The following is a 50,013-nucleotide window of genomic DNA, read 5'->3' as shown; positions in this document are numbered from 1 at the left end:
AAATCTGGCAAACGGGTTTTTCATCGCGGTTTCCGTGTGTTTTTTACGAAAAATAACATTAAGCGCGGGGCTATTCAAGCAGATAGCAATTTTGGATTTGTTTGACCGAGGTAAAAGGATTTTTTGTAAAACTCTGTTATGATAAAATTCAAAATATATGAACATTATACAGGCCGTCTGAAAAAATTGCCTGAACGGAAGTTTTCAGACGGCCTGCAAACACAGCCACCATCGGAACCAAAACCATGATTACCATCCTTTATTTCGGTGTTTTAAAACAATCGCTTCAAACCGAACGCGAGCAAATCGAGTGGACGGGCGGCAGCGGGCGCGATCTGCTGGCGCTGCTGCGCGCGCGGGGGGCGGATTGGGAAGCGGCGCTGGCGGAGGGAAAAGTGTTCCGTCTGGCAATTAACCAACAAATCGCCGCTTGGGACGAAACCGTTCCCGACGGCGCGGAAGTCGGCCTGCTGCCGCCGGTTACGGGAGGCTGAAATGCAGCCGATTATCCGCATTCAAAACCAAGATTTCTCGCTGCAAACCGAATACGACGCGCTGTTGGCCGCCGGCGGCAACACCGGCGCGGTGGTCGGCTTTACCGGGTTGGTACGCGACCACGATACCGATACCCGCCTTTCGGCGATGTTTCTCGAACACTATCCCGGCCTGACCGAAAGCGAAATCGCGCGCATCATTCAGACGGCCTCAAGCCGCTGGCCGCTGACGGGCTGCACGGTTATCCATCGCGTAGGCCGTCTGAATGCCAATGAGCAGATTGTGTTGGTACTGGCGGCGTCGGAACACCGCAAAGCCGCGTTTGCCGCCGCCGAATTCATCATGGATTATTTGAAAACCGAAGCGCCGTTTTGGAAAAAAGAAATTTTTTCAGACGGCCTCGAAAGCTGGGTGGAAGCCAAAAAGACCGACCAAACGGCATTGGAAAAATGGAGCAGCGCATGAGCATCTACGCATTGGTATTGGCCGGCGGGCAGAGTAAGCGCATGGGCGGCGAAGACAAAGGACTGGTGGAATGGCACGGCAAAGCGCTTGTCGATCACGTTATCGAACGCATCCGCCCGCAGCTCGACTACATCGCCATCAGCGCCAACCGCAACCTCGAGCGTTATTCCGAACGCAGTCCGCACGTTTTTTCCGATGCGCGCCAATGGCAGCATCTCGGCCCGCTGGCCGCGCTCTGCACCGCCGCCAACGATTTGCAGCTCGCCAAAGCCGACTGGCTGCTGATTGTCTCCTGTGATATACCCAAACTGCCGCGCAATCTGGTTGCCTGTTTTCTCGAAGCCGCACGGCGCTCGCCGCTTTGCAACGCATTTTATGTGCAGACGCCCGAGCAGCAGCATTACAGCGTGATGTTTATCCGCCCGCAGATTCTGCAAAGCGCCGTACCCTACCTTTACGCCGGAATGCGCACCATACGCGGCTGGCTTCAACAGCAGCGCGCCCGCGCCGTTGCCTTTGACGCCGACGCGGATTTCGACAACTACAACACCCCGCAAGATTTGGAGAAAGCCCTGCCATGATTGATTTCGACACCGCCAAAGTGCAGCTTTTGGCCGGCTGTGAATGCCGTCTGAAAACCGAAACCCTGCCGCTGGCCAAAGCCGCCGGACGCATCCTCGCGCAAACGCTGTCCGCCAGATATCCCAGCCCGATGTTTGACAACAGCGCGATGGACGGCTACGCCGTCTGCGACCCTTCAGACGGCCTGCGCGAATTTACCATCGTCAGCCGCATTCAGGCCGGCGATACCGCCGAAACCCCGCTTGCCGCGGGCGAAGCCGTGCGCATCTTTACCGGCGCGCCGCTGCCGCCCAATACCACCGCCGTCGTCATGCAGGAGCAAACCGAAACCGACGGCAATCTTTTGCGTGTAACCGCCGACATCAAAGCCGGCCAAAACATGCGCCTGAAAGCCGAAGAAATCCAAGTCGGCCAAACCCTGCTCGCGCAAGGCAGCAGACTCAACACCGCCGCCTCAGGCTTGGCTGCCTCACAGGGTTACGCCGAAGTGGAAGTTTATAAGTCATTAAAAGTATTGGTGTTTTCCACTGGAAACGAGCTGGCCGAACCGGGTAGAGCACTTTCAGACGGCCAAATCTACGACGCCAACCGCTACCAGCTCATTGCCTGGTTGCAATCGCTGGGCGCAGAAGTCTGCGACGGCGGCATCATTCCCGACGACCCCGCCAAAACCGAAGCCGCGCTGAAAAATGCCGCCGAAAATTTCGACGCCGTCATTACCAGCGGCGGCGCTTCCGTCGGCGAAGCCGATTACCTCAAACAAACCGTCGAACGCGCGGGCGAACTGACTTCCCACTCCGTCGCCATCAAACCCGGCAAACCTTTCGCCTGGGGGCGCATCGGCCGCGCCGACATCTTCATCCTGCCCGGTAACCCAGTCGCTGCTTTCGTGACTGCCCATATGCTGCTGTTGCCCGCCTTAAACAAAATGGCCGGCGGCAACGGCGACGGTTTGCAAGAAATCCGTACCACCGCCGCGTTTACCACCAAAAAAGCCATCAAACGCCGCGAATTCCTGCGCGTCGTCTTGACAAACGACCACAAAACCACCGCCCGCCTGCTCCCCAATCAAGGCAGCGCCATGCTTGCCACCTGCTGCGAAGCCGAAGCCCTGTGCGAAGTGCCCGCGGGGGAAACGGTAAACGAGGGGGATTTGGTGAGGATTTATCTGTTGCCGAAGTAGGGTTTTGTTTAAATGAAAAAAAGGCCGTCTGAATTAATTTTCAGACGGCCTTATAGATGCTCGGGGAGGATATTTACGGGTGATTGATAACGATTTGGATGACATTCAACAAAACAGTCGGATTTAGGGTAAGGATAAATCCGGTTTTTTTGATGCGTTGATTTGCTGAAATTAAAAAGTTTAAAGCAGTTCGGCCAAGCGTTTGACAATTTCTTCCGCGGCCTGCTGTTTGCTGCTTTCGGGAAATGAAGTTTCCTGTGCATCATCAATAAGGGTAATTTGGTTGGTCGCTTTTCCCATCGTTTGAGAAACTTGGTTCGCCACCAGCATCGGAATGTTTTTGCGCAGGCGCTTGGCGCGGGCGTATTCCAAGACGTTTTCGCTTTCTGCGGCAAAACCGACGCAGAAAGGCGGATTCGGCAGGGCGGCGACGGAAGCGAGAATGTCGGGGTTTTCCGCAAGCTCGATAACGGGTGGCGTGCCCGAACCGTCTTTTTTCAGCTTTTGGCTGCTGCTGTTTTTGACTTTATAGTCGGCGACGGCGGCTACGGAAATGAATGCGTCTTGCCCGCCGATATGCTTGTGTACCGCCTGATACATGGTATCGGCGCTGATGGCCTGTTCGGCATGGTAAAGCGCGGCGGGTAGGGCGGTTTGCAGTTGTCCGTAAATCAGTGTCACTTCCGCACCGGCGGCACGACAGGCGCGGGCGAGGGCCATGCCCATTTGTCCGCTGGAAATATTGGTGATCCCGCGCACGGGGTCGATGGCTTCGAAAGTCGCGCCTGCGGTAATCAGAATCTTTTTGTTTTGCAGGCGTTTTTCCGTCCATAAGTCGGGCAGCAAGTCGGCGAGTTCGGCAGCCTCAAGCATCCGCCCGACGCCGGTTTCACCGCAGGCTTGTTCGCCTGAAGCGGGTTGGAAAACGGTAATGCCGTCTGAAATCAGTTGTTTGATATTTCGTTGGTTTGCGGGGTTGTGCCACATTTCTACATTCATCGCAGGCGCAACCGCCATCGGACATTTGCGCGCGACGGCAAGATTGGTCAGCAGATTGTCGGCAATGCCGTTGGCGGTTTTGGCAATGGTATTGGCGGTGGCAGGCGCAATCAGAAAAATATCGGCTTCGCGCGTCAGGTTGATGTGTGCCATGCCGTTGCCACCTGATTCGTTGTGATGCGTATCGGTCAAAACGGGATTGCCGCTCAAAGCCTGAAACGTCAGCGGAGCTACAAATTCAGCCGCCGAACGGCTCATGGCAACGGTAACGTTGTGCCCCTGCTTTTTCAGTAGGCGGACGAGTTCGCAGGATTTATACGCTGCAATGCCGCCGCTTATGCCTAATAGGATGTGTTTGTTGTTCATTTAATATATAGTACGTTGGAAATTGCTGAAAAACGGCCAAATCATAGCACGGATTTTTTATCGTGGAGATTAACTGGGAAATCCGGTTTGGCTGCTTATTCTAAGAAATTTTAAAAAATGGAAATTTAAATTTCTTTTAAAACATAAGTTTCCTAGTTTTTGTAAAATAATTTTGAAATTATGGTTGACGCTGAGTGGTGGGGGTGTGTATAGTTCGGTTCTTCGCTGCTTTTGCAGCGGTTTTTTCGGGCCGGAGTTTGGTCCGGAAGCGTTCTTTAACAGTACAGATTACCGATAAGTGTGGGTGCTTGGGCCCCACACTGTTTGAAAGACAGGCAAGAAAAAAATCTTGTCGGTTTCTTTGAAGCAGACCAGAAGTTAAAAAGTTAGAGATTGAACATAAGAGTTTGATCCTGGCTCAGATTGAACGCTGGCGGCATGCTTTACACATGCAAGTCGGACGGCAGCGGGGGAGTGCTTGCACTTCTGCCGGCGAGTGGCGAACGGGTGAGTAATGCATCGGAACGTACCGAGTAGTGGGGGATAACTGTCCGAAAGGATGGCTAATACCGCATACGCTTTGAGAAGGAAAGCGGGGGATCGCAAGACCTCGCGCTATTCGAGCGGCCGATGTCTGATTAGCTGGTTGGTGGGGTAAAGGCCTACCAAGGCGACGATCAGTAGCGGGTCTGAGAGGATGATCCGCCACACTGGGACTGAGACACGGCCCAGACTCCTACGGGAGGCAGCAGTGGGGAATTTTGGACAATGGGCGCAAGCCTGATCCAGCCATGCCGCGTGTCTGAAGAAGGCCTTCGGGTTGTAAAGGACTTTTGTCAGGGAAGAAAGGGTTTGGGCTAATACCCCGGGCATATGACGGTACCTGAAGAATAAGCACCGGCTAACTACGTGCCAGCAGCCGCGGTAATACGTAGGGTGCGAGCGTTAATCGGAATTACTGGGCGTAAAGCGGGCGCAGACGGTTCGTTAAGCAAGATGTGAAATCCCCGGGCTCAACCTGGGAACTGCGTTTTGAACTGGCGGACTAGAGTGTGTCAGAGGGGGGTAGAATTCCACGTGTAGCAGTGAAATGCGTAGAGATGTGGAGGAATACCGATGGCGAAGGCAGCCCCCTGGGATGACACTGACGTTCATGCCCGAAAGCGTGGGTAGCAAACAGGATTAGATACCCTGGTAGTCCACGCCCTAAACGATGTCAATTAGCTGTTGGGGCACTTGATGCCTTAGTAGCGTAGCTAACGCGTGAAATTGACCGCCTGGGGAGTACGGTCGCAAGATTAAAACTCAAAGGAATTGACGGGGACCCGCACAAGCGGTGGATGATGTGGATTAATTCGATGCAACGCGAAGAACCTTACCTGGTCTTGACATGTACGGAATCCTTCGGAGACGGAGGAGTGCCTTCGGGAGCCGTAACACAGGTGCTGCATGGCTGTCGTCAGCTCGTGTCGTGAGATGTTGGGTTAAGTCCCGCAACGAGCGCAACCCTTGTCATTAGTTGCCATCATTAAGTTGGGCACTCTAATGAGACTGCCGGTGACAAGCCGGAGGAAGGTGGGGATGACGTCAAGTCCTCATGGCCCTTATGACCAGGGCTTCACACGTCATACAATGGTCGGTACAGAGGGTAGCCAAGCCGCGAGGTGGAGCCAATCTCACAAAACCGATCGTAGTCCGGATTGCACTCTGCAACTCGAGTGCATGAAGTCGGAATCGCTAGTAATCGCAGGTCAGCATACTGCGGTGAATACGTTCCCGGGTCTTGTACACACCGCCCGTCACACCATGGGAGTGGGGGATACCAGAAGTAGATAGACTAACCGCAAGGAGGTCGTTTACCACGGTATGCTTCATGACTGGGGTGAAGTCGTAACAAGGTAGCCGTAGGGGAACCTGCGGCTGGATCACCTCCTTTCTAGAGAAAGAAGGGGTTTTGGCATCCACACTTATCGGTAAACTGTATAGAAGATGCAGGACGGTACCGCATGGTACGGTCAAGGACCTTGGGTTTGTAGCTCAGCTGGTTAGAGCACACGCTTGATAAGCGTGGGGTCGGAGGTTCAAGTCCTCCCAGACCCACCACAAGACGGCAGCCGGAAGGTAGTACACTGGGGGCATAGCTCAGTTGGTAGAGCACCTGCTTTGCAAGCAGGGGGTCATCGGTTCGATCCCGTTTGCCTCCACCATTACTTCCCAAATCAAAGCAGATTGAAGAGTCTGTTTTGATTTGCGGAGTAGATGGCAATATCGAACGCATCGATCTTTAACAAATTGGAAAGCCGAAATCAACAAACAAAGACAATGTCGGTTTGATTTGAAGATTCTGTTTGCAAAAGCAGGCAGGTTGGAGAAGCAAACCACAGTATTTGGGTGATGATTGTATCGACTTAACCCTGAAACACAAAAGGCAGGGTTAAGACACAACAAGCAGTAAGCTTTATCAAAGTAAAGACTTCAAGCCAAGTTGCCTAGTCAACGGGAACGAAAGCGGAGTCAGAGAGGTTCTTGAAATGATAGAGTCAAGTGAATAAGTGCATCAGGTGGATGCCTTGGCGATGATAGGCGACGAAGGACGTGTAAGCCTGCGAAAAGCATCGGGGAGCTGGCAATAGAGCTATGATCCGGTGGTGTCCGAATGGGGAAACCCACTGCATTCGGTGCAGTATCCCTACCTGAATCCATAGGGTAGGAGAAGCGAACCCGGAGAACTGAACCATCTAAGTACCCGGAGGAAAAGAAATCAACCGAGATTCCGCAAGTAGTGGCGAGCGAACGCGGAGGAGCCTGTATACGATAGCCGTTGAGATAGAAGAACAAGCTGGGAAGCTTGACCATAGTGGGTGACAGTCCCGTATTCGAAATTTCAACGGTGGTACTAGGTATACGAAAAGTAGGGCGGGACACGTGAAATCCTGTCTGAAGATGGGGGGACCATCCTCCAAGGCTAAATACTCATCATCGACCGATAGTGAACCAGTACCGTGAGGGAAAGGCGAAAAGAACCCCGGGAGGGGAGTGAAACAGAACCTGAAACCTGATGCATACAAACAGTGGGAGCGGACAAGTTCCGTGACTGCGTACCTTTTGTATAATGGGTCAACGACTTACGTTCAGTAGCGAGCTTAACCGGATAGGGGAGGCGTAGGGAAACCGAGTCTTAATAGGGCGACTAGTTGCTGGGCGTAGACCCGAAACCGAGTGATCTATCCATGGCCAGGATGAAGGTGCCGTAACAGGTATTGGAGGTCCGAACCCACGCATGTTGCAAAATGCGGGGATGAGCTGTGGATAGGGGTGAAAGGCTAAACAAACTCGGAGATAGCTGGTTCTCCCCGAAAACTATTTAGGTAGTGCCTCGAGTATGAGACTGATGGGGGTAAAGCACTGTTATGGCTAGGGGGTTATTGCAACTTACCAACCCATGGCAAACTAAGAATACCATCAAGTTGCTCCTCGGGAGACAGACAGCGGGTGCTAACGTCCGTTGTCAAGAGGGAAACAACCCAGACCGCCAGCTAAGGTCCCAAATGACAGATTAAGTGGTAAACGAAGTGGGAAGGCCCAGACAGCCAGGATGTTGGCTTAGAAGCAGCCATCATTTAAAGAAAGCGTAATAGCTCACTGGTCGAGTCGTCCTGCGCGGAAGATGTAACGGGGCTCAAATCTGTAACCGAAGCTGCGGATGCCGCAAGGCATGGTAGGGGAGCGTTCTGTAGGCCGAAGAAGGTGTGTTGTAAAGCATGCTGGAGGTATCAGAAGTGCGAATGTTGACATGAGTAGCGATAAAGCGGGTGAAAAGCCCGCTCGCCGAAAGCCCAAGGTTTCCTACGCAACGTTCATCGGCGTAGGGTGAGTCGGCCCCTAAGGCGAGGCAGAAATGCGTAGTCGATGGGAAACGGGTTAATATTCCCGTACTTTGATTCAATGCGATGTGGGGACGGAGAAGGTTAGGTTAGCAAACTGTTGGAATAGTTTGTTTAAGCCGGTAGGTGGAAGACTTAGGCAAATCCGGGTCTTCATAACACCGAGAAGTGACGACGATTGTCTACGGACAAGAAGTAACCGATACCACGCTTCCAGGAAAAGCCACTAAGCTTCAGTTGGATCAGAACCGTACCGCAAACCGACACAGGTGGGCAGGATGAGAATTCTAAGGCGCTTGAGAGAACTCGGGAGAAGGAACTCGGCAAATTGATACCGTAACTTCGGGAGAAGGTATGCCCTCTGACGTGAAGGACTTGCTCCGTAAGCGTTGGAGGGTCGCAGAGAATCGGTGGCTGCGACTGTTTATTAAAAACACAGCACTCTGCTAACACGAAAGTGGACGTATAGGGTGTGACGCCTGCCCGGTGCTGGAAGGTTAATTGAAGATGTGAGAGCATCGGATCGAAGCCCCAGTAAACGGCGGCCGTAACTATAACGGTCCTAAGGTAGCGAAATTCCTTGTCGGGTAAGTTCCGACCCGCACGAATGGCGTAACGATGGCCACACTGTCTCCTCCCGAGACTCAGCGAAGTTGAAGTGGTTGTGAAGATGCAATCTACCCGCTGCTAGACGGAAAGACCCCGTGAACCTTTACTGTAGCTTTGCATTGGACTTTGAAGTCACTTGTGTAGGATAGGTGGGAGGCTTAGAAGCAGAGACGCCAGTTTCTGTGGAGCCGTCCTTGAAATACCACCCTGGTGTCTTTGAGGTTCTAACCCAGGTCCGTGATCCGGATCGGGGACCGTGCATGGTAGGCAGTTTGACTGGGGCGGTCTCCTCCCAAAGAGTAACGGAGGAGTTCGAAGGTTACCTAGGTCCGGTCGGAAATCGGACTGATAGTGCAATGGCAAAAGGTAGCTTAACTGCGAGACCGACAAGTCGAGCAGGTGCGAAAGCAGGACATAGTGATCCGGTGGTTCTGTATGGAAGGGCCATCGCTCAACGGATAAAAGGTACTCCGGGGATAACAGGCTGATTCCGCCCAAGAGTTCATATCGACGGCGGAGTTTGGCACCTCGATGTCGGCTCATCACATCCTGGGGCTGTAGTCGGTCCCAAGGGTATGGCTGTTCGCCATTTAAAGTGGTACGTGAGCTGGGTTTAAAACGTCGTGAGACAGTTTGGTCCCTATCTGCAGTGGGCGTTGGAAGTTTGACGGGGGCTGCTCCTAGTACGAGAGGACCGGAGTGGACGAACCTCTGGTGTACCGGTTGTGACGCCAGTCGCATTGCCGGGTAGCTAAGTTCGGAAGAGATAAGCGCTGAAAGCATCTAAGCGCGAAACTCGCCTGAAGATGAGACTTCCCTGAGGGTATAACCCTCCTGAAGAGCCGTTCGAGACCAGGACGTTGATAGGTCGGGTGTGGAAGCGCGGTAACGCGTGCAGCTAACCGATACTAATTGCTCGTGAGGCTTGACTCTATCATTTGAAGAATTTCAGAGATAAAAGCTTACTGATGATTTGATCATCACCATACAGTTGATTTGCCAATCCTGAGGGATTGCGGCTTTACCGGTTTGTACAGTTTAAGTTTGGCGGCCATAGCGAGTTGGTCCCACGCCTTCCCATCCCGAACAGGACCGTGAAACGACTCAGCGCCGATGATAGTGTGGTTCTTCCATGTGAAAGTAGGTCACTGCCAAACACCCATTCCCAGCCCCCGACGATGTCGGGGGCTTTGTTTTTGGACGGAGCAAACGGTGGAGAAAACAAAGAGAGGGTGCAAAAGAGGCGATGCAGGGGAGGCGGATAAGAGCGGGTAAGGGGTAGCCGATGGGGGAGGAAGGGGTTGTGCTGTCAGTCAGGAAAGGGAGGGCTGTAGGAAGGGAAAGTGAGTGAGAAGAGAGTGAGGGGCGGACGGGAATGCAGATAAGGGAAAAAGACAAACGGTTCCGGTGTTGTTCGGATGAAACATTTGATGACTATAAATGCCACGATAATCAGAAAGGGTTTAAAACGGCGTGGAAAGTTATTTATCATAACGACTGGTGCATCGGTGCAGCCGCGGAAAAACAGCCGGCGGTTGGGCGGATGCGGTGAGTGTTTGGACATTACGGATTTCACAGGAAACGGAAAAAAATCATGAAAAAATTCATTTTTGCTGCGGTAGCGGCATTGGGTACAGCGCTGTCGCTGGCGGCAGTCAACATCAATACTGCGGGTGAGGCCGAGCTGGAAACGCTGCCGGGTGTGGGTCCGGCCAAAGCGAAGGCGATTGTGGCCTACCGTAGTCAGCACGGACAGTTTAAGAGTGTGGACGAGCTGAAGAACGTCAAAGGCATCGGCGAAGGCATTTTTGCGAAGCTGAAGGCCGAGGTGGCGGTTGGCGGTGCGCCTGCGAAGAAGGCAGCCGTACCGGCAGTGAAACAGCCGGTGGTGAAGAAATAGGGCAGATCCTGCCGGAGGCCGTCTGAAACCGGAAACGGGGTCGGGCGGCCTTTGCTGCATCTGCGGGACGGAAAAAAGGTCAAAGTTCCGGTAGTCGGTTAGAAATACGGAATACCTGATGCCGTCTGAAACGGTTCAGACGGCAACCGAAGTTATTTCCATGTCTGTTATAGTAAAACGGCACACGGCAAAGTAGACAAAAGGGAAACAATGAAACAGATTCATCCGCAAACACGGCTTTCCGGCTTTACCTTGACGGAACTGTTGGTCACGCTGGCCATTACCGGCATTTTGGCGACGGTTGCCTATCCGCTCTATCGGGATCATGTCCGTGCTGCGAATCTGCGGGCTGCCCATGCGGCGCTGTTGGAGAATGCGCAGTTTATGGAGCGGTTTTATGCGCAGCGGGGGAGTTTTAAGGCGAATTCGACGACCTGGCCGGAGTTGCCGGTTAAGGAGGCGGGCGGATTCTGTATCCGTTTAAACGGAAATCCGCGTGGGGCGCGGGCGGATAAGTTTATGCTGAAGGCGGTGGCGAAGGATCATGAGGGCGAACCGCGGGTGCTGAAGCTGGACGGGGGTTTGTCGGCGGTGTTGTGCGGGCGTTCGGACAGCCGGTGTACGGACGGGAAGGCGTATTTCGGCGGGGGCGGGGATAAGGAGTGCCGGCCTTTCGGGTAAAGCCTTGGATGAAGGTGGGGGGCTTTGTAAAAAACAGCCCAAAACGGGTACCCCCGTTTTAGACCGGTAATTTCTACGGCTTACGTCTATATTTAAATATGCTATGCTTAATTTTTTTATACTTACAACGCAGGCATTCTGCCGTTGAGCAAATACTGGATGGTTTCCTGAACGGTGCGGATGGCCTGGCCGAACGGCAGCGGGTCTTTTCCACGGAAAAACAATCCTTTATCCACTTCACCGCGGAAGGCGGCGGAGAGCTGGATATCGATACAGAATTGCCCTGCTTTCGGCAGGCCGTCGCGTAGGCCGCAACTGGTGAGGCAGTTCAGCCCCTGCGTGCAGCGGCGCGGGTCGGCTTTGGCGGCAGATTGCAGTTTGGTTTCGCGTTTGATGTAGCTGTCGAGGAATTTGGTGCGCACGCCGCGAGCGGGTAGGCCGGCCACCGACATGAATTCGACCACTTTTTCCGTTTCCGCGCCGGCCAACGTTTTTTTGAAATTTAAGTGCGCATCGCCTTCTTCGGTCACGGCAAAAGCGGTGCCGATCTGCACGGCGTTTGCGCCCCAAGTTTTCAGCGCGGTTTTGACTTTTTCAAAATTCGCCATGCCGCCGGCGAGAATCAGCGGGATTTTTTCGCTTTCCAAACCGAGGTTTTTAAACACTTCCATCGTCTCTTCAATCACGCGCTTGAAGTCGAATTTGGCGTCGTTCACGCCGTCCACCGTCGCCGCACCCAAATGGCCGGCGGCGTGGGCGGGGTGTTCGATCACAATCGCGTCGGGCAGAATGCCTTTTTTCATCCAGCGTTTCAGCACGATATTGATGCCGCGTGATTCCGACAAAATCGGCAGCAGCGCCACATCTTTGTGGAAACCTTCGGTCATCTCAGGCAGATCCAGTGGTAGCCCTGCACCCATCACAATCGCATCTGCGCCCGATTCGCAGGCTTGGCGGACATACGCAGCATGGTCTTTCAGCGCCTTCATCACGTTCACCGCAATCAGGCCGTTGCCCGCCGAATTTTCGCGCGCTTTTTGGATTTCGCGGTCGAGCGCGATACGGTTGAGTTTTGTGTATTTTTCTTCGTTCGGATTGATTTTGGACTCGGCCAGCAAGTCGTCGTGAAGATGGCGCAAATCCACGCTGGCGATTGTGCCAATGCCGTTTTCACGCGCTACTGCGCCCGAGAGGCGTGAGGCGGAAACGCCGACACCCATACCGCCCTGAACGATGGGAATCAGGGATTTTCCGCGGATATTCAAGGGGGCGAAATCGTGTTGCATTGGGAGTTTCCTTTGTCGGGTAAAGCAGGTTTGAAGTGTATGCAGGAAGTGTGTTTTGAACTTTTAGGAATTATACTCTAAAAATGACAAAAATTAGAGTAAAAATATAGTTTTTTAGTCTTAATAATAGAAAAGATAAAGAAATTAATCAGTTAGAGGGAAACAAGACGGGTCGTAATTTTTGAAAAGATCTGAGATTTCTATTTCTGCTTTTTTCGGCTGATTTTGTGTTACCGATACACCGCAGCCTACGGTTTTTGAAATAATTGAAATGCCGTCTGAAGTTTTCAGACGGCATCTGTTTTTGTTCCGCAAACCTTAAAACTAGCTCACGATCCAAACGGTCAGCAGCGTCAGCACAATTGTAATCGCACAGCCGATTTTGGCGATGGTGCCGATGATGAAGCCGATAAACGTGCCCAGCCCGACTTTGCCGGCTTTGAGCATATCGCGCCGTGTGAGAAATTCACCGACGGCTGCGCCGGTAAGCGGGCCGAGCAGTAGGCCGGGGAGGGAGAAGAATGCGCCGACGATGCCGCCGGCGAATGCGCCGCGCACTGCCAGTTTGCTCGCGCCTGTATATTTCGCGCCCAGCATGCCGGAAACGTAATCCATCGCGGTGCCGACGGCGGCAACGACGGCGAGGAAAATCAGCGTGGTTTGTCCGAAGATTTGGTAATCACCGACGTAGGCAATCAGCCATGTGCCGCCGAACATCAGGCTCAAGCCGGGAATGGCGGGGTAGATGATGCCGAGCAGGCCGACGAGGATGGCAATCAGGCCGAGGGTGATGAGGATGGCGGTCATGGGTTTTCCTTTGTGCGGTGGGTTTTTCAGACGGCCTTTGTCGGCGGTTGGAAACTTTACTCTATTTGGGTTCGCCCGATAAAAATCCGAGCCTTTGCGCCTGGATTTTACATTTTCTTGCTTGGCGGATTACATTGAGCAACCGTTTTTCGGTTTGCTGGCGAGGATGTTGATGACTTTGCGTTCGGGCTTGGTTTCGATGTGCACTTCGCTGTCGTCCGTGCCGTCTGAAAAACGCTTGGGGACGCTTTCGCTGTCAAACGCCAAATCGCCGCCGTGTTTCAAGTTTTGCCCGCGCTCGAGACCGACGAAATCGAAGAGTTCGGTGTCGGCCAGATGCGAGGGAACGACGTTGCGCAGGGCGGAAAACATGGATTCGATGCGGCCGGGGTAGCATCTGTCCCAGTCGCGCAGCATGTCGCCGATGACTTGGCGCTGGAGGTTGGGCTGCGAGCCGCAGAGGTTGCAGGGGATGATAGGAAATTCTTTCATTTCGGCGTAGCGGATGAGGTCTTTTTCTTTCACATAAGCAAGCGGTCGGATGACGATGTGTTCGCCGTTGTCGGAAATGAGTTTGGGCGGCATGGCTTTGAGTTTGCCGCCGTAAAACATGTTTAAAAATAAGGTGGCAAGGATGTCGTCACGGTGGTGGCCGAGCGCGATTTTGGTGGCGCCCAGCTCTTTGGCGGTGCGGTAGAGGATGCCGCGGCGCAGGCGGCTGCACAGCGAACAGGTGGTTTTTCCTTCGTCGAGCACGCGCTTGACGGTGGAGTAAGTGTCTTCTTCGACGATTTTGTAATCGACGCCGATGCTTTCGAGGTATTCGGGCAAAACGTGTTCGGGGAAGCCGGGCTGTTTTTGGTCGAGGTTGACGGCAACCAGCGAAAATTCAATCGGGGCGCTGGCTTGGAGCTGGCGCAGGATGTCCAAAAGCGCGTAGCTGTCTTTGCCGCCGGAGAGGCAGACCATGATTTTGTCGCCCGGCTCGATCATGTTGAAATCGTTGATCGCATCGCCAACGGCGTGGCGCAGGCGTTTGCTGAGTTTGTTGTTTTCTAATTCCTGTTTGGTTTTTTTGGACATGGCGGGTAGGGATAATAGGTCGTTTGGAAAGGCGTTATTTTAGCGTAAAACAGGGTGGGGCTCGGGGAAAGTTGCAGGCCGTCTGAATAGATCGATGATTATCGGAAGTTTCAGACGGCCTGAAATCTTTGTTGAAAAATCAAGGCGTAAACGCGGACAAAACCGGTTTTAAAAGGTTTTTCACCCAAGCAGATATTCTGCCGCCCGATAAAGCCGCAGCGGCACGTTTTCAAAATGCCCGCCGGCGTTTAATTCAAACACACATTCAACGCCTTGCTGCTGCCAGTTTTGCTGCGTGGCGAGGGTGGCGGTTTCGACAACCGCCATGCGCGGATTTTTGCTGTTTTTTTCTTTGTCGCCGACGGAAAAACAGGCTTTCTGCGGCAGGGGGGAGAGCGGATTTGTCTGTATAAAATCCGTCCAGCCGTCAAACCACAGTGAGCCGGAAACGGAGGCGGTGCGGGTAAAAACATGGCTGCGGTAGGCGGCGTAGGCAGCAAAGAGACCGGCCAGCGAATAGCCGAGAAGAGCGTTCCATTGCGGTTTCAGACGGCCTGTTTCCAGCGCCTGCGATAAGGCGGTTTCAGTCAGCCATTGCAGATAAGCGTCTGCGCCGCCGCTAAAATCGGGTGCTTTTTTAAACGCGGCCGGCGCAGGCCACGGCGTGAAAGCGTGTTCCCACAAGGGTTCGTCCACCGCCAATAGCGCGGCTTTGCCGTCAATCAACGCGGCAAGTGCGTCGGCTTCCTGCGGGGTGAGGAAGGTGAGGAACAGCGGCAGTTCGGGCGATTGCGGCGGGTAGAGGGCAAGGGTTTTACCGTCGGATTCAAAGGTTTGTTTGTTCATGAGGTAAGCGGTTTTTTGTAAAAAGGCCGTCTGAAAACATAGGGATAGAAGTTTTCAGACGGCCTGTTTTATACGGTTTGTTTGCGTTTGCCGAAATAGACAAAACCAATCGCACCCAAAACAATCATCGGCACGCTCAGCCATTGGCCCATCGATAATTCCAGCGTGAGCAGGCCGAGGTAGTCGTCGGGCTGGCGGGCGAATTCGGCGATGAAGCGGAAAAAGCCGTAACCGCCCAAAAACAGCGAGGCGACTTGGCCGTCGGGGCGCGTTTTTTTGGAGAATACCCACACCAAAATAAAGAGGCAGACACCTTCAAGGGCAAACTGGTAGAGCTGAGAGGGGTGGCGCGGCAGCATGCCGTATTGCTCCAACCACAGCGTCCATTGCGGGTTGTGCGCGGCAGCGGTCATGTCTTCGTAACGCGCCTGCGGGAAGCCCATCGCCCAGAAGGCGTTGATGTCGGTCACGCGCCCCCAGAGTTCGCCGTTGATGAAGTTGCCGATGCGGCCGGAAGCTAAGCCCAACGGCACGAGCGGGGCGACGAAGTCCATGACTTTCAAGGTGCTCATGTGGTGTTTGCGGGCAAACAGAATCATGGCGGCGACGACGCCGAGAAAGCCGCCGTGAAACGACATTCCGCCTTCCCAGACTTTGAAAATGGCCACGGGATCGGCGAGGTAGTCGGAAAATTTGTAAAACAAAACATAGCCGATGCGCCCGCCAAGGATGACGCCGAGGATGCCCCATGTGAGGAAGTCGTCCAACATTTCTTTGGTAAACAAGGTATTGCCCTGCGCGATGCGGCGGCGGCCGAGCCAGATGAAGAGGATGAAGCCGACGATGTAGCTCAAGGCATACCAACGCACGGCCAGCGGGCCTGCACTGAAAACGATAGGGTCAAACTGCGGGTGTATCATCATGATGGGGGTGTCCTTTGGGGTTTTTATGGTGTTTGTTTAAGGCCGTCTGAAAAGTTGTGGGGGCGGGGGTTCAGACGGGGCCTTTTTGTTTGGGGAATAATAATTTTGTCTTTGTCGGCCTGATGGTTCGACTATTACAAAAGCTGGGCTGATGGTTCTGCAGGCTTACCAACCGAGCCCAGCCTGCGGGCGTAGCCTGATTTTTCAGACGGCCTTTTTATCTGGCGGAATGACTGGGAAGCTGTGTAGGCTGGGCTTTAGCCCAGCAGTTTCAACCGATATTTTTAGAGGCATTGCCGGGCTGAAGCCCAGCCTGCGCCGTTTGCGTCCTGCATCAAAACATCAACGCAACATATCCGAAACATTCCAAACTGCCGAAACCATCGCTTCGCCCAAGCGCAGCGAGCGTTGGCCGTTCCAGCCGAAGTCGTCGTCGGGCAGGTTGAGGTTGTCTTTGAACGGCATTTCCAGCGTGAACGCGAGGCAGTTGAAGCGGTTGCCGACCCAAGCCGTTGCCATGTTCAGATTGGCTTCGCCCGGCGCGTCTTTCGGGTAACCGTGTTCGTCTTGGAAATCGGGGCTGGCGGCGAGCAGGGCGGTTTTGAACTGCGCTTCCAGCGCGGCGGTGCGCTCATTGTAATTGGGCACGCCTTCGGTGCCGGCGACGAATACAAACGGCAAACCTTCGTCGCCGTGGATGTCCAAAAACAAATCTACGCCGACGGCTTCCATTTTTTCGCGCACGAAATACACTTCGGGACTTTTTTCAATGCTCGGTTCCAGCCATTCGCGGTTGAGGTTGGCGCCGGCGGCGTTGGTGCGCAGATTGCCGAGTACGGAGCCGTCGGGGTTCATATTGGGAACGACGTAAAATGTGGCGCGGTCGAGCAGGGCGCGGGCGGTGGGGTCTTGTGGGTCGAGCAGGCGGGCGAGGAAGCCTTCGACAAACCATTCGGCCATAGTTTCGCCGGGGTGCTGGCGGGCGATGATCCAAATTTTCAGGTCACTTTCGACTTGGTTGCCGATGGTCAGAAGATTGATGTCGCGGCCTTGCACGGTGCTGCCCAAATCCTCGATCTGGCAAAGGCCGCTGCCTTGCGCGTCGCCGAGTAAATTAAGGTGTTGCTCGTGGGAATAGGGTTCGAAATAGGCGTAGTAAACACTGTTGGAAAGCGGGGTGTGGTCTATGGTCAGAACGCCGTTTTCGTAGCGGGTCGGCACGCGGAACCAGTTTTGGCGGTCGTAAGAGGCGACGGCCTGATAGTCTTCCCAACCGGAGGGATAGGCGGCGTCGGCTGCGTTTTCAAAGTGCATCACGCAGTTTTGATAGGCCGCGCCCTGCAGGCGGAAGTAAAACCATTGGGCGAAATCCGAAGCGTTGTCGCCGCGGATGGCGAGGCGGATGTCAGCGGGATTACTCAAATCTTTTACCGTAACGGCGCCGCCATCGAATTGGCTGCTGATTTTCAACATGGACGTTCCTAACAAAAAACAGGCGTAATGAAAGGACGTATTTTAAAGCATTTCCTGCGCATGATGAAAGGCGCGCCCGCCGGCGGCTTTGCAAAAACCGGCAAAGGCCGTCTGAAAACGCCGTTTCCGTTTTCAGACGGCCTTTTTAACGCGCGCCCGAATATTCGGACAGCCTGCGGATTGTCTTGTTTCAGACAGCCTTTGGGATTAAGATAGGCCGTCTGAAAAATGTCAACAATCCGAGAGATGCCATGAGCGAAGTCCAACAAATTTCCCCCGCCGTCAAAGCCGGCATTTTGTCCGAAGCCCTGCCGTATATCCGCCGCTTTTCCGGCTGCACCGTCGTCATCAAATACGGCGGCAACGCCATGACCGAACCGCATCTGAAAGAAGGTTTCGCCAAAGACGTAGTTTTGCTCAAGCTCGTCGGCATCAACCCCGTGATTGTGCACGGCGGCGGCCCGCAGATTAACGAAATGCTGGAAAAAGTCGGCAAGGAGGGCGTATTCGTACAGGGAATGCGCGTTACCGACGCCGAAACGATGGACATCGTCGAAATGGTGCTCGGCGGCCATGTCAACAAAGAAATCGTGTCGATGATCAACACCCACGGCGGCAAAGCGGTGGGCGTAACCGGTCGCGACGGACATTTTATCCATGCGAAAAAACTGTTTATCAACACGCCCGAACGCAACGGCGTGGACATCGGCCAGGTCGGCGTCGTCGAGAGCATCGACACCACGCTGATTCAGGGCATGATAGACAACGGTCAGATTCCCGTCGTCGCCCCCATCGGCGTCGGCCGCCACGGCGAAGCGTTCAATATCAACGCCGACTTGGTCGCGGGCAAACTCGCGGAAGAATTAAACGCCGAAAAACTGCTGATGATGACCAACATCACCGGTGTGATGGATAAGGAAGGCAAACTTCTGACCAACCTCACCCCGGGCCGCATCGACGAGCTGGTCTCCGACGGCACGCTCTACGGCGGCATGCTGCCGAAAATCAGTTCCGCTGTCGAAGCCGCCGTCAACGGCGTGAAAGCCACCCATATCATTGACGGCCGCGTCCCCAACGCGCTCTTGCTGGAAATTTTCACCGATTCGGGCATCGGCTCGATGATTTTGGGCAGCGACAAATAGCGCGGGAATCAGGCCGTCTGAAACCGTTAACCTGTTTTCAGACGGCCTTTTCGGGTATAGTAACGGCAGTTCTTAAAAACAAATCCGGAGAAAAGAATGTTCAAACGCCCCGAAGAAATCATCGTTTTACTGCTGGCAGTATTGTGGGCGGTATTGACCTATTTTACCGCCGCCTACCTGACGGGCGACGCCTACACCATGTTCCTTATCACCGGCTTGACGCTGGTTTGGGCGGTGGTCTGTTTTGTGCTGTGGCAACGCGGTCTGAGCCTGACCGTTTGGCCGCTGTTTCTCGGCTTTTTGGTGGTTTGCTGGTGGCCGCTGCTTGACTGGTACGCCGTCAAAGATTTGATCGCCGCCGGCATAGACACGCAGGCCGCTCCGATTGACAAACCCTGGTACGTAACGTGGACGTTTAAAATCATCCTCGCCCTGATCCCCGCCGCTGCCGGCTATCTCTACAAATTCAAACGCGCCCGCGCCGCCAAGCGGCAGGCCGCCACGAATTTTCCCGCCAAATAAAAAAACACCGCCGAAATTAACCCGGCGGTGTTTTTTTCAGACGGTCTCAAACTGTCAACCATTCCGATAAACTGCTATACTTTTTCCGCTCGAAGCAGGCGGTCGGAAAACCGCCAAAACCGCCGAAAAAATCCGTCTGAAGGCCGTCTGAAACATGATTACCAAACAAGAATTCCAAGCCCAAGCCGCCGCAGGCTACAACCGCATTCCGCTCGTGCAGGAGCTGCTGGCCGATCTCGACACGCCGCTGTCGCTCTATCTCAAACTGGCGAACAAGCCGTTTACCTATCTGCTCGAGTCCGTGGTGGGCGGCGAACGTTTCGGCCGCTATTCCTTTATCGGCCTGCCCTGCACCACCTATCTGAAATCGAGCGGACGGCACGTCGATCTCCATCAAAACGGCGAAATTACCGAACAATACGACGGCAATCCCCTTCACTTTATCGAACAGTTCCACCAACGTTTCAAAACGCCCGAAATCCCCGGCCTGCCGCGCTTTACCGGCGGACTGGTCGGCTATTTCGGTTACGAAACCATCTACCATTTCGAACATTTCGCCCACCGCTTCCAAAACAGCGGCAAGCCCGATACCGTCGGCACGCCCGACATCCTGCTCATGCTCTCGCAGGAGTTGGCCGTAGTCGATAATCTAAGCGGCAAAATCTACCTGATCGTCTATGCCGACCCGAGCGTTTCAGACGGCTACGAACAGGCGCGCGCGCGGCTGGAAGATTTGCGCGTACAGCTGCGCCAAAGCGCGGTTATCCCGCTTTCGCTCGGCAGCGCAAAAGCCGAACCGCAGCACGAAACCGGCGAAGCGCGCTACAAAGAATACGTGCGCCGCATCCGCGAATACATCCTCGACGGCGACTGCATGCAGGTCGTCCCCAGCCAGCGCATGAAACTGCCGTTTGCCGACAACCCGCTCTCGCTCTACCGCGCCCTGCGCACGCTCAATCCCTCGCCGTATATGTTCTACTACGATTTCGGCGACTTCCACATCGTCGGCTCCTCGCCCGAAATCCTCGTGCGCCGCGAACGCGACACCGTTATCGTCCGCCCCATCGCCGGCACCCGCCTGCGCGGCAAAACCCCCGCCGAAGATCTTGCCAACGAACAGGACTTGCTCAGCGACGCCAAAGAAATCGCCGAACACGTCATGCTCATTGACCTCGGCCGCAACGACGTCGGCCGCATCAGCCAAACCGGGCAGGTAAACGTAACCGACAAAATGGTCATCGAACGCTATTCCCACGTGATGCACATCGTCTCCAACGTCGAAGGCCGTCTGAAAAACGGCGTGAACAACATGGAAATCCTCGCCGCCACCTTTCCCGCCGGCACACTCTCCGGCGCACCCAAAGTACGCGCGCTCGAAATCATCGAAGAACTCGAACCCGCCAAACGCTGCATCTACGGCGGCGCCGTCGGCTGCTGGGGCTTCAACAACGACATGGACTTGGCCATCGCCATCCGCACCGCCGTCATCAAAGACCAAACGCTCTACGTGCAAAGCGGCGGCGGCATCGTCGCCGACTCCGACGAGGAAGCCGAATGGCAGGAAACCCAAAACAAAGCCCGCGCGGTTTTGCGCGCGGCGCAGATGGTGCAGGAAGGGTTGGACAGCTAACCGTGTATTTTTTCAGACGGCATTAATTTTATTGAAACAATAAATCATATTAGGATTAAATTCAAAAATGATAAATTCCAATACTATTATTTTTATCCATGACTATCTAACCAACTATTTTGTTAATTTAGAAGATCCAATTCAACCTCCTGGAGTAAAAAGTCAGAATGGAATTGAATCTGCTGCCAGTCGTCCCGATTTAAACCCAGAGTATGATACTTCTTATCTGAAAGCCGCTGCATTATTTCATAGCATCATCAATAATCATCCTTTTCATAATGGAAATAAACGAACAGCATTACTCTCTACTATTTATTATTTAGGAGAATTAGGCATATTATTAGAACGATGCTCTGACGATGAGTTATATGAATTTACTCGACAAATTGCTGCGCATGAAATTTGTGAAAATCGAAATGATGAAGTTAGTGTCATTGCTGAATTTTTAGAAACGAATTCTCGCCATCAAAGTAAAGGTGATAGACCTTTAAAATTTAACCGATTAAAAAGTATTTTAGCCAATTTCAATTACGGCTTATTAGACTATGGTGCAGTTTACAAAATAAGAAATCTTAGGACAAATAGTGTTATCCAAGGTGTCACTGTGAAGAAAAAAGGACAAAAAGGGCGAGAAGACTTTGATCCTCAATATATTTCCAAACTACGAAAATTACTTAATTTAACGCCTGAACATGGTATTGATAGCATGAGGTTTTATGGAGAGGAAGGGATTTCAGAAGACTTAAGTGAATTTATGAAATTTAGACTTGAGGTAATGAAGAAATTAGCAAAAATCTGAATATTCATAAAATTATGTTCATAATTAACTAAGTAAATCAAACCATGCAAAACACCCCCATCCTCCCTCCCGCCAACCTCGGCATTCTCGGCGGCGGCCAGCTTGGACGTATGTTCACCGTTGCCGCCAAAACCATGGGCTACCGCGTGACCGTGCTCGACCCCGACCCGAACGCGCCGGCGGCGGAATTTGCCAACCGCCATCTGTGCGCGCCGTTCGACGACCAAGCCGCGTTGGACGAGTTGGCGGAATGCGCCGCCGTCACCACCGAATTTGAAAACGTCAATGCCGACGCGATGCGTTTTTTGGCGCGGCACACCCGCGTGTCGCCGAGCGGCGATTGCGTCGCTGTTGCGCAAAACCGCATTCAGGAAAAAGCGTGGATACGCAAAGCCGGTTTGCAGACCGCGCCGTATCAAGCCGTCTGCAAACCCGAAGACATCAGCGACGCGAGCGCGGAATTTCTGCCCGGCATTCTGAAAACCGCCACGCTGGGCTACGACGGCAAAGGCCAAATCCGCGTGAAAACCTTGGCCGAACTTCAGACGGCCTTTGCCGAACACGGCGGCGTGGACTGCGTGTTGGAAAAAATGGTCGATTTGCGCGGTGAGATTTCGGTGGTGGTATGCCGTCTGAACAGCGAAAACGTGCAGACTTTCGACCCTGCCGAAAACATCCACGAAAACGGCATTCTGGCCTATTCCATCGTGCCCGCCCGCCTGAGCGCCGACGTGCAGCAGCAGGCGCGGGAAATGGCGCGACGTTTGGCCGACGAGCTGGATTACGTCGGCGTGCTGGCGGTGGAAATGTTCGTCGTCGGCGACACGCACGAGCTGGTGGTAAACGAAATCGCCCCGCGCCCGCACAACAGCGGCCACCACACCATCGACGCGTGCGCCGCCAGCCAGTTCCAGCAGCAGGTGCGCATCATGTGCGGCCTGCCCCCCGCCGACACCCGTCTGCTTTCCGCCTGCTGCATGGCGAACATTCTCGGCGACGTTTGGGGCGGAGACGGCAGCGAACCAAACTGGCTGCCACTTCAGTCCGACCCGCATTCCCATCTGCACCTCTACGGCAAAAAAGCCGCCCGTAAAGGCCGCAAAATGGGGCATTTCGTCACGCTGGCGCAGGACGTGGACACAGCCTTGCAAAACGCGCAGCGACTGCACACGGTTTTGAAAAAGTAGGGTTTTCAGACGGCATTCGGCCGTCTGAACCTTTTGTAAAATAAAAAAACGGTACTGCTGCCGTCCGGGTAGGGAAAAACTTGTTCCTGCAAAAAACGATGTCTGTAAAAGTTTCAGACGGCCGTTCTGATTTTTGCAAAGGCCGTCTGAAAACTTTTCTATAGTAAATTAAAATAAGAAATCTACTTCGTTGGCTGCAGCTTGCCGTACTACCCGTACTGTCTGCGCCTTGCCGCCTTGCATCTTGCTTATTTTATTTACTATATTTTCAGACGGCATCATGATTTTTATCTCTTAAAAATAAAATACATATAAAGGAAACAACCGTGTTTGTCAGCACCAACGCCGCAAACGGGCAGGAATTTTACCGCCGCGAGGCAGAAACTTGGGCGGCGTTTGCCGCCAAACTCGATGATTTGAACGCGCGTCAGGCGGCGTTTGCAGCGTTGTCTGTAACCGAGCGCACGGTGCGGCTCAACCGTTTTGCCGCCCGTTTGGACGAGGCCAAAGAAATGCTGGCGGAAATGGTATGCGAAGAAGTCGGCCGCTGCCTGCACGAATGCCGTGCCGAGCTGCAAAAATCGGTCGAGCTCATCCGCTACTATGCCCGCCTTGCGCCCGAATTGCTGGCGCACAAAACCATTGCCACCCATGCCGGCCTGAGTCAGGTCCGCTTCGAGCCGCTGGGTTCGGTGTTTGCCGTGATGCCGTGGAATTATCCCGTGTGGCAGGTGTTGCGTTTCGCCGTTCCTGCGGTGTGCGCAGGCAATGCTTGCACGGTCAAACCCGCGCCCAGCGTGGCCAAAGTCAGCGCCGCGCTGTTTGACCTGGTCGGCAGCGAGCTGCCAATCGTACCTGCGTGGCTCGACCACGGCGACACGCTCAAAGCCATCGAATACACCGACGCGCTGGCGTTTACCGGCTCAACCGCCACCGGCCGCCTGCTCGCCGCCCACGCGGGTGCGCACATCAAAAAAACCGTGTTGGAACTCGGCGGCAGTAACGCTTTTATCGTTCTGCCCGACGCCGATTTGGCGCAGGCTGCCAAAGAAGCCTGCTATTCGCGTTTCCGCGATGCGGGGCAGTCGTGCAACGCTGCCAAGCGCATTATCGTAACCGGGGCGGTGGCGGATGAATTTATCGCTTTGTTTTTAAACGAATGTGCCAAACTCAAAAGCGGCGACCCGAAATCGCCCGAAACCACGCTCGCGCCGCTGCACCGCGCCGATTTGCGCGAAAATGTGCATGATCAGGTAACAAACGCCGTCGAAAACGGCGCAAAGTGTCTGATTGGCGGCGAAATTCCTGTAGGGATAGGGTGGTTTTATCCTGCCACTGTTTTGGATGAAGTCAACCCCGCCTGCCGCGTGTATCACGAAGAAGTTTTCGGTCCCGTCGCCATGATCCTGCGCGCAAAAGACGAAGCCCACGCCGTTGCGCTGGCCAACGACACGCCCTTCGGGCTCGGCGCCGCCATTTATTCCGCCGACACCAAACGCGCTTGGCATTTGGCCGAAAAAATTGAAGCCGGTTCGGTATTTATCAACCGCCACACCAGCAGCGACCTGCGCCTGCCCTTCGGCGGGGTAAAAAATTCGGGCTACGGGCGGGAATTGTCGGAATTCGGGCTGTATGAATTTGTAAACGTCAAAACGTATTGGCAGAAATAAAGAAAAGGCCGTCTGAAAACCATGTCCCCCTGTGGAAAAACAGTTTTCAGACGGCCTTAAGCATCTGTTTAGTGGATGCTTTCCACTGAATCTTCCGAATCCGGCAGCAACATATTCAATGCAATCGCCAACACCGCACACAAACCCACGCCGGCGAAGCTGAGAGTGCCGACCTTGATGATCATGCCGCCGACGCCTGTGGTCAAAACCGAGCTGACGATGACGAGGTTGCGCGGCTTCATCAAATCGACTTTCGCGTCAATCAGCGTTTTCAGACCGAGCGAGGCGATGGTGCCGAACAGCAAAATCATGATGCCGCCCATTACCGGCAGCGGAATCGAGGCGAGGAAGGCGTTGAATTTGCCGAAAAACGCCATGCAGATGGCGAAAACCGCCGCCCAAGTCATAATTACAGGATTGCTGTTTTTGGTAATCATTACCGCGCCGGTCACTTCGCCGTAAGTCGTTACCGGCGGGCCGCCGATCAAACCGGCTACGCACACGCCCAAACCGTCGCCGGCAAGGGTTTTGTCCAAACCCGGGTCTTTGGCGTAATCTTTGCCGGTGACGTTGCCGATGGCCATGACGCCGCCGATGTGTTCGATGGCGGGCGCGATGGCGACGGGCAGCATAAACAGCGCCGCCTGCCAGTTGACCTGCGGCGTTTCAAAATGGGGAACGGCAAACCACGGCGCATTGATGATGCCGCTCAAATCCACCAGCCCCATTGCCAGCGCCAGCAGATAGCCCGAGGCTACGCCGATTAAAATCGGGATGAGTTTCATCATTTTGCTGCCGAATACCGACACAATCACCGTTACCGCAAATGAAAAACCTGCCAAAATCAACGAACTGCCATATTCGATTACCTGCTTGTCGCCCGAAAAGCCCATCGCCATCTGGCTCGCTGCGCCTGCCACCGACAAACCGATGACCATAATCACCGGGCCGATAACCACGGGCGGCAGCAGTTTGTGCACCGCTTCCAGCCCGCGCCATTTAATTATCGCGGCAAATACAAAATACATAAAGCCCGCGGCAAACAGGCCGAACATGGTCGAGGGCAGCCCCCATTCCTGAATCGCGTAAATAATCGGTGCGATAAAGGCGAAAGACGAGCCCAAAAAAATCGGCACTTTTCGCCGCGTCAGCAGTTGGAACAGCAAAGTGCCGCAGCCTGCGCCCAAAAGCGCCAGCGCGGGATTAAGTCCGGTAAGCAGGGGAACGAGTACCATCGCGCCAAACGCGACAAACAAAATCTGTGCGCCGGCAATGGCGGATTTGAGCTGCTGCATGGTTAAATTCCGTTATCTTTTGTTGGCAAACGGGCGCGATTATACCTGCAGGGGCAGGGGAGTGCCAGACAGATTAAAAAGGCCGTCTGAACAATGGTAGAAATGGAGATGCCGGACTTGTTTTTTTATTGGGAAACTGCCCGATAACCCTAAACATCCATAACATTATCGGGGCGATCGCAAACGAAGCAAAAGGAGCGGCAGGATAGGGCGGTTAAATTTCAGACGGCCTCAGCGTGCAATCTGTTCCGCCGCGGCCTGCAAACCCTGCTCGAGCGACTGCACCATCGCGGCGTAGCCGTCGCCCTGCTGTGCGGTTTCGGCTTTAAACGGGCGGGTTTGGCCGTTCGGCCATTGCGCGTAGCCGACGACGACGGTTTGGCCGCGGTAGCTGCCGTTGAAGGCTTCGACGTAAATTTTCAGCGTTTTGCCGCTTTGGCTGCGGCCGGCGGGTGCATATACATAACGCGGGTTCAGGCGGTTGAGTTTGTTGCTGAAACTGTTGGCCAGCGCGGCATCGAGCGGGCTTGCCCAGAGGTTGTTTTTGGCGAAATTGATGCTTAAGGCATCAGTTTGGTACACCAGCCCGCCGTTGTCCAACGGGGCGGCGAGGAATACTTTCACCGCCACTTCCTCGCCCTGCGCGGCGGGGCGGCTGTATTGGCTGTCGGGCAGCATGAAATATTGCGTGGCCGGCGCGCTTGAGCAGGCGGCTAAGGCCAGCGCGGCGGCGGTGGGAAACAGGCGCATTATCGGCTTCCTTTCGGGATCGGGTCTTTGGCATTTTGGTTGAAAATCAGCGCGTTGGGTTTTTCTTTCAGGGTTTGGATGACTGGCTGCGCGTCTTTCAGCGTTTTGTCGAGGCTTTGCAGGGTGGATTGAACGTCGCTGTACACGGGCGATTGCGGCGATACGCCTTTGAGGGTTTCGCGCAACTCGCGCAGCGTGGCGTTCAGCTCGGCGGGCAGGTTTTGCGTCTGCGGTTTGCCGACCAGCGAATTGACGGATTTAAGCGCGGCATCGGCGGATTTGAGCGTGGTTTTCAGCTCGGCCAGCGAGCCGTTGAGGTTGTTGACGGTTTTATCCAGCGGCAGGCTGTTGAATTTTTCCAGCAGATTTGCGACCTGCACCTGCAAATCGTCCAAACCGCCGGTTTGCGTGGCAATCACGGTGTCGCCGCCGTAAACGGTGTGCGGTTTGAGCTTGGGCGACGAGCCGCGCGGTTCGGTCAGTTCGACCATTTTTGTGCCGGTAATCAGGTTGTTGCTGGAAATCGTAGCGGTCAGCCCTTTGTCTAAGGCCGTCTGAAACTGCTGTTTCCAAACGTCTTTGCTTTGCGCGTCGGCATTGATTTCCATGCGCGCGGGCTCGAGGCGCAGGCGCACGGGAATCCAGCCGTTTTCAAACAGATGCAGGCTGTCGTTGCGGTCGAAATACGGCACATCGGTGACGACGCCGATGTTGATGCCTTTGTATTCCACAGGCGAACCCGCCGTCAGGCCGCGCACGGATTGTTTGAAAAACGCGGTGTAGTAAATCGAGCGCCCGTCGGGCAGGTTGGCGACTTCGCTTTGGCTGTCGTAAAGCGTGAATTGGTCGTTGTTTTTGACCGCGTGGCTGTCGCCGGTTTTCGGCGCGTCAAACGAGATCGCGCCGGAGATTAACGCGCCCAGCGGGGCAGAATCGACTTTGATGCCGTTGGCTGAAGTTTCGATATGGAAACCGCTGGACAGCCAGAAGCGGCTGTTGGAATTGATGAGTTTGTCGTTGGGGCTTTGGATGAAGACGGTGTAGTGAACGGTCTGGTCGGCCGGCTCGAAGCGCGCGCTTTCAATCATGCCGACCATGAAGTTTTCATATAAAACCGGGCTGCCGACGTTGAGGATTTTGTCGTTTTTGCCGGTCAGCTTCAGACGCAGGCCGCTTTGGCCGATGGCGGCAATCGGCGGAATGTCCTGCACTTCAAACGTATGTTTTTCCTCGCTGCTTTTGCCGGGCGTAAACGCGATATACGAGCCGGAAAGCAACGTATTCAAACCCGTTACCCCGCTTTGGTCGATGCGCGGCTTGACCACCCAAAACTGGGTATCGCTGCGCATCAGTTCTTTGGCGTCGGCGTTGAGCTGCGCGGTCACTTCCACGCCTTTGCGGTCGTCGCGCAGCTTGATGCGGATGACGCGGCCGACATCGACGTTCAACACTTTCACCACTGTATTGTTGACTTCGATGCCCTCGGCGCTGTCCATCAGCAGCGTGATGCGCGGGCCGGTTTCGCGGATCTGCTTCATCAAAAGCCAGCCGCCGGCCACCAGCGCAACCAGCGGGATAATCCAGACGACGGAAGTGAAAACATTGGTTTTATTCACGCGCGCGGGCACGCTTCGGGTTTCGGAAGAGTTATCTTGGTTCATCATTCTTGAGGCCGTCTGAAACGCTGTGTTTGTCCCAAATCAGGCGCGGGTCGAAAAAATAGGCAGAAAGCATGGTCAGCAAAACGACCAAACAGAAATACACGGCGGCTTCGCCGGGCACGACGCGCGCGACATTGGTATGAAACGCGCTCATCAGGATAATAATCACAAAAATATCGATCATCGACCAGCGGCCGATGGCTTCGGTAACGCGGTAAACCGTCGTCATTAAGTGCGCACTCGCAAACGGCCGGAAATGCGCCGAAACAGTCAGCCACGACATCGCTGCAATCTTCATAATCGGAATCAGCACACTGGCGCAGAAAATAATCACCGCAATCAGCTTGTCGCCATCGTTCCACATATACACGATGCCGTTCAATATCGTATTGATTTCCAAGGCGGTCGGGTTGGAAGAAATCATGATCGGCAGCAGATTGGCCGGGATATACAGCACTGCTGCCGCGATGAGAAACGCCGTCGAAATGCTCAGGCTTTTCGGGCGGCGGCGGTACAGATCCGCACCGCACACGCCGCAGGTTTCCTCGTTTTGGTCGCGGAAATACAGACAGCGGCCGCAACAGATTCTGTCTTCAGAGGCCGTCTGAACGGCATTGCACCCCAAAATGCGGTGGATTTTGTAATAAACCCAATGCTGCGGAATCGACACCGAAGTCCGAATCAGCATCACCGCCAGCGCCGGCATCAGATAAGCCGCCGGCCCGTATTCCACCGCCGCGACCGTGGTCAGTTTGATGTGCGCCACCAACACTGACACCACAAACACATCCACCATAATCCAATGCCGCAGCCGCACCAATACCCGCGTCGCCCAGCGCAGCCCCGGAAAAACCCTTTCCCGCGCCAGCGCCGTGTAAACATACAGACAGAGCAGCAGAAACAGCAGCGGTGTGCCGAAAACCAGCGCAAACATCACCTCGGCGAGAAAACCGTAATCCAGCAGCACCAGCCCGCGCATCATGCCCGGCAGCGACAGAATCGACGTCATACCGAACATTTCGACCTTCATCAGCATCATGCCGTACACAAAAGCCATCAGAATCAGCGACGTCGTTGCATAAGCCAGCGGCGCGACGTAGGGATTGTTTTCCACCTCGACGATTTCGTGGTTGCACACCGGACAATGCACCTCCTGCCCCTGCACCAAACGCGGAATATCCATGCGGCTGCCGCAGTCCGGACAATCGACCGTATGCGCCGGCAGCGCGGCATCTTGGCGGAACGCCTTATAGCGCCACCAGCGTCGGTAGGTCGGAATCGGTCTCATGGAAATACGGGAAACAGGCGGAAACAAGAGTCGGCATTATAAAGGAAAAATACTAAGGCCGTCTGAAAACTCCGGCATCACTCTGCAATCGGAGTTTTCAGACGGCCTGTTTCATATTGTTGCCGAATCAGACGGTTTGAATCGGAATAACCTTGGCCAAACGGCGCTTGGCGCCGCCCTCGCCGTAATTGGTTTTTACATATTCTTCGATAATCTGTAAAAACTCGGCGGCGATGTTGTCGCCTTTGAGGGTTACTTTGCGCTCGCCGTCCACATAAACGGGGGCGACGGGGGTTTCGCCCGTGCCGGGCAGGCTGATGCCGATGTCGGCCAGTTTGCTTTCGCCGGGACCGTTGACGACGCAGCCCATAACGGCGACGTTGAGCGATTCGACGCCGGGATAGAGGCTGCGCCATACGGTCATTTTCTGGCGCAGGTAGTTTTGCACGTCCTGCGCCAGCTCTTGAAACACGGTGCTGGTGGTGCGGCCGCAGCCGGGGCAGGCTGTGACCATCGGGGTAAACGAGCGCAAGCCCATGGTTTGCAGGATTTCCTGGCCGACGATGACTTCCTGCGTACGCGGGCTGCCTGGTTCGGGTGTGAGGGAAATGCGGATGGTGTCGCCGATGCCTTCTTGCAGCAATACGGATAAAGCGGCGGTTGAGGCGACGATGCCTTTACTGCCCATGCCGGCTTCGGTCAGGCCGAGGTGCAGCGGATAGCGGCAGCGGCTGCCGAGTTCGCGGTAAACCTGAATCAGGTCTTGCACGGCGCTGACTTTGCACGACAAAATGATTTTGTCTTCGGGCAGGCCGAGGGTGACGGCTTTTTCGGCGGACTCGAGCGCGGAAACGATCAGCGCTTCTTTCATCACCTCTGCGGGCGCTTTGGGCGTGGCGGAGGCGAGGTTGGCATCCATCATGCGTTTGGCGAGGCTTTGGTCGAGCGAACCCCAGTTGACGCCGATACGCACGGCTTTGTCGTTTTCGGCGGCGGTGCGGATCATAAAGGCGAACTTTTCATCGCCTTTCGCGCCTTTGCCGACGTTACCTGGGTTGATACGGTATTTCGACAGGGCTTTGCCGCATTCGGGAAACTCGGCCAGCAGGCGTTCGCCGTTGAAGTGGAAATCGCCGATCAGCGGCGTGGTGTAGCCCATGTCGTCCAAACGGCTGCGGATTTCGGCTACTTTTGAAGCGGCTTCAGGACTGTTGACGGTAATCCGCACCATTTCGGAGCCGGCATCGCTGAGTTCTTTCACCTGCAAGGCGGTGGCTTCGGCATCGGCGGTGTCGGTATTGGTCATCGACTGCACGACCACGGGCGCGTCCGAACCGACGGTAACGTGATTGATCTGCACTTGGTGGGTTTGGCGGCGCTGGTATCCGTTCATATTATTTTTTCCCGGCGATAAAGGAAGCGGAGCGTTCGCCCGCTGCGCGGTGTTCCTGAAGATTGATGGCTTTGCCGCCGAAATTGGCCTGCGCGCCGGAGGAAATGCCGACCCAGACGTTGTACGGCGCACCGCCTTTGAAGCGCTGTTCGCCGCCGGCAGGAACGATGCGGCTGAACACCATTTTGCCGTCTTTGTCGGTAATAATCAGGTTGCTGCGGAAATGGACTTTAATCCAAAGTTCGTCTGGCGCAACGGTAACGGCCGGTGCGGAAGCCGCAGCAGCAGAGGCGGCAGCCGGCGTGGCTTGAGACGCTGCGGCGGCAGAAGCCTGTTTGTTTTCATCCGCCATTTTTGATACGGAAATATTGCTGGCTTTCAAAGCCGGCGGTTGCAGGCTGTTTTGAACTGCGCTGCTGTCCTGCTTGGTTTGCAGGGCGTGTTCCTGATTGGATTTGTTCTGCCATGCCAAAATGCCGCTGCCGACCAACAGGCCGGTAGCCAAGCCTAAAATCCATTTAGGGAAGCCCGCTTTCTCAATATTTTGGTAGCGTATGGTTCCGGACTGTTGGCGGTTGACCGCGTAAACATGGTCGGCCGCCGCCGGCACGACGGCTTTCAGACGGCCTGCGAGGTCTTTTTCGTCCATTTTCAGCAGGCGCCCGTATGCGCGCAGAAAACCGCTCACAAATACCAAGCCCGAAAAGTCGGCATAATTGCCCTGTTCCAAGGCTTCTACCTGCTCTGCACTCAGTTTCAGACGGCCTGCGGCATCGTCCGTATCCATACCTTGCTGTGTGCGCAGCTTTTTCAGTTCCTGTCCCAGCTCTTTTGCCGCTTGTTGGTTGTATGCGGCTTTTTGTTGGTTTTCCATATCTTAACGGCCTGTGATTTCTTTTAATTGTTCGGAATAAGGGAAATTCGCCCGGAGCTGGGCTTCGTATTCGTAAGCTGCCTGCGCATTGCCTTGCGCTTTGGCCAGCCTCCAGCCCAAAAGCAGATCGTCGGCCTGCAAAACATCGACTTTGCTTTGGTACTGGCGGAAATAGTAGTCGGCATCTTTCAGATTGCCGGCCATCATTTTGGTGCGCGCCAATTCCTTAAACGCGGGCGGAAAACCTGGTGCGGCGGCAAGCGAGCGTTCCAGATAAGATTCGGCCAGCGAAAACTGCCCCAGTTTGGCGCTGCAGATGCCTTTGTTCAGGTTGGCGATATGCGGGCTGGGATAAGTCGGGTCGGCCAGCGCTTTGTCGAAATAAGCGAGGGATTGCGCGGGATTGTTGCCGCTACTGCACAAAAACCAGCCGTAGTTGTTGTTGATTTCCGCGCTGTCGGGTTTCAAAGCCAGTGCTTTTTGGAAACTCTCACGCGCTTTGTCCTGCACTTTCAGATATTGGTAAATCTGCGCGCGCACCAGCCAAGCCATGTCGTTTTTGCTGTTTGCTTTCAAGGCTTCTTCGATGCTGACGGTGGCCTGACGGTAATCTTGCCCGCGCATATATTCCAACGCCAGCTGCGTTTTGATATTGGAAACCTGCTCTTCGCGCTCGCGTTTGCTCGGCTCGCCCGAATTGGCGCAGGCACTCAAAAATGCCGCCAGAAGCAGCGGCTGCCAGATATTCAGTTTCATGTTTTACCCCTGTTTTTCAACCACAATTTGCTGCCATTTCTGCCGGCGGCGCGTTTTGTCCTGCACTTGGCCGGCAAGCTGGCCGCAGGCTGCATCAATATCGTCGCCGCGAGTTTTGCGCACAGTCACGACAAAACCCGCCTGCTGGAGAATATCGCGGAACACGCGGATGTTTTCGTTGCCCGAGCGCTCGTAGCCCGAATTCGGAAACGGATTAAACGGAATCAGATTGAATTTGCACGGCACGTCCTTCACCAATTCAATCAGCTCGCGCGCGTGTTCGGCTTTGTCGTTGATGCCGTCGAGCATCACATATTCGAAAGTGACAAAATCGCGCGGCGCTTTGACCAGATAGCGCTGACACGCCGCCATCAATTCTTTGAGCGGATATTTTTTGTTCAACGGCACGATTTCGTCGCGCACCGCGTCGTTTGAAGCATGCAGCGACACCGCCAGCGCCACGGGCGCGGCATCGCGCAGTCTGTCCATCTGCGGCACCATGCCCGAAGTAGATACGGTTACGCGGCGGCGGGAAAGGCCGTAGCCGTGGTCGTCGAGCATAATATTGAGCGCGGTCACGACGTTGTCGAAATTCGCCATCGGCTCGCCCATCCCCATCATCACGACATTGGAAATCACGCGCTCGTTTTTCGGCGTCACGCCCATCGCTTTATTCGCCCACCAAAGCTGGCCGATGATTTCGGCGGTGGTCAGGTTGCGGTTGAACCCCTGCCGGCCGGTGGAACAAAAAGTGCATTCGAGTGCACAGCCGACCTGCGAAGAAATGCAGAGCGTGCCGCGGTCGGTTTCGGGGATAAACACAGTTTCCACGCCGTTGCCCGTTCCCACATCGAGGAGCCATTTGCGCGTGCCGTCTGAAGACTCCTGCGACGTCATCAGCGAGGGAACGCCGACAACCGCCTGCCCGTTCAGCTTTTGGCGCAGCGATTTGGCCAAATCGGTCATTTCATCGAAATCCGCCGCGCAGCCCTGATGCATCCAGCGCATCACCTGCTTGGCGCGGAAAGGCTTTTCACCCATTTCGGCGAAATGCTCGGTCAGACCTTTCAAGTCGTAATTCAGTAGGTTGGTTTTCATGTTCTTACGGTGCAGCAGGCTTGCATTGCGGCCTGCTTTATTGATTTTCAGACGGCCTGAATGGATAGGCCGTCTGAAAATATGTCTTACAAATCAAATACGGCAAACAACCGGATACAGCGTTACCGCCCGCGCCGATGCTTTTTGACTTTGCTGCTTCAGGCCGTCTGAAAAACCGTTTGCAACGGCTTCAAAACTTTCAGACGGCCTCTGACGGATCAGCGTGAGCAGATTTCGCTTTGGCTGAAGAAGTAGGCGATTTCGATGGCGGCGTTTTCCAAGCTGTCGGAACCGTGTACGGCGTTAACGCTCAGCGACTCGGCGAAATCCGCGCGGATGGTTCCCTCGGCAGCTTCGGCGGGGTTGGTTGCGCCCATCAGCTCGCGGTTTTTGGCGACGGCGTTTTCGCCTTCCAAAACTTGAATCATCACCGGACCGCTGGTCATAAATTCAACCAGTTCGCCGAAAAACGGGCGCTCTTTGTGAACGGCGTAAAAATCTTGCGCTTCGCGCACGCTCAAGTGTTTCATTTTGGCGGCGACAATGCGCAAGCCGTTGGTTTCAAAACGGCTGTAAATTTTGCCGATAATATTTTTGCCGACGGCGTCGGGTTTAACAATGGAAATGGTGCGTTCAATCGCCATTTGAATATCCTTTTTTGAGAATTTTTTCAGCTTGGCATTTTACCAAACTTCCGTTATTTTTGGTAAAAAGACCGTGTTACGCTTTCGTGCCCAAAGTCAGATGCGGCAGCGCCAGATAGGCTTCCGACTGCATTTCGGTCATGCGGCTGGCGGTGCGGGTAAACTCTTGGACGAAGTCGCCCTCGACATAAATGTCGTCCACAAGCACTTCGCTGGTGGCGCAGAGTTTGACGCGGAAATCGTATAAAACGTCCACCAGCCAGGTCAGGCGGCGCGCTTCGGCTTTTTCCTGCGGGGTCAGCCGTTCCAAACCCGATATGAAAATGATTTCGTAGTGTTCGGCCAAATAAAGATAATCCGCCTGCGAGCGCGGGCCGAAACACAGGGCGCGGAAATCGAACCAAACGGCGTGTTCGGTTTTGGCTTTGTGTGCGATTTCGCGGCCGTGAATAATGCTGACACCCGGATCCGGGCCGGACAGGCCGGACATTTCCTGAAACAGCGCCGCGAGCTTCTGCTCGTTTTCCTCATTGGCGGGCACGAAGAAAATCTCGGCGGGCTTCAGCGTGCGCAGGCGGTAATCTTCGCCGCCGTCCACATTCAACACCGTCAGATTGGATTCGATCAGCGCAATCGTCGGCAGGAAACTGCTGCGGTTCTGCCCCTGCGGGTAAAGTTCGGACGGTGCGTAATTTGAAGTCGCCACCAACACCACGCCCTCGGCCAGCAGATTTTCCAGCAGCCTGCCCAAAATCATCGCATCGGCAATATCGCTGACGTGAAATTCATCGAAACACAAAACGCGCGTTTCGTTGGCGATTTCCGAAGCTACAGCTTTCAGCGGATTCTCCTCGCTTTTCAGTTCTTTCAAACGCTTGTGGATTTCCGCCATAAACGCGTGGAAATGCACGCGGCGTTTGCGTTTGTAAGGCAGGCAGCCGAAAAACGCATCCATCAGAAAACTTTTGCCGCGCCCGACATCGCCGTAAAAATACAGACCTTTGGGCACTTGCGGCGAACGCAGACTGCGCCCCAAAAAGCGGTTGCGCTTACGTTTGAACATCATCAGTTCCGTCCACAAACGGTCGAGATATTCAATCGCCTGCGCCTGCGCCTTATCGCTGATAAAACCCGGTTGCTGCTTCGCCGCCTGATACCAGGTCAGCGGGCTGTGGTTGTCGAAAGCGGGCGGGACAAACTGATTTTCTCTATTGCTCATTCATTAAACCTTGTATCAAATTTGTTGTTTTACGGCTTTAATTGCATTGCGGCAGAAAGGCCGTCTGAAAATATAAATGCAGACAGAATCTGCGCATCTGCCAAACCAAACAGCCGCCATTATAAATGATTTCAGACGGCCCAAACGCCTGCGCTGATTCATAGTGAAGTAAAATAAGAAAGATACAAGACAGCAAGGCGCAGACAGTACGGGTAGTACGGGACAGATGAGCTTGGCGCTTCAGCACCTTAGTGAATCGTTCTCTTTGAGCCCAGCCGCGGCCAACGAAGCAGATTTCTTATTTTAATTCACTATATCTTTTTGATAACGACGTCATACGGGCATTGAGGGCGAGACCGTTACAAAAATCAGAATGGCCGTCTGAAATTCCCGCAGACGTCATTCCCATGCAGGCGGGAATCCATGGCAAAAAACAGGCAATATCTTGTTTTAATAGAAGTTTCAAAAAACGTGGATTCCCGCCTGCGTGGAAATGGCATCGGTTGCAGGATTAACCGTTTCAGACGGCCTTTGGGCGGACGCTTGTGATTTCTATATCTCAGTCTGTCTGAAAATACGTTCCACCCATTTAAAACACACCCCGAAAAGTTTGCCTCAAAAATAAAAACGCCGCATTGCTGCGGCGTTTTTCCTATTTCGTATTTAACGGAATTATTTTTGCAAGGCCAAGTCCACGCGTTCGCGCAACTCTTTGCCCGGTTTGAAATGTGGAACATGCTTTTCGGGCACTTCCACGCGTTCGCCGGTTTTGGGATTACGGCCGACGCGCGCCGGACGGTGGTTTAAGTCGAAGCTGCCGAAGCCGCGGATTTCAATCCGCTGACCGCGGGCAAGCGAGCGGGTCATGGTATCAACCAAAACTTTAACGCTGTATTCGACGTCCTTAGCCATCAGTTGGGTACCGTTTTTTTCGGCAAAAACTTCTGCCAAACGTACCATTAACTCAGACTTAGTCATAATTTCCGACCTTATTCTTGGTCGCCTGACAGTTTGGCTTTCAGCAGGTCACCTAGGCTGGTAGTGCCAGCGTGTGCGGTTGCTGCGGCGTTGACAGAGTTCAGTGCGTCGCGGTTTTCTTTCGCGTCTTTCGCTTTTACAGACAGACGGATGCTGCGGTTTTTACGGTCAACGGTGGCCACAACGGCTTCCACTTCATCACCTTCTTTCACAACATTACGCAGGTCTTCAACGCGTTCGCTCGACCACTCGGCAGCAGGCAGGTAGCCTTCTACTTCGTCAGACAGCGCAACAACCGCGCCTTTGGCGTCAACGGATTTCACAACGCCTTTCACCAGCGAACCTTTGTCGTTTACACTGATGAAGTTGCCGAACGGATCGCCTTCGAGCTGTTTGATGCCCAAAGAGATGCGCTCTTTGTCCACGTCGATGGCCAATACAACTGCTTCGACTTCTTCGCCTTTTTTGTATTTGCGTACGGCTTCTTCGCCCGATTCGGTCCAAGACAGGTCGGACAGGTGTACCAAGCCGTCGATATTGCCCGGCAGGCCGACGAATACGCCGAAGTCGGTAATGGATTTAACCGCGCCGGAAATTTTGTCGCCTTTGTTGTGGTTGGCGGCAAATTCTTCCCACGGATTGGCTTGGCATTGTTTCATGCCCAAAGAGATGCGGCGGCGGTCTTCGTCGATTTCCAGAATCATCACTTCGACTTCGTCGCCCAGCTGAACCACTTTGCTCGGGTGGACATTTTTGTTGGTCCAGTCCATTTCGGAAACGTGTACCAAGCCTTCGATGCCTTGTTCGATTTCAACGAATGCACCGTAATCAGTCAGGTTGGAAACTTTACCGAAGATGCGGGTACCTTGCGGGTAACGGCGGGTCAGACCGTTCCACGGATCTTCGCCCAACTGTTTCATACCCAGAGAAACACGCTGTTTGTCTTGGTCGAATTTCAATACTTTGGCTTCGACTTCCTGACCGACTTCCAACACTTCGCTCGGGTGTTTCACACGGCGCCATGCCAGGTCGGTGATGTGCAGCAGGCCGTCGATGCCGCCCAAGTCAACGAATGCACCGTAATCAGTGATGTTTTTAACGATACCTTTGACAACAGTGCCTTCCTGCAGGTTTTCCAACAGGGCTTTGCGCTCTTCGCCCAAAGTGGCTTCCAAAACGGCGCGGCGCGATACCACCACGTTGTTGCGTTTTTTATCCAATTTGATGACTTTGAATTCGATTTCTTTGCCTTCAAAGTGCGAAGTGTCTTTAACGGGACGCACGTCAACCAGCGAGCCCGGCAGGAATGCGCGAATGCTGTTGATCATCACGGTCAGGCCGCCTTTGACTTTGCCGTTGATCACGCCGGACAGGATGTCGCCGTTTTCCATCGCTTCTTCCAAAGCAAGCCAGTCGGCAGCACGTTTGGCTTTTTCGCGCGACAGTTTGGTTTCGCCGAAGCCGTTTTCGACAGATTCGATGGTTACGGTAACGAAATCACCGACTTTTACTTCAATCTCGCCCTGAGCGTTTTTGAATTCGGCAACATCAATCAGAGATTCTGATTTCAGACCTGCATTTACGGTAACGAAGTTTTGATCGATGCCGACAACTTCGGCAGTAATCACTTCACCCGGATTCATTTCCTGCAGGGTAAAGCTTTCTTCCAACAACTGGGCAAAATTTTCCATAGACATATATTCTCTTTTCGGTACACCGCCAAGGGGTGCGGGTTGGTTGCAAAATACCTGCCGCCCTTGGCGCGGCAGGTTGGAAAAATATTTCAGACGGCCTTCCCTGAAAAAACAGCAGCAGGCCGTCTGAAAAGAGACAGCGGAATTATACAGCAACCGCTAAACTTTGCTATACCAATCAAGCACTTTTTTTACCGATTCCTCGATGCTTAATTGCGTTGTATCAAGTAAGTGCGCATCAGGAAGTTGAACCAGCGGCGCAACTGCACGGCGGCGGTCGGCTTCGTCGCGCGCCTTGATGTCGGCCAGAATGCGGTCAAACGCCACGCCCTCACAAGGCAGGCCGATTTGTTTGGCACGGCGCTCGGCGCGAACCTGCGCGCTTGCCGTCAGAAAAATCTTTACCGCCGCGTTTGGAAAAATAACCGAACCGATGTCGCGCCCGTCGGCCACCAAGCCTTTATCCGTCAGAAAATCGCGCTGCCGCTGCAACAGCGCCTGACGCACCTCAGGCACCTGCGCCACCGCCGATGCGCCCATACCGATGGCTTCGGTGCGGATTTGCGCCGAAACGTCTTCGCCGTCCAAAAACACCTGCTGTCCGTCAAAGCGCGCAGGAAGCGACTCGGCCAAAGCCGCAACCGCCGCGCCGTCCGACCATTCCACGCATTTTTTCTGCGCAAACAGCGCCGTCAGGCGGTAAAGCGCGCCGGAGTCGAGATAATCGAAACCCAGCGCCGCCGCCACGCGCGAAGCCACCGTTCCCTTGCCCGATGCGCTCGGCCCGTCGATGGCGATTACTTTTTGTCGTTCTGTCATGTTTTACTTTCCGGTTTGAGTCTGCCGTCTGAAACGGCACATTTACCCGCATTATAAACAAAAGCATAAGCCCGGTGTTTGACCGGCCGGTTCTATCCGCAAAATACCGCAGGCGGAAAATTTCAGACGGCATTTTGGGCCGCCCAAACTTTTTAATCTGCTAAAAAACACTGCAACAAATCATTCAAAAACAGCAGCCCTTTTTCAGACGGCCTGAACACCGTCGGGTTGGGTTCGAGCAGCCCTTTGCGGCGGGCGGTTTCGATTTGCACCATGATTTGCGCAGTACTGATGCCGGTTCGTTCTTCGAGCAGGGCGGCTGGAACGCCGTCGGTGAGGCGCAGGGCGTTCATCATGAATTCAAACGCCAAATCACCCTCGGCAATGTTTTTGCGCTCGACAGCGGCAGCGGGGCTGTGCTGCATGGCGGCGAGGTATTCGGTCGGGTGGCGGCGGCGTACGGTGCGCCCGATGCGGTCGTGGTGTGAGATTTTGCCGTGCGCGCCCGCGCCGATGCCGAGGTAGTCGCCAAACTGCCAATAATTGAGGTTGTGGCGGCATTCTTTGCCGGCGCGGGCAAACGCGGAAGTTTCGTAGTGGCGGAAACCGGCCTGAGCCAACGCGCCGTGAACGGCGTCTTCGATGTCGAGCGCGGCATCGTCCTGCGGCAAACCCTGCGGCGGCGTGTGGCCGAAGGGCGTGTTCGGTTCCATCGTCAGATGATAGGCGCTGATGTGGCCGGCGCCCGTGGCGATGGCGGTTTGGACGTCGCTTAAGGCTGTCTGAACGGTTTGGTGCGGCAGGGCATACATCAAGTCTATGTTGACTTTTTCAAATAAATTCAAAGCAGTATCAATGGCTGCCAATGCCTCGCCGCCGTTGTGTACGCGTCCGAGCCGTTGGAGCATTTCATCGTCGAAACTCTGCACACCAATGGAGAGCCGCGTGATGCCCGCGTCTTTAAAACCTTTGAATTTTTCAATTTCAAACGTGCCCGGATTGGCTTCCAACGTGATTTCCGCGTCGGGCTGGAGCGGCAGCAGCGCGCGGATGCCGCTGAGCAGGCGCGCGATAGCGTCGGCGGAAAACAGACTGGGCGTGCCGCCGCCGATAAAGACCGTTTCGACCTTGCGCCCCCAGACGTGCGGCAGCTCGGTTTGCAGGTCGGTCAGCAGCGCGGCAACGTAATCCGCTTCGGGCAGGCCGTTTTGCAGGTTTTTCAGGCTGTGGGAATTGAAGTCGCAATACGGACATTTTTTGATGCACCACGGAATATGGATATAGAGCGATAGCGGCGGCAGAGCGCTCAGGCGGGTGGGACGGGGGAAGGTGATGGTGGTCATGGCGGTTTGGCCGGGAAAGGCCGTCTGAAAACAGTTAATAATCGTGATTCGGTATTTTGCCGGTTCGGCGGGAAGGCGCAGCTTGCAGTATTATTTTACGCTGCTGTTTTTCCCGGTCGTCTGAACGGGATAAACCAGCAGCAGCGGGTTGGCTCTAATCTGCACCCACAGGCTTTTCAGCAGTTTGCCGATGCTGCCGATTTCGGTGCCGCGCGAACGCAGGGCGACGTAGAGGGCGAGGTGGAAGCTGACAATGAGGTTGACCAGCCCGATGGTGAGTACGCCGGCCATGCCGTAGAGGAAGGCGGTAAAGCCGATGTGGCTGCTGACGGCGGCGTAGCCTAAGTTGGCGGAGGAGAAGGCGACGTGGCGGATGTCGAGCGGCAGGCCGAGGGCGTGGCCGAGCCAGCCGGTCATGCCCAAGAGCATGCCGAAGATGAAGTTGCCGGCGAGCGAGCCGTAGTGGGCGTGAATGTAAGCGGCAAAGACGCGGCGGATTTTGGTCGGCAGGATTTTGCGCAAAAGCGGGTTGACGGTCAGGCGGTTGCGCAGGTCGAGGTAGTCGGCGCGGTTATCGAAAAAGCCGGCGATGATGCCGGAGCAAAACAGCCAGACGCCGGCAATGGCAGCATACCAGAGGGTAGGGCGGGTCAGGAGTTCGACCGATTCGAGCTGGTAAGCGCTGTCGGCGGCGGAGAGCAGCGGCGCGTGGAATGTGTGGGCGTAGGCGGCGGAAACGATGCCGGCGACAAGTATCGCCAAGCTGACGTTGCCGAACACGGCGACGCTTTGCGAACGGCTTACATCGATGAGGAGTTTGGCGAGTTTGTTGTCCACGGCGCGGCCGCGTTCGTTCAAATCGACCTGTTCGGCAAAACTGGCGGCAGTCATGGCGGGCTGTTTGGTGGCGACGGTCATGTGCAGAACGTGAATCAGCATGAAGCCGAAGCCGTAGTTCAAACCCGCGAGCAGGGAGGTGGCAAATTCGCTGTAACCCAAAGCGCCGATGTGGATTTTGTGCAAGGCCATCAGGGCGATGACTACGCCGCCGCCCGCGGCGGAATAGAGCATATTCCAGTATTCTTTGCGGGTGCGGGTGATGTAGTGGCCGCCGTGGTGGCTTTTGTTTTCGGTGATGCTGCGGGCGAGCATTTTGATGCTGCTTTTGCGCAACTCGCGCGTGCTGTGCTGTTTGACGGCGGCGTCAACCATGCCGCCCAGCAGCGTGATGGAAAAGCGGCGGCGCTGGGCGGGCCGGTTTTGGATACGGATGAGGATTTTCAGACGGCCTAAGGTTTGTTGCAGGCGTTCCAAAAGGTGGGCGACTTTGACCGACGAACCAGAGCCTGCGCCCGTACCCCTGCGGCGCAGGTGATCGACTTGGGTTTGGCATTGGTCGAACATCACTTCCAGATGCGCGGCATCATACGGATGGTCGTGTTCGCGGCTGTGTTCGACCAGTTTCGACACCTCGCGTTGCAGCGCGATAAAGGCCGAATCGGTTTCCAAAATGCGTGGCTCAAGGCGGATAAGCTCGGGTTCGAGCGCCTCGGCGGCAATCCAGACGGATAAAAGTTCCATCGCCCTCAAGCGCGCTTCGCCGATATGGCGCGAGGCCGTCTGAACCAGCGCGGGTTCGGTGTTCCGGCAAATCAGGCGGTAGCATTTCAGCCATTGGCGCAGGGAAATGCCTCCCAGCCATTTTTCGTCGTTTCCGCTGTGGAAAAGATAGAGAAACACTTCGCGCAGATTGCCGAAATCCTTGTAAGACGGGCTGAAACGCTCGTAAATGCGCACGGCGGTTTCACGCAGAAAACTGTCGCGCGAGAAAATGCCGAGTTTCACCAGCGCGGGCACGGTGTGAACTTCCGCCAGCCAAGCATGGAAACGGTTGCCGAAACGGCGGCATAAGGCTTTGTCGCGCTGCAAAACCTCAATGAAGCGGTCGAAACGGGCAAACGCGTTTTTCCGTCCGCCGCGGCGCAAAAAGCAGACCAACGCGTTCAACACCAACACAAAATCGGTGTCGTCGATGTGTTGGTCGAGCAGGGCAGGAAGGTTTTTCGGCGTGATTCTGTGCATGGTGTGGGGTGTTTTTTAGGAGCGGAAATAGGGGAAGGCCGTCTGAAAACCGCATTTTCAGACGGCCTTGGGTTTTAACGGAACACTTAGTTCAAACTGTCCAGCCAGCGTTCCGCATCCAAAGCGGCTTGGCAGCCGGAAGCCGCGCTGGTGATGGCTTGGCGGTAGGTGTGGTCTTTCACGTCGCCCGCCGCCCAAACGCCTTCGATGTTGGTCGCGCCGACGTTGTCGCCCGTGCCGCCTTTGGTTTTCAGGTAGCCGGTTTCGTCCATATCGAGCTGGCCTTTGAAAATGTCGGTGTTCGGTTTGTGTCCGATGGCGATAAACACGCCTTTTACGGCGATGTCTTCGCTTGTGCCGTCGTTAAACTTCAGGCGCGCGCCGGTTACGCCGCTGTCGTCGCCCAAAACTTCTTCGAGCGCGGCGTTTAATTTCAGCACGATTTTGCCTTCTTCCACGCGCTTCATCAGTTTTTCGACCATGATTTTTTCCGCGCGGAACGTGTCGCGGCGGTGGATTAGGGTGACGGTGTTGGCGATGTTGGCGAGATAAAGCGCTTCCTCCACCGCCGTATTGCCGCCGCCGACTACAGCAACATCTTGTTTTTTATAGAAAAAACCGTCACAGGTCGCGCAGGCCGACACGCCTTTGCCGGCAAAGGTTTCTTCAGACGGCAAACCCAGATATTTGGCCGACGCGCCCGTGGCGACAATCAGCGCGTCGCAAGTGTATTCGCCCATGTCGCCTTTGAGGGTAAACGGGCGGTTTTGCAGATCGACGGTATGGATTTGGTCGAACACCATTTCCGTGCCGAAACGCTCTGCATGCGCCAGAAAACGCGCCATCAATTCAGGGCCTTGCACGCCCTCGGCATCGGCCGGCCAGTTATCGACTTCGGTGGTCGTCATCAGCTGCCCGCCCTGTTCGATGCCGGTGATGATCACCGGATTCAGATTCGCGCGCGCGGCGTAAACGGCGGCGGTATAGCCGGCGGGGCCGGAGCCTAAAATGATGAGTTTGTGGTGTTTGCTCATGGGGATTCCTTCATTTGAAAACGGGATTTCAGACGGCATGGCTTTTCAGGCCGTCTGAAAAGCGGTGTAGGAAAGACGTTTGCCGTCAAAAAATCCAACAAACGGAATATACGCCTCAGGCCGTCTGAAATTCAGACGGCCTCTGTTATGCGCTTAACGTCTGCGGCCGAACCCGCGACCGAATCCGCTGCGGCGGACAGTCGCCGGACGGCGGTAGTTTGACGGCGCGTTTTGGGTTTGGCGGTATTGCGGATTGCCGGCGGCGGCGCGGTTTTGCGCAGGAACGGTACGGGTGTTGAGCTGCTGCGTCGTGCGCGCATTCGGGCGGGCGGTTTGGTAGTAGCTGTTGCGCGCGCGTTGGGCGATCGGGCTGTTTTGGTTTTTCGCCTGGGTGAATTTGTTGGCCAAAGCGTTGCCGATAAACGCGCCCGCAGCCGCGCCGACAAGGCTTTGCAACAGCCAGCTTCCGCTGGACTGGTCGTAGATATACTGCTGGCCGTCGCTGCCGGTTACGGGCTGGCCGTTGCCGTTGTTGGCAAGCGCTTCGGCGGGAATGGTATCTTTGACCGCGCTGGCAGCGAGCTGGTAAACGGTGTTGTCCTGCGCGGCAGCGGCGCCTTGTTGGGCAAGCTGTTGCTGCAAAGCTTCAATCTGCTTCTGCTGCTGCTCGAGCTGGGCTTGCGTATTGTCTTTGCACGCGGCAAGCGCAAAAGCGGTTACGGCGGCTAAGGCAAGGATTTTTTTCATTGTTTATCCTGTCGGGGTGGTTGGAAGGTAGTCAGCGCTCTATATGGTGCGGATTGGGAATTTATCAAGCGTGTTTGCGGGCGGATTTACGGGTTTGTCGGTTTTTCAGACGGCAAAGGGCAGGTTTGCGGCAAACGCACGGCTGTTTTCGACCAGACTGCCGATGTTTTCCGCATGGCGGCAGCTTTCGATAATCAGCAGGTTGGCCGGCCGGCCGGCGTTGAGGCTCATGCGGATTTCGGCGGGGGCAAACGGCAGGCCGTGGCGCTGCGCAAATTCGCGGGCGCGGCGGTTGGCGGTGTTGAGCATGGGAACGAGCGTAATGTCGAGATGGAAGCGGCGTGCGCCCAATACTAAAATGCGGGCGGCGAAAAAATCGGCTTCTTCGGTAAAGACGCCGGGGCTGCGGCTGCCGAAATCGTGGCGGGCGGCGGCAATCAAGGTGGCAACAGTGCGGATTTGCGGAATAAGCGCCTCGCTGAGCGCAGGATGCGGCGTATCGGGCAGGGCGGCACCACACAAATCGGAGCGGTGGGCGTTGCCGTCGACAATCAGGGCAAAGCGGTGCAGCGCTTCGGGTTTGAGGACGGGGGCGGCAGGGAGGCGTCGGGCGGCGGTTTTCATGTGATTGCTCCTTGTTTTTAGTGTGTCGGGTCGGGGAGGCGGTTTCAGACAGCAATCGCACAAATACAAAAAACCGCCTGAAAAAATCGGCGGCTCTGTTTCGCATCTGCTTCAAACGTCTGTATTCTCAGACAAGCGCAAAAAAGTACCGCACTTTTGTGGGGTACCAATAATAATAAGCAGACGGGCGGAAACGGGTGTTCATGATTTCATCAAACGGTTTGGTTGACGGATGCGGGTTAGTCTAAAACAAGAAATCGGGCACATTCAAGCCTTGCGCGGAAAATTTTGCCGAATTGTTAATAATATATTGAAATGTATAAATATTATTTTTCTTTCTGTATGGTTGTGTACACAATATGCCGTCTGAAAACAACTGCGGCATTTTCTGCCGCCCGTGCCGTCTGAAAACCGCTATAATGCCTCCATGAAATTGATTACCTCCGTCCAAAACAGCCAAATCAAACACCTCGGCAAACTGCTCTCCCAAGCCAAAGCGCGGCGGGAGGGCGGGCAGGCCGTGCTGGAGGGAGTGCACCTTTTAGACGCCTGCCTTCGGGCAGGGATTGTTCCCGAGCAGGTTTACCTGCCCGAGGCCAAAACCGCCAATCGTGAAATCCGCAGGCTGGCCGGTAAACTGCCCGAATCATTGCTGACGCAGGTTTCAGACGGCCTTTTGGCCAAAGCCGGCAGCCTGACCGACGGCGACGAAATCATGACGCTGGTAAAGATTCCGAAACCCGGCAATCTACCGCAAACGGGCGACTGCGTGATACTCGACCGCCTGCAAGATCCGGGTAATGTCGGCACCATACTGCGCAGCGCCGCGGCGGCGGGCGTCCGGCAAATCGTCTTGGGGCGCGGTTGCGCCGACGTCTGGTCGCCGAAAGTATTGCGCGCGGGCATGGGGGCGCATTTCCTGTTGGCACTTCATACCGATGTCGATCTTGCCGATTGGCGGCAGCATTACCGCGCGCCCGTTTGGGCCACGGCTTTGGACAGCGGCAATCCGCAGAATCTCTATGAAATGAAGCTCACCGCGCCCGCCGCGTGGATTTTCGGCAACGAAGGCAGCGGCGTGGATGCTGCGCTGATTGCCGCCGCCGACGGCTGTGTGCGCATTCCCATGCTCGGGCAGACCGAATCGCTCAACGCCGCAATGGCCGCGACGGTTTGCCTGTTTGAACAGATGCGCCAGCGCATTCAGGCCGTCTGAAAATATTAAAACACTTTAAAATCAAGGATTGATCATGCAAATTCCAACCTTCGACCAAACTGCGCGCACGCGCCTGATGGCGCTCTTGGACGAAAAATCGCTGGAACACAACACCATGCGCTGCGACGAAGTGCAGGCGTTTATGACCGCGCTTTTGAGCGGTCCCGACGCCTTAAATCCCAACGACTGGTTGCCCGAAGTATTGGGCGACGAATCGTTGTTCGATGCCAAAGAGCGCAGCGAAGTCGAACGTCTCGTCATCGCGCTGGCCACCGATATGCGCAGCAAACTCCAAGCGAAAATGCTGCCCGATTTGTGGCTTTACGAAGACGATGCGGGCAATCCCGATTTCTACACCTGGTGCAACGCCTATCTCTACGCGCTCGACGTCGTGCCGACCGACTGGTTTGAAACCATTGCCCAAGAAGAATTTGAAGATTTGTTTTACCCGATTATGGCGCTGGGCGGCATTTACGACGAAGAACAAAACGGCGAAGTCATCCTGCACCTGACCGAAAGCGAACTGACCGAACTCGAATCCGAACTGCCGCACGTTTTGCTCGACATCTATTTCTATTGGCAGGCCGTCATCAACAAACCGCAAACCTACTGCCGCAAAGCCGCAAAAATCGGCCGCAACGATCCTTGCCCGTGCGGCAGCGGCAAGAAATACAAAGCCTGCTGCGGCAAGCTGCTGTGAATTTTTCAGACGGCCTTCTGCGTTTAAAACCGAAACGTCCGGGCAGGCCGGATGCAGGGCGGGGTTGATACCCGCCCGTATTTTTTAGTCAAACCGCCGTTCCGACAGAGAAAAGCGACAGTCATGCAAGATCCCGAACATTTTTATCTCAGTCCCGCCGCCGCTGCGACGCGTTTTATCGAAAACTTTGCCCCCGACGTGGCGGGTGTGGCGTCGCCGTTTGTCGTGCAGCTTTTCAATGCGCTGCAAAACGGGCATTCGTTTGTCCGCATCAGCGATGGCGATGCGGCGGCGTTGCGGCGTTGCGGCGGGTTGGTCGGCGGCGCGGGTTCGCCTTTGGTTTTGGCGGGCAACCGTTTGTTTTTAGGACGGCTTTGGCAGCTCGAGCAGGATTTGGCGGCAGAAATCAAACGGCTGGCCGAAGCGCCTGCGCCGGAAGTGGATTGGATGCAGACGGCGCAAAACCTGCAAAACTGGTTTGCAGACAAGGGTAGCGAAGGGCAGCGCGATGCGGCGGCGCTGGCGTTGATCAAGCCGTTTATGCTGATTACGGGCGGGCCGGGTACAGGCAAGACGACGACGGTGGCGAAACTGCTGGGTTTGGTGTGCGCCAATTCGGCCAAGCTGCCGCGCATCGCGCTGGCGGCGCCGACGGGCAAGGCGGCGGCGCATATGGCGCGGGCGCTGCATCAGGCGCTGGAAAAATTCGAGATGCCGTCTGAAACCAAAACGCATCTGGCGGCTCTGGAAGGCAAAACGGTGCACCGCCTGCTGAAGCTGCGCCCGCCGCAGATGCGGCCGGCGTTTGATGCGCAAAATCCGCTGCCGCTGGATATGCTGGTGGTTGATGAGGCGTCGATGCTGGACGTTTCGCTGCTTTTGGATTTGCTGCGCGCGGTGCCGACGGGCTGCCGCCTGGTGTTTCTCGGCGATCCGTTCCAACTGCCCTCGGTGGGCGTGGGCGCAGTGTTGGCGGCGCTGGCGCGGGAAACGGTGTTGGACGCCGAAACCGACCGCCGTTTGCGCGAATATCTGCCCGAACACGGTTTTCAGACGGCCGGACATCCGCCCGCGCTGGCGCAAAATACCGCTGCGCTGACCGTCAGCCACCGTTTCGGCGCCGACAGCGGCATCGGCTGCCTCGCACGCGCGGTGGTGGCGGGGCAGAGCGAAGAAGCATGGGCGCAGTTCGACAAATTTCCCGAGCATTTGGCGGTGATGGCGGGTACGCCCAAACAGCAGGCGGCGCTGCTTTACCGCAAACACGCGGCCTATTGGCGGGCGGTGGACGCCGGAGATGTTCAGACGGCCTTCAAACACGCGGCGGACGTGGTCGTACTCGCGGCGTGGCGCAAAGACGCGGCGGCGTTCAACGAAGCCTATCTCAACCGCCTGATGCTGGAAAAACGCGCCCGCGCGGATGTGCCGTGGTATGCGGGGCAGATGCTGATGGTGACGCGCAACGATTACGGGCTGGATCTGTTTAACGGCGACATCGGCCTGATGATGCCCAATGCGGATTCAGACGGCCTCGCGGCGTATTTCAAGGTTTCAGACGGCCTGAAAAAAATCCCCGTCAGCCGCCTGCCGCCGTATGAACCGGCGTTTGCGATGACGGTGCACAAAAGCCAGGGTTCGGAATACGGCGAGGTCTGGCTGCTGCCGCCATCGGGCGGCGCACCGGCGGCGGATACGGACGAAGACGATGTTTTGTCGGGGCTGAACAACGCGCTGCTCTATACCGCGATTACCCGCGCGCGGGAGAAATTTGTGTTTTGGGGCGGGAAAAACGAGTGGACGGCGGCGGTTGAGACGCGCAAAAAGCGGCAGACGGCGCTGGCGGATATGATTGGGGATTGTTTTAAAGGAAATTAAATTTCAGACGGCCGGGTTAAGGCAGACCGTAAAAGTAGTTTTGCATAAATATCGGCACAAAACGGCATGGGCGCAGGAAGCGGGAATTGACTTCGGTCAAACCTCCTGCGTTCTTTTTTAATTCTTGTAAAATTTTCTTGACGCAATCTGTCTGGCTACATAGGATTGCCGACAGGTAAGTTACGGAATGTAAGTAAGTTTACTTAAAATACCAAAAAATTCGGGCAGATTTTGTAACCGAATGACAAAAACGTCATAAAAGCGCATCAGTAGGTCTTTCACTTCATGCCGCCAAGCTGTCTGAAAAATCGTTCAGACGGCCTTAGCGGAAAAACATAAACTTCTTGCCTTTTACCTTTGGAGATTTCTATGAAACTCAAAACCAATTTTGCCTTAATCTGCGCCGCATTTGCCACCGTTCCCGCCGTCGCCCTCGCAGCACCTGCCGACACTGTGCGCGACGCGGCCGCCATGTCTCCGACCGGGGACTATGTCAACTCCGGCGCAGGCACGCCCGCCTCCGTCGTCTCCAACGACAACATCAACGACGGCGCGTTTATCCGCAAAGACGAAGACAAAATCAGCCTGTTCAACGACATCGTCACCATCAACCCCGAGCTGCGCCTGCGCGTGGACAGCAAAGACATCAATGCCAATAATTCTTCCACCAATCCGACACCGACCGACACCCACAGCGAATTCAACGCCAGCCTGTGGTTCCGCGCCAAACTCTATAAAGACTGGAAAGCCGTTCTGCAAATCGAGCCGAACTGGGATTTGGAAACCGGCAAAATGCGTGGAGACCATGACATCCCGATGGTCAAACTCTACGGCGAAGGTACGGTTTACAACTTCAGCGACAATGCCAGCCTGAAAGCCCGCGTCGGTAAATTCGGCGCATTCTCTTCATACGGCCGCATTTGGGATACCGAAGTGACCGGCGGCGAACTTTTCTTCGACAACAAAGTGCTGCCGACCAAAATCGTCGCAGGCCGCCGCACCGGCAATCTGAACGATAATGCATGGGGCATCGGCGGACGCCGCAAACAGTTTGCCACCATCCAAAGCACGCTGCCGATCAATGAAAACATCAATGTCGGCGCCACCGTCAGCTACATGAAAGACGTGGACATCGGCGCAAATCAAGACGCCAAAAACGCCGTATTCGGCGAAATCGGCACCGATGTGAAATTCAACGACGATTGGCGCTGGATGGCTGCGGTGAGCAAATCCAACATTAAAGCCTACAACGACGCCGGCCGGAAAATCAAAAATGACGGCGTGTTTACCCAAGTGCGCTACAAACTGGCCGACTGGAAAGTGCGCAATTCCTACGACATTTTCTTAAACTACCGCCGCGTCGGCCCGCTTTCGGGCGTGTCTTCGGTTGA

The 50,013-nt window shown here is 55.0% G+C and carries 42 protein-coding genes, 2 tRNA genes and 3 rRNA genes (1 of these 47 only partly in view); 22 read left to right on the top strand and 25 right to left on the bottom strand.

The features are described from left to right. Window positions 1-245: 245 nt before the first annotated feature. Genes BG910_RS12040 through BG910_RS12025 form a run of 4 tightly spaced genes read left to right on the top strand, consistent with a single transcriptional unit; the run spans window position 246 to window position 2,725 of the window. Entirely contained in the window at window positions 246-494 is a 249-nt protein-coding gene (locus BG910_RS12040; protein WP_089037052.1) for a MoaD/ThiS family protein, read from the top strand. Window position 495: 1 nt separating this feature from the next. Further along, window positions 496-960 (top strand): molybdenum cofactor biosynthesis protein MoaE, encoded by a 465-nt coding sequence (locus BG910_RS12035; RefSeq protein WP_089037051.1) that lies wholly within the window; start codon window positions 496-498, stop codon window positions 958-960. Beyond that, window positions 957-1,541: a molybdenum cofactor guanylyltransferase MobA gene (mobA, locus tag BG910_RS12030; RefSeq protein WP_089037269.1), complete on the top strand. Its 585-nt coding sequence runs from the start codon at window positions 957-959 to the stop codon at window positions 1,539-1,541. Before BG910_RS12035 ends, mobA begins: the two co-directional genes overlap by 4 nt. Next, window positions 1,538-2,725, top strand: a complete 1,188-nt coding sequence (locus BG910_RS12025) for a molybdopterin molybdotransferase MoeA (protein WP_089037050.1) — start codon at window positions 1,538-1,540, stop codon at window positions 2,723-2,725. Before mobA ends, BG910_RS12025 begins: the two co-directional genes overlap by 4 nt. 180 nt (window positions 2,726-2,905) lie before the next feature. Here the strand turns inward: BG910_RS12025 and coaBC are convergent, their stop codons facing one another. After that, window positions 2,906-4,090 (bottom strand): bifunctional phosphopantothenoylcysteine decarboxylase/phosphopantothenate--cysteine ligase CoaBC, encoded by a 1,185-nt coding sequence (coaBC, locus tag BG910_RS12020; protein WP_089037049.1) that lies wholly within the window; start codon window positions 4,088-4,090, stop codon window positions 2,906-2,908. A gap of 395 nt (window positions 4,091-4,485) precedes the next feature. On the opposite strand from coaBC, the gene BG910_RS12015 reads away from it, so the two are divergent. From BG910_RS12015 to BG910_RS11985, 7 genes are all read left to right on the top strand, one after another. Continuing rightward, window positions 4,486-6,026: ribosomal RNA gene (locus tag BG910_RS12015) — 16S ribosomal RNA — on the top strand. A gap of 90 nt (window positions 6,027-6,116) precedes the next feature. Next, window positions 6,117-6,193: transfer RNA gene (locus tag BG910_RS12010), tRNA-Ile, on the top strand. 28 nt (window positions 6,194-6,221) lie between these two features. Further along, a tRNA-Ala gene (locus BG910_RS12005) sits at window positions 6,222-6,297 on the top strand. Window positions 6,298-6,628: 331 nt separating this feature from the next. Next, a 23S ribosomal RNA gene (locus tag BG910_RS12000) occupies window positions 6,629-9,516 on the top strand. Between the two features lie 110 nt (window positions 9,517-9,626). Further along, window positions 9,627-9,740 (top strand): 5S ribosomal RNA (rrf, locus tag BG910_RS11995). Together the 16S, 23S and 5S rRNA genes with 2 tRNA genes alongside form the textbook arrangement of a ribosomal RNA operon. Before the next feature lie 437 nt (window positions 9,741-10,177). Beyond that, a complete protein-coding gene (locus BG910_RS11990) occupies window positions 10,178-10,483 on the top strand; it encodes a ComEA family DNA-binding protein (protein WP_089035781.1) in 306 nt (101 codons plus the stop codon). A gap of 210 nt (window positions 10,484-10,693) precedes the next feature. Next, window positions 10,694-11,164 (top strand): type IV pilin protein, encoded by a 471-nt coding sequence (locus tag BG910_RS11985; RefSeq protein ID WP_089035780.1) that lies wholly within the window; start codon window positions 10,694-10,696, stop codon window positions 11,162-11,164. A 122-nt stretch (window positions 11,165-11,286) separates the two neighbouring features. Here the strand turns inward: BG910_RS11985 and BG910_RS11980 are convergent, their stop codons facing one another. The 6 genes from BG910_RS11980 to BG910_RS11955 form a co-directional block, all read right to left on the bottom strand. Then, window positions 11,287-12,450 (bottom strand): NAD(P)H-dependent flavin oxidoreductase, encoded by a 1,164-nt coding sequence (locus tag BG910_RS11980; protein WP_089037048.1) that lies wholly within the window; start codon window positions 12,448-12,450, stop codon window positions 11,287-11,289. A gap of 324 nt (window positions 12,451-12,774) precedes the next feature. After that, a complete protein-coding gene (locus tag BG910_RS11975) occupies window positions 12,775-13,257 on the bottom strand; it encodes a DUF456 domain-containing protein (protein WP_089037047.1) in 483 nt (160 codons plus the stop codon). 129 nt (window positions 13,258-13,386) lie between these two features. After that, complete coding sequence (ttcA, locus tag BG910_RS11970; protein ID WP_089037046.1) at window positions 13,387-14,340, bottom strand: tRNA 2-thiocytidine(32) synthetase TtcA; 954 nt, start codon at window positions 14,338-14,340, stop codon at window positions 13,387-13,389. Window positions 14,341-14,520: 180 nt separating this feature from the next. Next, entirely contained in the window at window positions 14,521-15,186 is a 666-nt protein-coding gene (locus BG910_RS11965; RefSeq protein ID WP_089037045.1) for an alpha/beta hydrolase, read from the bottom strand. A 68-nt stretch (window positions 15,187-15,254) separates the two neighbouring features. Continuing rightward, window positions 15,255-16,109, bottom strand: coding sequence for a prolipoprotein diacylglyceryl transferase (gene lgt / locus BG910_RS11960; protein WP_089037044.1), 855 nt, complete (start codon window positions 16,107-16,109; stop codon window positions 15,255-15,257). A 342-nt stretch (window positions 16,110-16,451) separates the two neighbouring features. Further along, complete coding sequence (locus BG910_RS11955) at window positions 16,452-17,582, bottom strand: M14 family metallopeptidase (protein WP_089037043.1); 1,131 nt, start codon at window positions 17,580-17,582, stop codon at window positions 16,452-16,454. A 27-nt stretch (window positions 17,583-17,609) separates the two neighbouring features. Between BG910_RS11955 and BG910_RS11950 the strand changes: the two genes are divergently transcribed. From BG910_RS11950 to BG910_RS11920, 7 genes are all read left to right on the top strand, one after another. Further along, on the top strand, window positions 17,610-17,798 hold the full coding sequence (locus BG910_RS11950) for a hypothetical protein (protein WP_089037042.1): 189 nt from the start codon (window positions 17,610-17,612) through the stop codon (window positions 17,796-17,798). Between the two features lie 35 nt (window positions 17,799-17,833). Next, complete coding sequence (argB, locus tag BG910_RS11945) at window positions 17,834-18,724, top strand: acetylglutamate kinase (protein WP_089037041.1); 891 nt, start codon at window positions 17,834-17,836, stop codon at window positions 18,722-18,724. Window positions 18,725-18,820: 96 nt separating this feature from the next. Then, the gene (locus tag BG910_RS11940; RefSeq protein ID WP_089037040.1) at window positions 18,821-19,246 is read left to right on the top strand and encodes a hypothetical protein; all 426 of its coding nucleotides are present in this window, start codon (window positions 18,821-18,823) and stop codon (window positions 19,244-19,246) included. Window positions 19,247-19,400: 154 nt separating this feature from the next. Further along, window positions 19,401-20,876 carry an anthranilate synthase component I gene (gene trpE / locus BG910_RS11935; RefSeq protein ID WP_089037039.1) on the top strand — a complete coding sequence of 492 codons (1,476 nt, stop codon included), beginning with the start codon at window positions 19,401-19,403 and terminating at the stop codon, window positions 20,874-20,876. 67 nt (window positions 20,877-20,943) lie between these two features. Next, window positions 20,944-21,675: a type II toxin-antitoxin system death-on-curing family toxin gene (locus BG910_RS11930; protein ID WP_089037038.1), complete on the top strand. Its 732-nt coding sequence runs from the start codon at window positions 20,944-20,946 to the stop codon at window positions 21,673-21,675. Window positions 21,676-21,719: 44 nt separating this feature from the next. Beyond that, window positions 21,720-22,862 carry a 5-(carboxyamino)imidazole ribonucleotide synthase gene (locus tag BG910_RS11925; protein ID WP_089037037.1) on the top strand — a complete coding sequence of 381 codons (1,143 nt, stop codon included), beginning with the start codon at window positions 21,720-21,722 and terminating at the stop codon, window positions 22,860-22,862. 326 nt (window positions 22,863-23,188) lie between these two features. Next, entirely contained in the window at window positions 23,189-24,532 is a 1,344-nt protein-coding gene (locus BG910_RS11920) for an aldehyde dehydrogenase family protein (protein WP_089037036.1), read from the top strand. Window positions 24,533-24,600: 68 nt separating this feature from the next. Here the strand turns inward: BG910_RS11920 and BG910_RS11915 are convergent, their stop codons facing one another. The 18 genes from BG910_RS11915 to BG910_RS11830 all read right to left on the bottom strand — a co-directional run bounded on the left by BG910_RS11915 (window position 24,601) and on the right by BG910_RS11830 (window position 44,831). Next, window positions 24,601-25,827, bottom strand: a complete 1,227-nt coding sequence (locus BG910_RS11915; RefSeq protein ID WP_089037035.1) for a uracil-xanthine permease family protein — start codon at window positions 25,825-25,827, stop codon at window positions 24,601-24,603. 231 nt (window positions 25,828-26,058) lie between these two features. Beyond that, window positions 26,059-26,577 (bottom strand): PqiC family protein, encoded by a 519-nt coding sequence (locus BG910_RS11910; protein ID WP_089037034.1) that lies wholly within the window; start codon window positions 26,575-26,577, stop codon window positions 26,059-26,061. Then, window positions 26,577-28,238: an intermembrane transport protein PqiB gene (pqiB, locus tag BG910_RS11905; protein WP_089037033.1), complete on the bottom strand. Its 1,662-nt coding sequence runs from the start codon at window positions 28,236-28,238 to the stop codon at window positions 26,577-26,579. The genes BG910_RS11910 and pqiB overlap by 1 nt, the downstream gene beginning before the upstream one ends. Next, complete coding sequence (locus BG910_RS11900) at window positions 28,225-29,526, bottom strand: paraquat-inducible protein A (RefSeq protein WP_089037032.1); 1,302 nt, start codon at window positions 29,524-29,526, stop codon at window positions 28,225-28,227. The genes pqiB and BG910_RS11900 overlap by 14 nt, the downstream gene beginning before the upstream one ends. A gap of 127 nt (window positions 29,527-29,653) precedes the next feature. Further along, window positions 29,654-30,919, bottom strand: a complete 1,266-nt coding sequence (ispG, locus tag BG910_RS11895; RefSeq protein ID WP_089037031.1) for a flavodoxin-dependent (E)-4-hydroxy-3-methylbut-2-enyl-diphosphate synthase — start codon at window positions 30,917-30,919, stop codon at window positions 29,654-29,656. Between the two features lies 1 nt (window position 30,920). Next, a complete protein-coding gene (locus BG910_RS11890; protein ID WP_089037030.1) occupies window positions 30,921-31,793 on the bottom strand; it encodes a helix-turn-helix domain-containing protein in 873 nt (290 codons plus the stop codon). A gap of 3 nt (window positions 31,794-31,796) precedes the next feature. Continuing rightward, window positions 31,797-32,549 carry a type IV pilus biogenesis/stability protein PilW gene (gene pilW, locus BG910_RS11885; RefSeq protein ID WP_089037029.1) on the bottom strand — a complete coding sequence of 251 codons (753 nt, stop codon included), beginning with the start codon at window positions 32,547-32,549 and terminating at the stop codon, window positions 31,797-31,799. 3 nt (window positions 32,550-32,552) lie between these two features. After that, window positions 32,553-33,647, bottom strand: coding sequence for a 23S rRNA (adenine(2503)-C(2))-methyltransferase RlmN (rlmN, locus tag BG910_RS11880; protein ID WP_089037028.1), 1,095 nt, complete (start codon window positions 33,645-33,647; stop codon window positions 32,553-32,555). A 218-nt stretch (window positions 33,648-33,865) separates the two neighbouring features. After that, window positions 33,866-34,291: a nucleoside-diphosphate kinase gene (ndk, locus tag BG910_RS11875; protein WP_089037027.1), complete on the bottom strand. Its 426-nt coding sequence runs from the start codon at window positions 34,289-34,291 to the stop codon at window positions 33,866-33,868. A 76-nt stretch (window positions 34,292-34,367) separates the two neighbouring features. After that, complete coding sequence (gene zapE, locus BG910_RS11870) at window positions 34,368-35,510, bottom strand: cell division protein ZapE (protein ID WP_089037026.1); 1,143 nt, start codon at window positions 35,508-35,510, stop codon at window positions 34,368-34,370. Window positions 35,511-36,182: 672 nt separating this feature from the next. Further along, entirely contained in the window at window positions 36,183-36,488 is a 306-nt protein-coding gene (locus tag BG910_RS11865; RefSeq protein ID WP_089037025.1) for an integration host factor subunit beta, read from the bottom strand. An 11-nt stretch (window positions 36,489-36,499) separates the two neighbouring features. Beyond that, window positions 36,500-38,185 (bottom strand): 30S ribosomal protein S1, encoded by a 1,686-nt coding sequence (gene rpsA / locus BG910_RS11860; RefSeq protein ID WP_089037268.1) that lies wholly within the window; start codon window positions 38,183-38,185, stop codon window positions 36,500-36,502. A 156-nt stretch (window positions 38,186-38,341) separates the two neighbouring features. Continuing rightward, window positions 38,342-39,001, bottom strand: coding sequence for a (d)CMP kinase (cmk, locus tag BG910_RS11855; protein ID WP_089037024.1), 660 nt, complete (start codon window positions 38,999-39,001; stop codon window positions 38,342-38,344). 152 nt (window positions 39,002-39,153) lie between these two features. Beyond that, complete coding sequence (gene hemW, locus BG910_RS11850; protein ID WP_089037023.1) at window positions 39,154-40,344, bottom strand: radical SAM family heme chaperone HemW; 1,191 nt, start codon at window positions 40,342-40,344, stop codon at window positions 39,154-39,156. Window positions 40,345-40,434: 90 nt separating this feature from the next. Then, window positions 40,435-42,426 (bottom strand): site-specific recombinase, encoded by a 1,992-nt coding sequence (locus tag BG910_RS11845; RefSeq protein WP_089037022.1) that lies wholly within the window; start codon window positions 42,424-42,426, stop codon window positions 40,435-40,437. An 86-nt stretch (window positions 42,427-42,512) separates the two neighbouring features. Further along, window positions 42,513-43,460, bottom strand: coding sequence for a thioredoxin-disulfide reductase (trxB, locus tag BG910_RS11840; RefSeq protein WP_089037021.1), 948 nt, complete (start codon window positions 43,458-43,460; stop codon window positions 42,513-42,515). Window positions 43,461-43,613: 153 nt separating this feature from the next. Next, window positions 43,614-44,207 carry a hypothetical protein gene (locus BG910_RS11835; protein WP_089037020.1) on the bottom strand — a complete coding sequence of 198 codons (594 nt, stop codon included), beginning with the start codon at window positions 44,205-44,207 and terminating at the stop codon, window positions 43,614-43,616. Window positions 44,208-44,312: 105 nt separating this feature from the next. Further along, complete coding sequence (locus BG910_RS11830) at window positions 44,313-44,831, bottom strand: hypothetical protein (protein WP_089037019.1); 519 nt, start codon at window positions 44,829-44,831, stop codon at window positions 44,313-44,315. Window positions 44,832-45,258: 427 nt separating this feature from the next. Here BG910_RS11830 and BG910_RS11825 point away from each other — a divergent pair, with 427 nt between their 5' ends. The 4 genes from BG910_RS11825 to BG910_RS11810 all read left to right on the top strand — a co-directional run. Next, on the top strand, window positions 45,259-46,047 hold the full coding sequence (locus tag BG910_RS11825) for a TrmH family RNA methyltransferase (protein WP_089037018.1): 789 nt from the start codon (window positions 45,259-45,261) through the stop codon (window positions 46,045-46,047). A 34-nt stretch (window positions 46,048-46,081) separates the two neighbouring features. Continuing rightward, entirely contained in the window at window positions 46,082-46,747 is a 666-nt protein-coding gene (locus tag BG910_RS11820) for a YecA family protein (RefSeq protein ID WP_089037017.1), read from the top strand. Window positions 46,748-46,870: 123 nt separating this feature from the next. Beyond that, window positions 46,871-48,622, top strand: coding sequence for an exodeoxyribonuclease V subunit alpha (recD, locus tag BG910_RS11815; RefSeq protein ID WP_089037267.1), 1,752 nt, complete (start codon window positions 46,871-46,873; stop codon window positions 48,620-48,622). A 369-nt stretch (window positions 48,623-48,991) separates the two neighbouring features. Further along, window positions 48,992-50,013, top strand: the 5' portion of a protein-coding gene (locus BG910_RS11810) for a hypothetical protein (protein WP_089037016.1). Its footprint extends 169 nt past the window's final position; only the first 1,022 of its 1,191 coding nucleotides appear in the window; it begins with the start codon at window positions 48,992-48,994; its stop codon lies beyond the right edge, outside the window.

The sequence above is a fragment of the Neisseria chenwenguii genome (assembly GCF_002216145.1).
GTDB lineage: Bacteria > Pseudomonadota > Gammaproteobacteria > Burkholderiales > Neisseriaceae > Neisseria > Neisseria chenwenguii.
This window is presented reverse-complemented; position numbering and strand designations above follow the sequence as displayed.

Bases quoted from the DNA above. Each gene is read 5' to 3' on its own strand.
- BG910_RS12040 (WP_089037052.1), top strand. From the start codon at position 246: ATGATTACCATCCTTTATTTCGGTGTTTTAAAACAATCGCTTCAAACC.
- BG910_RS12035 (WP_089037051.1), top strand. From the start codon at position 496: ATGCAGCCGATTATCCGCATTCAAAACCAAGATTTCTCGCTGCAAACC.
- mobA (WP_089037269.1), top strand. From the start codon at position 957: ATGAGCATCTACGCATTGGTATTGGCCGGCGGGCAGAGTAAGCGCATG.
- BG910_RS12025 (WP_089037050.1), top strand. From the start codon at position 1,538: ATGATTGATTTCGACACCGCCAAAGTGCAGCTTTTGGCCGGCTGTGAA.
- coaBC (WP_089037049.1), bottom strand. From the start codon at position 4,090: ATGAACAACAAACACATCCTATTAGGCATAAGCGGCGGCATTGCAGCG.
- BG910_RS11990 (WP_089035781.1), top strand. From the start codon at position 10,178: ATGAAAAAATTCATTTTTGCTGCGGTAGCGGCATTGGGTACAGCGCTG.
- BG910_RS11985 (WP_089035780.1), top strand. From the start codon at position 10,694: ATGAAACAGATTCATCCGCAAACACGGCTTTCCGGCTTTACCTTGACG.
- BG910_RS11980 (WP_089037048.1), bottom strand. From the start codon at position 12,450: ATGCAACACGATTTCGCCCCCTTGAATATCCGCGGAAAATCCCTGATT.
- BG910_RS11975 (WP_089037047.1), bottom strand. From the start codon at position 13,257: ATGACCGCCATCCTCATCACCCTCGGCCTGATTGCCATCCTCGTCGGC.
- ttcA (WP_089037046.1), bottom strand. From the start codon at position 14,340: ATGTCCAAAAAAACCAAACAGGAATTAGAAAACAACAAACTCAGCAAA.
- BG910_RS11965 (WP_089037045.1), bottom strand. From the start codon at position 15,186: ATGAACAAACAAACCTTTGAATCCGACGGTAAAACCCTTGCCCTCTAC.
- lgt (WP_089037044.1), bottom strand. From the start codon at position 16,109: ATGATGATACACCCGCAGTTTGACCCTATCGTTTTCAGTGCAGGCCCG.
- BG910_RS11955 (WP_089037043.1), bottom strand. From the start codon at position 17,582: ATGTTGAAAATCAGCAGCCAATTCGATGGCGGCGCCGTTACGGTAAAA.
- BG910_RS11950 (WP_089037042.1), top strand. From the start codon at position 17,610: ATGAAAGGACGTATTTTAAAGCATTTCCTGCGCATGATGAAAGGCGCG.
- argB (WP_089037041.1), top strand. From the start codon at position 17,834: ATGAGCGAAGTCCAACAAATTTCCCCCGCCGTCAAAGCCGGCATTTTG.
- BG910_RS11940 (WP_089037040.1), top strand. From the start codon at position 18,821: ATGTTCAAACGCCCCGAAGAAATCATCGTTTTACTGCTGGCAGTATTG.
- trpE (WP_089037039.1), top strand. From the start codon at position 19,401: ATGATTACCAAACAAGAATTCCAAGCCCAAGCCGCCGCAGGCTACAAC.
- BG910_RS11930 (WP_089037038.1), top strand. From the start codon at position 20,944: ATGATAAATTCCAATACTATTATTTTTATCCATGACTATCTAACCAAC.
- BG910_RS11925 (WP_089037037.1), top strand. From the start codon at position 21,720: ATGCAAAACACCCCCATCCTCCCTCCCGCCAACCTCGGCATTCTCGGC.
- BG910_RS11915 (WP_089037035.1), bottom strand. From the start codon at position 25,827: ATGCAGCAGCTCAAATCCGCCATTGCCGGCGCACAGATTTTGTTTGTC.
- BG910_RS11910 (WP_089037034.1), bottom strand. From the start codon at position 26,577: ATGCGCCTGTTTCCCACCGCCGCCGCGCTGGCCTTAGCCGCCTGCTCA.
- pqiB (WP_089037033.1), bottom strand. From the start codon at position 28,238: ATGAACCAAGATAACTCTTCCGAAACCCGAAGCGTGCCCGCGCGCGTG.
- BG910_RS11900 (WP_089037032.1), bottom strand. From the start codon at position 29,526: ATGAGACCGATTCCGACCTACCGACGCTGGTGGCGCTATAAGGCGTTC.
- ispG (WP_089037031.1), bottom strand. From the start codon at position 30,919: ATGAACGGATACCAGCGCCGCCAAACCCACCAAGTGCAGATCAATCAC.
- BG910_RS11890 (WP_089037030.1), bottom strand. From the start codon at position 31,793: ATGGAAAACCAACAAAAAGCCGCATACAACCAACAAGCGGCAAAAGAG.
- pilW (WP_089037029.1), bottom strand. From the start codon at position 32,549: ATGAAACTGAATATCTGGCAGCCGCTGCTTCTGGCGGCATTTTTGAGT.
- rlmN (WP_089037028.1), bottom strand. From the start codon at position 33,647: ATGAAAACCAACCTACTGAATTACGACTTGAAAGGTCTGACCGAGCAT.
- ndk (WP_089037027.1), bottom strand. From the start codon at position 34,291: ATGGCGATTGAACGCACCATTTCCATTGTTAAACCCGACGCCGTCGGC.
- zapE (WP_089037026.1), bottom strand. From the start codon at position 35,510: ATGAGCAATAGAGAAAATCAGTTTGTCCCGCCCGCTTTCGACAACCAC.
- BG910_RS11865 (WP_089037025.1), bottom strand. From the start codon at position 36,488: ATGACTAAGTCTGAGTTAATGGTACGTTTGGCAGAAGTTTTTGCCGAA.
- rpsA (WP_089037268.1), bottom strand. From the start codon at position 38,185: ATGTCTATGGAAAATTTTGCCCAGTTGTTGGAAGAAAGCTTTACCCTG.
- cmk (WP_089037024.1), bottom strand. From the start codon at position 39,001: ATGACAGAACGACAAAAAGTAATCGCCATCGACGGGCCGAGCGCATCG.
- hemW (WP_089037023.1), bottom strand. From the start codon at position 40,344: ATGACCACCATCACCTTCCCCCGTCCCACCCGCCTGAGCGCTCTGCCG.
- BG910_RS11845 (WP_089037022.1), bottom strand. From the start codon at position 42,426: ATGCACAGAATCACGCCGAAAAACCTTCCTGCCCTGCTCGACCAACAC.
- trxB (WP_089037021.1), bottom strand. From the start codon at position 43,460: ATGAGCAAACACCACAAACTCATCATTTTAGGCTCCGGCCCCGCCGGC.
- BG910_RS11835 (WP_089037020.1), bottom strand. From the start codon at position 44,207: ATGAAAAAAATCCTTGCCTTAGCCGCCGTAACCGCTTTTGCGCTTGCC.
- BG910_RS11830 (WP_089037019.1), bottom strand. From the start codon at position 44,831: ATGAAAACCGCCGCCCGACGCCTCCCTGCCGCCCCCGTCCTCAAACCC.
- BG910_RS11825 (WP_089037018.1), top strand. From the start codon at position 45,259: ATGAAATTGATTACCTCCGTCCAAAACAGCCAAATCAAACACCTCGGC.
- BG910_RS11820 (WP_089037017.1), top strand. From the start codon at position 46,082: ATGCAAATTCCAACCTTCGACCAAACTGCGCGCACGCGCCTGATGGCG.
- recD (WP_089037267.1), top strand. From the start codon at position 46,871: ATGCAAGATCCCGAACATTTTTATCTCAGTCCCGCCGCCGCTGCGACG.